Annotated in this window: 53 protein-coding genes and 1 pseudogene (2 of these 54 cut by a window edge); 27 read left to right on the plus strand and 27 right to left on the minus strand. The window is 49.0% G+C overall.

Annotated features, from left to right (window positions below; translation table 11 throughout):
- A protein-coding gene (locus B153_RS0130200) for an ABC transporter ATP-binding protein (protein ID WP_020600492.1) crosses the window boundary here: on the minus strand, window positions 1-1,422 show its 5' portion. The gene continues 417 nt to the left of window position 1, outside the view; the window shows 1,422 of its 1,839 coding nt (coding positions 1-1,422); the start codon lies at window positions 1,420-1,422; its stop codon lies off the left edge, out of view.
- 283 nt (window positions 1,423-1,705) lie between these two features.
- Window positions 1,706-2,728 (minus strand): glycosyltransferase family 4 protein, encoded by a 1,023-nt coding sequence (locus tag B153_RS0130205; RefSeq protein WP_211221722.1) that lies wholly within the window; start codon window positions 2,726-2,728, stop codon window positions 1,706-1,708.
- Window positions 2,729-3,058: 330 nt separating this feature from the next.
- Here B153_RS0130205 and B153_RS36205 point away from each other — a divergent pair, with 330 nt between their 5' ends.
- Together B153_RS36205 and B153_RS0130215 are read left to right on the plus strand one after the other, a co-directional pair.
- A complete protein-coding gene (locus tag B153_RS36205) occupies window positions 3,059-4,102 on the plus strand; it encodes a glycosyltransferase family 4 protein (protein ID WP_169518508.1) in 1,044 nt (347 codons plus the stop codon).
- 83 nt (window positions 4,103-4,185) lie between these two features.
- Complete coding sequence (locus B153_RS0130215) at window positions 4,186-6,372, plus strand: alpha-amylase family protein (protein WP_020600495.1); 2,187 nt, start codon at window positions 4,186-4,188, stop codon at window positions 6,370-6,372.
- Here B153_RS0130215 and B153_RS36210 read toward each other — a convergent pair.
- A complete protein-coding gene (locus B153_RS36210; protein ID WP_020600496.1) occupies window positions 6,362-6,877 on the minus strand; it encodes a MarR family winged helix-turn-helix transcriptional regulator in 516 nt (171 codons plus the stop codon). The two genes, B153_RS0130215 and B153_RS36210, sit on opposite strands and share 11 nt — an antisense overlap.
- Before the next feature lie 154 nt (window positions 6,878-7,031).
- Between B153_RS36210 and B153_RS0130225 the strand changes: the two genes are divergently transcribed.
- Both B153_RS0130225 and B153_RS0130230 read left to right on the plus strand, forming a co-directional pair.
- Complete coding sequence (locus tag B153_RS0130225) at window positions 7,032-7,406, plus strand: VOC family protein (RefSeq protein ID WP_020600497.1); 375 nt, start codon at window positions 7,032-7,034, stop codon at window positions 7,404-7,406.
- A gap of 95 nt (window positions 7,407-7,501) precedes the next feature.
- A complete protein-coding gene (locus B153_RS0130230) occupies window positions 7,502-8,029 on the plus strand; it encodes a DinB family protein (protein WP_020600498.1) in 528 nt (175 codons plus the stop codon).
- Window positions 8,030-8,113: 84 nt separating this feature from the next.
- Here B153_RS0130230 and B153_RS0130235 read toward each other — a convergent pair whose 3' ends face one another.
- A complete protein-coding gene (locus B153_RS0130235) occupies window positions 8,114-9,895 on the minus strand; it encodes an ABC transporter ATP-binding protein (protein WP_020600499.1) in 1,782 nt (593 codons plus the stop codon).
- A 272-nt stretch (window positions 9,896-10,167) separates the two neighbouring features.
- On the opposite strand from B153_RS0130235, the gene nusB reads away from it, so the two are divergent.
- The 9 genes from nusB (at window position 10,168) to B153_RS0130280 (ending at window position 18,085) form a co-directional block, all read left to right on the plus strand.
- Entirely contained in the window at window positions 10,168-11,304 is a 1,137-nt protein-coding gene (gene nusB / locus B153_RS0130240; protein ID WP_020600500.1) for a transcription antitermination factor NusB, read from the plus strand.
- Window positions 11,305-11,419: 115 nt separating this feature from the next.
- Window positions 11,420-11,722, plus strand: a complete 303-nt coding sequence (locus tag B153_RS0130245; RefSeq protein WP_020600501.1) for a YtxH domain-containing protein — start codon at window positions 11,420-11,422, stop codon at window positions 11,720-11,722.
- A gap of 94 nt (window positions 11,723-11,816) precedes the next feature.
- On the plus strand, window positions 11,817-12,269 hold the full coding sequence (locus tag B153_RS0130250) for a DUF1573 domain-containing protein (protein ID WP_020600502.1): 453 nt from the start codon (window positions 11,817-11,819) through the stop codon (window positions 12,267-12,269).
- Window positions 12,270-12,285: 16 nt separating this feature from the next.
- A complete protein-coding gene (yajC, locus tag B153_RS0130255) occupies window positions 12,286-12,606 on the plus strand; it encodes a preprotein translocase subunit YajC (RefSeq protein ID WP_020600503.1) in 321 nt (106 codons plus the stop codon).
- Between the two features lie 114 nt (window positions 12,607-12,720).
- A complete protein-coding gene (locus B153_RS36215) occupies window positions 12,721-13,443 on the plus strand; it encodes a YbbR-like domain-containing protein (protein ID WP_020600504.1) in 723 nt (240 codons plus the stop codon).
- Window positions 13,444-13,495: 52 nt separating this feature from the next.
- On the plus strand, window positions 13,496-14,104 hold the full coding sequence (gene coaE, locus B153_RS0130265; protein ID WP_020600505.1) for a dephospho-CoA kinase: 609 nt from the start codon (window positions 13,496-13,498) through the stop codon (window positions 14,102-14,104).
- 51 nt (window positions 14,105-14,155) lie between these two features.
- Entirely contained in the window at window positions 14,156-15,820 is a 1,665-nt protein-coding gene (locus tag B153_RS0130270; protein WP_020600506.1) for an amidase, read from the plus strand.
- 76 nt (window positions 15,821-15,896) lie between these two features.
- The gene (locus B153_RS0130275) at window positions 15,897-16,469 is read left to right on the plus strand and encodes a DUF4136 domain-containing protein (RefSeq protein WP_026262569.1); all 573 of its coding nucleotides are present in this window, start codon (window positions 15,897-15,899) and stop codon (window positions 16,467-16,469) included.
- A 254-nt stretch (window positions 16,470-16,723) separates the two neighbouring features.
- The gene (locus B153_RS0130280) at window positions 16,724-18,085 is read left to right on the plus strand and encodes an OmpA family protein (RefSeq protein ID WP_020600508.1); all 1,362 of its coding nucleotides are present in this window, start codon (window positions 16,724-16,726) and stop codon (window positions 18,083-18,085) included.
- Window positions 18,086-18,167: 82 nt separating this feature from the next.
- On the opposite strand, the gene B153_RS0130285 is transcribed toward B153_RS0130280, so the two are convergent.
- A complete protein-coding gene (locus B153_RS0130285; RefSeq protein ID WP_020600509.1) occupies window positions 18,168-19,073 on the minus strand; it encodes a nucleotidyltransferase family protein in 906 nt (301 codons plus the stop codon).
- A gap of 306 nt (window positions 19,074-19,379) precedes the next feature.
- On the opposite strand from B153_RS0130285, the gene B153_RS0130290 reads away from it, so the two are divergent.
- The 6 genes and pseudogenes from B153_RS0130290 to B153_RS0130315 all read left to right on the plus strand — a co-directional run bounded on the left by B153_RS0130290 (window position 19,380) and on the right by B153_RS0130315 (window position 25,336).
- On the plus strand, window positions 19,380-20,537 hold the full coding sequence (locus B153_RS0130290; RefSeq protein WP_020600510.1) for a homogentisate 1,2-dioxygenase: 1,158 nt from the start codon (window positions 19,380-19,382) through the stop codon (window positions 20,535-20,537).
- A 127-nt stretch (window positions 20,538-20,664) separates the two neighbouring features.
- Window positions 20,665-21,804, plus strand: a complete 1,140-nt coding sequence (hppD, locus tag B153_RS0130295) for a 4-hydroxyphenylpyruvate dioxygenase (RefSeq protein ID WP_020600511.1) — start codon at window positions 20,665-20,667, stop codon at window positions 21,802-21,804.
- A gap of 101 nt (window positions 21,805-21,905) precedes the next feature.
- Complete coding sequence (gene phhA / locus B153_RS0130300) at window positions 21,906-22,631, plus strand: phenylalanine 4-monooxygenase (protein WP_020600512.1); 726 nt, start codon at window positions 21,906-21,908, stop codon at window positions 22,629-22,631.
- Between the two features lie 114 nt (window positions 22,632-22,745).
- Window positions 22,746-23,183 carry a MarR family winged helix-turn-helix transcriptional regulator gene (locus B153_RS0130305; protein WP_020600513.1) on the plus strand — a complete coding sequence of 146 codons (438 nt, stop codon included), beginning with the start codon at window positions 22,746-22,748 and terminating at the stop codon, window positions 23,181-23,183.
- Window positions 23,184-23,252: 69 nt separating this feature from the next.
- Window positions 23,253-24,446, plus strand: a pseudogene (gene fahA, locus B153_RS0130310) (fumarylacetoacetase); the annotation flags it as partial.
- The gene (locus B153_RS0130315) at window positions 24,443-25,336 is read left to right on the plus strand and encodes a flavin reductase family protein (RefSeq protein WP_020600515.1); all 894 of its coding nucleotides are present in this window, start codon (window positions 24,443-24,445) and stop codon (window positions 25,334-25,336) included. The pseudogene fahA and the gene B153_RS0130315, both read left to right, overlap by 4 nt.
- Window positions 25,337-25,696: 360 nt before the next feature.
- Here the strand turns inward: B153_RS0130315 and B153_RS0130325 are convergent, their stop codons facing one another.
- The 6 genes from B153_RS0130325 to B153_RS0130350 all read right to left on the minus strand — a co-directional run bounded on the left by B153_RS0130325 (window position 25,697) and on the right by B153_RS0130350 (window position 30,330).
- Window positions 25,697-27,253 carry an ABC transporter permease/substrate-binding protein gene (locus tag B153_RS0130325; RefSeq protein ID WP_020600516.1) on the minus strand — a complete coding sequence of 519 codons (1,557 nt, stop codon included), beginning with the start codon at window positions 27,251-27,253 and terminating at the stop codon, window positions 25,697-25,699.
- Complete coding sequence (locus B153_RS0130330; protein ID WP_020600517.1) at window positions 27,246-27,980, minus strand: ABC transporter ATP-binding protein; 735 nt, start codon at window positions 27,978-27,980, stop codon at window positions 27,246-27,248. Before B153_RS0130330 ends, B153_RS0130325 begins: the two co-directional genes overlap by 8 nt.
- 62 nt (window positions 27,981-28,042) lie before the next feature.
- The gene (locus B153_RS0130335; protein WP_020600518.1) at window positions 28,043-28,243 is read right to left on the minus strand and encodes a helix-turn-helix transcriptional regulator; all 201 of its coding nucleotides are present in this window, start codon (window positions 28,241-28,243) and stop codon (window positions 28,043-28,045) included.
- Window positions 28,221-28,709, minus strand: coding sequence for a hypothetical protein (locus B153_RS0130340; RefSeq protein WP_020600519.1), 489 nt, complete (start codon window positions 28,707-28,709; stop codon window positions 28,221-28,223). Before B153_RS0130340 ends, B153_RS0130335 begins: the two co-directional genes overlap by 23 nt.
- 201 nt (window positions 28,710-28,910) lie before the next feature.
- Window positions 28,911-29,237: an L-rhamnose mutarotase gene (locus B153_RS0130345; protein ID WP_020600520.1), complete on the minus strand. Its 327-nt coding sequence runs from the start codon at window positions 29,235-29,237 to the stop codon at window positions 28,911-28,913.
- A gap of 112 nt (window positions 29,238-29,349) precedes the next feature.
- Window positions 29,350-30,330: a type I phosphomannose isomerase catalytic subunit gene (locus tag B153_RS0130350; RefSeq protein ID WP_020600521.1), complete on the minus strand. Its 981-nt coding sequence runs from the start codon at window positions 30,328-30,330 to the stop codon at window positions 29,350-29,352.
- 238 nt (window positions 30,331-30,568) lie between these two features.
- Between B153_RS0130350 and B153_RS0130355 the strand changes: the two genes are divergently transcribed.
- From B153_RS0130355 to B153_RS0130365, 3 genes are all read left to right on the plus strand, one after another.
- Window positions 30,569-33,319, plus strand: a complete 2,751-nt coding sequence (locus B153_RS0130355) for a DUF1553 domain-containing protein (protein WP_020600522.1) — start codon at window positions 30,569-30,571, stop codon at window positions 33,317-33,319.
- Complete coding sequence (locus B153_RS0130360; protein WP_020600523.1) at window positions 33,316-34,794, plus strand: DUF1501 domain-containing protein; 1,479 nt, start codon at window positions 33,316-33,318, stop codon at window positions 34,792-34,794. The genes B153_RS0130355 and B153_RS0130360 overlap by 4 nt, the downstream gene beginning before the upstream one ends.
- A gap of 152 nt (window positions 34,795-34,946) precedes the next feature.
- Window positions 34,947-35,702, plus strand: a complete 756-nt coding sequence (locus B153_RS0130365) for an SDR family NAD(P)-dependent oxidoreductase (RefSeq protein WP_020600524.1) — start codon at window positions 34,947-34,949, stop codon at window positions 35,700-35,702.
- A gap of 62 nt (window positions 35,703-35,764) precedes the next feature.
- On the opposite strand, the gene B153_RS0130370 is transcribed toward B153_RS0130365, so the two are convergent.
- The 6 genes from B153_RS0130370 to lysM all read right to left on the minus strand — a co-directional run bounded on the left by B153_RS0130370 (window position 35,765) and on the right by lysM (window position 42,887).
- Entirely contained in the window at window positions 35,765-37,513 is a 1,749-nt protein-coding gene (locus tag B153_RS0130370; RefSeq protein WP_020600525.1) for a glycoside hydrolase family 9 protein, read from the minus strand.
- Between the two features lie 85 nt (window positions 37,514-37,598).
- The gene (locus B153_RS0130375; protein WP_020600526.1) at window positions 37,599-38,942 is read right to left on the minus strand and encodes an alpha-L-fucosidase; all 1,344 of its coding nucleotides are present in this window, start codon (window positions 38,940-38,942) and stop codon (window positions 37,599-37,601) included.
- Between the two features lie 83 nt (window positions 38,943-39,025).
- Entirely contained in the window at window positions 39,026-40,111 is a 1,086-nt protein-coding gene (locus B153_RS0130380) for a M20 family metallo-hydrolase (RefSeq protein WP_026262571.1), read from the minus strand.
- Window positions 40,112-40,241: 130 nt separating this feature from the next.
- Entirely contained in the window at window positions 40,242-41,126 is an 885-nt protein-coding gene (locus tag B153_RS0130385; protein WP_020600528.1) for a S1 family peptidase, read from the minus strand.
- Between the two features lie 219 nt (window positions 41,127-41,345).
- On the minus strand, window positions 41,346-42,257 hold the full coding sequence (locus tag B153_RS0130390; RefSeq protein ID WP_020600529.1) for a DUF937 domain-containing protein: 912 nt from the start codon (window positions 42,255-42,257) through the stop codon (window positions 41,346-41,348).
- A 162-nt stretch (window positions 42,258-42,419) separates the two neighbouring features.
- Window positions 42,420-42,887 carry a peptidoglycan-binding protein LysM gene (gene lysM / locus B153_RS0130395; protein ID WP_020600530.1) on the minus strand — a complete coding sequence of 156 codons (468 nt, stop codon included), beginning with the start codon at window positions 42,885-42,887 and terminating at the stop codon, window positions 42,420-42,422.
- A gap of 214 nt (window positions 42,888-43,101) precedes the next feature.
- On the opposite strand from lysM, the gene B153_RS0130400 reads away from it, so the two are divergent.
- Window positions 43,102-44,427 (plus strand): SGNH/GDSL hydrolase family protein, encoded by a 1,326-nt coding sequence (locus B153_RS0130400; RefSeq protein ID WP_020600531.1) that lies wholly within the window; start codon window positions 43,102-43,104, stop codon window positions 44,425-44,427.
- Window positions 44,428-44,431: 4 nt separating this feature from the next.
- Window positions 44,432-45,229 carry an outer membrane beta-barrel protein gene (locus tag B153_RS0130405; RefSeq protein ID WP_020600532.1) on the plus strand — a complete coding sequence of 266 codons (798 nt, stop codon included), beginning with the start codon at window positions 44,432-44,434 and terminating at the stop codon, window positions 45,227-45,229.
- A 68-nt stretch (window positions 45,230-45,297) separates the two neighbouring features.
- On the opposite strand, the gene B153_RS0130410 is transcribed toward B153_RS0130405, so the two are convergent.
- Together B153_RS0130410 and B153_RS37025 are read right to left on the minus strand one after the other, a co-directional pair.
- Window positions 45,298-45,912 carry a PliI family lysozyme inhibitor of I-type lysozyme gene (locus B153_RS0130410; RefSeq protein WP_020600533.1) on the minus strand — a complete coding sequence of 205 codons (615 nt, stop codon included), beginning with the start codon at window positions 45,910-45,912 and terminating at the stop codon, window positions 45,298-45,300.
- Between the two features lie 61 nt (window positions 45,913-45,973).
- The gene (locus B153_RS37025; protein WP_020600534.1) at window positions 45,974-46,312 is read right to left on the minus strand and encodes a winged helix-turn-helix transcriptional regulator; all 339 of its coding nucleotides are present in this window, start codon (window positions 46,310-46,312) and stop codon (window positions 45,974-45,976) included.
- A 446-nt stretch (window positions 46,313-46,758) separates the two neighbouring features.
- Here B153_RS37025 and miaA point away from each other — a divergent pair, with 446 nt between their 5' ends.
- Entirely contained in the window at window positions 46,759-47,655 is an 897-nt protein-coding gene (gene miaA / locus B153_RS0130420; RefSeq protein ID WP_040762372.1) for a tRNA (adenosine(37)-N6)-dimethylallyltransferase MiaA, read from the plus strand.
- A gap of 59 nt (window positions 47,656-47,714) precedes the next feature.
- Here miaA and B153_RS0130425 read toward each other — a convergent pair whose 3' ends face one another.
- The 8 genes from B153_RS0130425 to B153_RS0130460 all read right to left on the minus strand — a co-directional run bounded on the left by B153_RS0130425 (window position 47,715) and on the right by B153_RS0130460 (window position 54,874).
- Window positions 47,715-48,008 (minus strand): rhodanese-like domain-containing protein, encoded by a 294-nt coding sequence (locus B153_RS0130425; RefSeq protein ID WP_026262573.1) that lies wholly within the window; start codon window positions 48,006-48,008, stop codon window positions 47,715-47,717.
- A gap of 81 nt (window positions 48,009-48,089) precedes the next feature.
- Window positions 48,090-50,060 (minus strand): T9SS type A sorting domain-containing protein, encoded by a 1,971-nt coding sequence (locus B153_RS0130430; RefSeq protein ID WP_020600537.1) that lies wholly within the window; start codon window positions 50,058-50,060, stop codon window positions 48,090-48,092.
- 23 nt (window positions 50,061-50,083) lie between these two features.
- Complete coding sequence (locus B153_RS0130435) at window positions 50,084-50,857, minus strand: PASTA domain-containing protein (protein WP_020600538.1); 774 nt, start codon at window positions 50,855-50,857, stop codon at window positions 50,084-50,086.
- 62 nt (window positions 50,858-50,919) lie between these two features.
- The gene (locus B153_RS0130440) at window positions 50,920-51,537 is read right to left on the minus strand and encodes a riboflavin synthase (protein WP_020600539.1); all 618 of its coding nucleotides are present in this window, start codon (window positions 51,535-51,537) and stop codon (window positions 50,920-50,922) included.
- Window positions 51,538-51,558: 21 nt separating this feature from the next.
- Window positions 51,559-52,335: a class I SAM-dependent DNA methyltransferase gene (locus tag B153_RS0130445; RefSeq protein WP_040762374.1), complete on the minus strand. Its 777-nt coding sequence runs from the start codon at window positions 52,333-52,335 to the stop codon at window positions 51,559-51,561.
- Between the two features lie 54 nt (window positions 52,336-52,389).
- Complete coding sequence (locus B153_RS0130450; protein WP_020600541.1) at window positions 52,390-53,319, minus strand: glycosyltransferase family 2 protein; 930 nt, start codon at window positions 53,317-53,319, stop codon at window positions 52,390-52,392.
- Between the two features lie 59 nt (window positions 53,320-53,378).
- Entirely contained in the window at window positions 53,379-54,482 is a 1,104-nt protein-coding gene (locus B153_RS0130455; RefSeq protein WP_020600542.1) for a DegT/DnrJ/EryC1/StrS family aminotransferase, read from the minus strand.
- Window positions 54,479-54,874 (minus strand): sugar 3,4-ketoisomerase, encoded by a 396-nt coding sequence (locus B153_RS0130460; protein ID WP_020600543.1) that lies wholly within the window; start codon window positions 54,872-54,874, stop codon window positions 54,479-54,481. Before B153_RS0130460 ends, B153_RS0130455 begins: the two co-directional genes overlap by 4 nt.
- A gap of 310 nt (window positions 54,875-55,184) precedes the next feature.
- Here B153_RS0130460 and B153_RS0130465 point away from each other — a divergent pair, with 310 nt between their 5' ends.
- Together B153_RS0130465 and pheT are read left to right on the plus strand one after the other, a co-directional pair.
- On the plus strand, window positions 55,185-55,820 hold the full coding sequence (locus B153_RS0130465) for a DUF1684 domain-containing protein (protein WP_020600544.1): 636 nt from the start codon (window positions 55,185-55,187) through the stop codon (window positions 55,818-55,820).
- Between the two features lie 133 nt (window positions 55,821-55,953).
- Window positions 55,954-57,671 carry the 5' portion of a phenylalanine--tRNA ligase subunit beta gene (gene pheT / locus B153_RS0130470; protein ID WP_020600545.1) on the plus strand. It continues 712 nt past the right edge of the window, so the window shows 1,718 of its 2,430 coding nt (coding positions 1-1,718); its start codon is at window positions 55,954-55,956; the stop codon falls past the right edge of the window.

Genomic DNA, 57,671 nt, shown 5'->3' on the forward strand with positions numbered 1-57,671 from the left:
ACTAGCCTCCGGCCGGCCGAGGGCGATGTTATTGAAAATGGTGTCATGAAACAGAATGATCTCCTGCGTCACAAAACTCATCTGTTGCCGTAGCGACTCCATGCTATAATCACGAACATCAACACCATCAATTTTTACACTACCCCGCGTTACTTCATAGAAACGGGGAATTAGATCGGCAATGGTCGATTTTCCGACACCCGAAGGTCCAACCAAGGCTATCTTCTGCCCTTTCGCAATTCGGAAATTTATGTTTTTTAAAACGGGTTTGTCGCCATATTGAAAACTGACATCCTCGAAAACTATGTCCCGCCGGAAGTTTTTCAGTTCCTGAGCTGTTGGTTTATCCTGGATTTCAATGGGTTTATCCAGCAACTCAATGATTCGTTCGCCCGCAGCCTGCCCCTGCTGAATATTCGTCAGAGCCACTACAATCGCCTTGGCAGGGCGAATTACCTGCGAAAAAATGGCGATAAACGCAATGAACGAACTGGCCTGCAAATTGCTCTGACTGCTCAATACCAGACTACCGCCATACACCAGAATACAGGCTACCACAAACACCCCCGATGCTTCGGAAAACGCTGGTGCCAGTTCGCGCCGTTTGAATCCTTCCAGACTGGCCTGCCGATAAAAATCATTCTCCTGGCTAAAACGTTTGAGCACAAAGCCCGTAGCATTAAATGAGCGGATAATTCGCATACCAAGCAACGTTTCATCCATCAGTGTCAGCATCCGCCCCATCGACGACTGTACATCCTGCGCTTCCTTTTTGAGTTTCTTGGTCACAGCCGCAATGCCCACTGCCGAAATCGGAATAATGACCAGCGTAAACAGCGTGAGTTTGACTGAAATCGCAAACAGGGCTACGAAATAGCCAATCAGCAGGTAAGGCTCCTTAAATACAACTTCGATGGAACTACCGGCCACGCTCTCAATGGCGTAGACATCACCGTTCAGCCGGGAAAGCAGATCCCCTTTATGCTCTTTGGTAAAATAACCCAGGTGTAGCGAATTGATCTTTTCAAAGAGCGCTTCCCGTAGCCGTTTTACAAGCAAGGTCCGGGCATTCAGCAAACAACGCTGGGCCAGAAACCGAAACAGATTGGTCAGCACCACCGACACCACAATCATACCCGCCAGGAAATAGAGCGCATGTATTGGGTTGGTCGTTTTGAACTGATAAATGAAATGGTAAAACGTATCTTTAAAATACTCGGGCGACAGGCGAAACTCAGGCACCGTAGCATACCGGGCCGCATCGGCGGTATTGATCGGATCAAAGAGAAAATTGAGCAGAGGAATAATCAACGCAAACTGAAATACGTTGAAAAACACCCCGATGAGGGTGAATACAAAAAATGGGATTACGAATTTTCCATAAGGCCGGGCATAGGCCATCAGCCGCCTATAAATTTTCATTCAGTGTGATTACTTCTATTTCCTGTTGAGCGAATAAAAACTAATTGACCAGCAAAACATTAGCTACTCTTGGAAGTATGTTCAACTCGGCCGATTTGTCTGAACCTGTGTATAACTAAATGCGGACTTCTAGTATGACCCCAAAACAGGGAAAAACGTTTATAGACGAGTTGGTTTTCTATAGATATTCAATAGAAACGGCCGCATGTCTTAACGGGTTCACACTAAAAAAATTAGTATACAACAAAATCCGTCTTATTTGCTCAATCGCTCATTTACTTGATTAAACCAGTGATCGGTACACATTCATATATTTTCGGGCCGAATCTTCCCAGTTGAACTGAGCGCTATAGGCCTTTAAAGCTTCTTTCATCTCGTTGCCCGCCCGTTTGTATTGTTGCATACCGGCCATGAAATCATGATGCATATTGTCGAAGTCCTGAAAATAAAAGGCCAGGTCTTTCCCGATTTCGGGCAGTGCTGTGTGCCTCGACAAAAACACCGGCTTGCCAACCGACATAGCCTCCGTAACTGGCAACCCAAAACCCTCGGCCAGAGAAGGCATCACAACGGCCTGGCAATTGTGATAATACCACGACTTCTCACCTTCTGTAATTTCATTGACCAAATGCATTCGATCATCAACCTTTAGCTCAGATGCATGCTGTCGCAGAAAATGGGCATAATCCTTATCCTCGTGCCGACCCGCCAGAATCAGCTCAAGAGAGGGATTCTTTTGTAATAACGGCAAAATCTGGTGCTGATTCTTCTTCCGGGTTATTACTCCAACGTTGAACAAAAACGGAATTCTGGGCCGGTAAGAACGAGGCATCAGTACAGGCTGGTGCAGTCGGTTAGTACCGTTGTAGATTACATAGACAGGTCTATGACCAACGTTACAATGCGTTAGTACATCGTTTTTGGTAAATTCCGAAATACAGACAACAGCATCACTGCGGTCAATATTCTGCTGCAACTGAGCCAGACAGCGAGCTTTTTTATGCGCCGGTTTGTCTTCGTGCAAAAAGTTGAGATCATGCACCGTGAGCAGTACCTTAATTTTTTTATTCCGCTGAGGCAGGTACTGTGAACTTTGGTACGTACAATGCCAGATGTTATACTGGCTTACCGATGGCATCAGAAACTTTTGCAACGAGTGCTGAGCAATGCAGGTTGTGGAGTGCTCAAACGTCTGCCGAACATGATCTGGGATAAAAACAGCCAATTCGTCCCGACTCATGGTATCCCGCAAGGCCTTGCCCAGATTCAGACAATAATAATACAGCCCCGTGTTGACATACTTCATTCGCTCACAATCAAAAACGACACGCATCATACGACAAACCCTCCTAACGTTGAGAAACTGATTGAAACATTTTATAACTGACCACCTACTTTAACCGTTATATTAACACTACGCAGGTTATATGGCCTGTATGAACAAACCCTGGCCTTCAATTGAGGCAATTCAGTAAGAAACTGCGAAAGAGGTGTAAGTGGTGCAACGAAGGGTTTAGTATTAACGGTACGGGTTGATAGGGGTTAATGTTGCATAAAACGCAAAAAAGCGATTGTGCGGCCCTGATGCAATCCTCTTTTTCAACGTATGTCCCGTATTATCTTTGACTGCAACCTGATGAAATTTCCCCATTCTGGCCTGTATCATTACTGCCAGAATCTGGGTGAGCATATCAATAAGCAACTGGTTGAAACCGATCAGCCACACATGCGGATGTACTTACCCCCCCGCAAAAAACTGGCCCTTCATCCACGGCCCTACCACCTGATCGAACAGAAGTGGCATAAACTGATTCAGCCGTTTCTGCTCAAATGCCGGGTATGGCATGCGCCGTTTCAGTCGGGACGAATATTACCCGATAAAAAGCGCTTCCCCCATCTGAAAGTCGTGCTGACCATCCACGATCTGAACGTACTTCATGAAGGCAAGCCTGAGCATGTTCAGCAGAAAAGTATGGCCCATACCCAATCGTTGATCGACCAGAGCGACGCCATTATCTGCATTTCTGAATTTACCAAAAGCGATGTATTGACCCATTGCACGGTTGGCGACAAGCCTGTTCATGTCATCCATAACGGTGTCAACAAACGGCCAGCTTGCGTACAGCCAGAAGAAGGCCTGTATCAACCCGATCGGGAATTTATTCTGGGCATAGGCTATCTGAACAAAAAGAAGAACTTCCATGTACTGTTGCCTCTGTTGCAATCAAATCCTGACCTTGAACTGATCGTTGTCGGCTGCCACGACGACCCCGATTATGTAGCTGCCATGTGGCAACAGGCACAGCAGTTGGGCGTTGCCAATCGACTACATCTGCCTGGTACTGTATCAGAATCGGCTAAAATCTGGTATTTGCAGCATTGTAAAGCGCTGGTGCATCCTTCGCTGGCTGAAGGGTTTGGCCTGACTGTCATCGAAGCCATGCAGTTTGGCAAGCCGGTTTTTCTATCGACCCGTACTTCACTGCCCGAAGTGGGGGGCGATGCGGCTTTCTACTTCCCAAACTTTGAAGCTGACACAATACAGGAAACCTTTCAACAGGGAATACTAGCGGCCCAATGCCCCCAGCGAAAAGCAGCCATTCTCCAAAATGCGGCTCGTTTCAATTGGGAAAACAGTGCTCAGCAATACCTGTCTGTTTACCACTCCCTCGCTGGTTAATCTTACATTCAGAGCGATTAGAAAACCCTATACTGCCTGCTTTATCTTACCTGTTGGTGCGCATTATCAAACGTTTCCATTGGATGAGAGCTTTTTTCTATACGTTCTATTGCTGTCTGTTAGTAACCCTGGGGTTTTCCCAAGTCCAGAAATTACCTGTTTATCAACCGAAACCCGTTACAGCCGACTGGCTTATTGCGCCTGTCGGTCAGAAAGCAGGGGTGTATCAGGCCAACAAGGGCAAAGAGATCGTATTGGCCAATGGCTTACTGGCGCGTCGATTCCGTATAAGCCCTAACCTCGCTACAGTCGATTATAAAAACCTGACTACGGGCGAGCAGTTTGTTCGCTCCGTACGGCCCGAAGCCATACTGGTTCTGAATGGCAAAACCTACCGGGTTGGCGGCTTATATGGACAGAAAGAACACGCCTATTTACGCGAGGAATGGGTGGATGAGTTTACAGCCGACCCAGCTGATTTTCAATTCAAAACGTTTACGGTATCACCCATAAAGCCCTACCTGAACTGGCAGCCGCGCACCTGGACTCTGAATCGAAATCAGCCCACAGGACAGGAACTGCAACTGGTATTTACCTCCAATGCGCCCGAATTGAAAGGTATTGACATAACGGTCCACTACGCCCTGTACGATGGAATCCCCAGCCTCTGCAAATGGGTAACCCTCAATAATACATCCGCATCGGCCATCCACATCAATCAGATAATCAGCGAAATACTGGCGACTCCCGAAGAAGAGTCGGCCGTTGTGGGGAAGCCCGAGCAAATGAAAAAACCGCAGCGAATCTACGTTGAAAACAACTTTGCGTTCAACAACGCCATGCGCTACGACCTCTCCGATCAGGCCACGCACTGGCATACCGACTCGCTCTATACATCGCAGGTCAATTACAACTACGAAACTCCCTGTCTGCTGGAAGTGTACCCAACTGTTGGGGTGGGTATTGATCTGGCACCTGCGCAGCAGTACACCTCCATCCGTACCCATGAACTGCTGCTCGATTCGTATGATCGCGAACGCAACGGGCTGGCTCGTCGGCGTTTTTATCAGGCCGTAACCCCCTGGACGACGCAAAACCCGATTTTTATGCACCTGGTCAGTACGGAACCCGCCGTTGTCAAAAACATCATCGACCAATGCAAAGAAACGGGCTACGAACTGGTGATTCTGAGTTTTGGCAGTAAGCTCAACATGGAAGATACGAGCCAGGCCAATATCCAGAAATTCAAAGCTCTGGCCGACTATGCGCACAGCAAAGGGATTCTGCTGGGTGGTTACTCGCTCTTTAGCAGCCGCCGAATCGACGACGAAAATGATGTGATTGACCCAAAAACTGGCCTGCCCGACAAAGGGGCATTCTTCGGTCATGCGCCCTGCCTGGCGAGTCAGTGGGGCATTCGTTACCTGAATAGTCTCAAAAAATTCATCTCCGAAACAGGCTTTGATCTGCTGGAGCACGACGGTCCCTATCCTGGCGATGTGTGTGCATCCACCAAACATCCCGGCCATAAAGGTCTGGACGATTCGCAGTGGGTACAGATGGAGATGCAAAAAGGCTTTTATCGATTCCTGAACGAGCGGGGCGTTTACATCAATGCGCCCGACTGGTACTTTATGGATGGCACCAACAAGATTGCCCTGGGCTATCGGGAAGTCAATTTCTCCCTTTCACGCGAACAGCAAAAATTGCTGAACCGGCAGAATATTTTCGACGGAACCTGGGAAAAAACGTCGACAATGAGTTGGGGGTTTGTACCGCTCACCAAATACCAGGGGGGCGGCCCCGAAGCCGTTCTGGAACCACTCAGCGAGCATCTGGCCGATTATGAACAGCTTATGATGCAGTATTATGGCGCGGGAGTTCAGGCTTGTTATCGGGGCCCTCGCCTGTACGATACCGAAGCCACCAAACAAACCGTCAAACGTGTAATCGACTGGTATAAAAAGTATCGTCTTATCCTGAACTCCGACCTGATTCACCTGCGACGACCCGACGGTCGCGACTGGGACGGTATCCTGCACGTGAACCCAACCGCTAAAGAAAAAGGACTGGTTATGTTGTTCAACCCCCTAAAAACCAAACTAACCAGAACCATCAAAATACCCCTGTACTACACGGGCCTTCACCAAACCGCCCAGATCAGGCAGGGTGAGGGCAAAGCCAAAACCTATGCCTTAAATCGACAATACGAAGTCGAACTACCTGTTACAATTGAACCCGAAAGCTATGCTTGGTGGGTTATTGAATGATCGCAAACCGTTCACCATCTTCTTCCGACTCATTGAGTGACTCATGGTAAGCGATGATCTGATAAAGCACCTCTACGGCGGTCGCGAAGTTGTCTTCACCGACCAGGGTTTTGTAGGTATCAGTCAGTTTCTTCTGTTCTTTTTTAGCCGTTAGCAACAGCTTTTGCCCTTCTTTGGTCAGCATGATCCTGGAACTACGCCCATCGCGTTTGCTTCGCTCCGTCGTGATTAATCCTTCAGCTTCCATTTCTTTTACGGTTCGGCTCATGGCCTGTTTGGGCTGCATGGCTCGCCGGGCGAGTTCCTGATTTGTAATCCCATTTAGGCTGATATTGGTCAAAAAACGCATAAAGGAGGTTTTGAACGGCATATCGGTTTTCTCGTTCATGGCTCGCTGCATCCACAAATCAGACAGACGCTTCATTACTGCAATCAGCCGCCCCCAATTGCGGTCGTTATCCTGCATGTGATCGACCAACTCTTTTTCCAGCTTCTTTTTCTTCATCCGGTCAAGTATTTTTCAACAAATATATAGCGAAAAATATAGTCAACAATGATTACCAAATAGTCAACAAATAGGACTAATTTTGCCTGACGATAGAATTCCAAGGACTATCCATACAGTTCTAGTAATAATCAAAACTCTATACATCAATACAATGGCACTTAAACATTTAAATCTGGCGGTTCCCGATGTAGCGCAAACCAAAGCCTTTTTTGAAACCTATTTCGGCTTTCAATGCCAGGAAGTAAAAGGCGATAATGTAATCGCTATTCTGGAAGATCAGGATGGTTTTATCCTGTCAATCAGCAATTTTTCAAAAAACGAAGTCCCGCAGTACCCTGCTGATTTTCACGTTGGCTTTTTGCAGAATACGCCCGAACAGGTTATGGCAATCTATCAAACCATGAAAGCCGATGGTATTGCTGTCGGTAAAGAACCTAAACACTACGGCGGTCGTGGCACCCTGTCTTTTTACGTTGAAGCACCCGGTAAGGTGTTGATTGAAGTGCTGTGTGTGATGAGCAGCTAGCCAGGAAACGACCTTTAGCTAAATCGACACTTGTCAGGTTAGGGAGTTTTGGCCCGAATACGTACTTTGGTTTAGAAATTACTCCTCCCCTACCGATGCCTCAACTCGACCAGCTTTTAGCCGAAGTAGCCGCAGCCCGCACGCAATACATAACCCAAGTAGGTAAACTAACCGAAGCGCAGGCGCAATGGAAGCCCTCACCTGATGTATGGAATGCGGTCGATAACACCGAACACCTATACTGGGCCGAACATGGCGGCATCTGGGGTATGTGGCGAGCCTTTCACGCCAAACAAGCGGGCAAACCCATCTGGGAAGGCGAACTGATTAACAAAGGCTTAACGGCCGACGAAATTGTAGCGCGTACCTGGCGCGAGAAAGAACAGGTGCCGGCCATCGCAGCCCCTCGTATGGGTGGTTCGCTGACGTTTTGGTTATCGGCGCTGGCCAGCCTGCAACAACCGCTGACTGATCTGGCCAACGCTTTAGAAGGCGAGGATTTAGAAACAATTATTCACCCCCACGTTCTATCCGGGCCCTTAGACATCCCCCAACGCTTCCAGTTTCTCCGCTTCCACATCGACCGTCACAGGAATCAGGTTATGGCCTTGGGGCTGGTTTAGATTGTAATAATATACAAAACGAATCAGGCGAAGATACCAAACTATCTCCGCCCGACCGTAAACTGGAAACCAAAAACTGTCTTATTAAACCTCTTCTGTCTGCAATTGTTTCTCGTAGAGTTCACGATACGCCCCGTTCAGGGCCAGCAGTTCTTCATGCGTGCCCTGCTCGATGATTTCACCATCGTCGAGCATAATGATGTGGTCGGCTAGTTTGGCCGATGAAACCCGGTGCGAAATCACAACCGAGGTACGATCGGCCATGATGCGCTGGAGATTATTCAGAATGATGTTTTCCGTGTTCGTGTCTACTGCCGACAGACAATCGTCCAGAATTAGGATTTTCGGGTCGCGGGCAATGGCCCGGGCAATACTTAGTCGCTGTTTCTGACCGCCCGAAAGGGTAACGCCACGTTCGCCCACACGGGTATCAAACTGCTCCGGGAAGTCAATTACATTCTGGTATAGATCGGCATCCCGCAGAGCCTGTTCAACCCGTTCCTGCGGCAAATCGGGCTTTCCGAAACGGACATTGTTGCTGATCGTTTCCGAAAACAGGAACACATCCTGCGGCACATAGCCCATCTGCCCGCGTAACGACGTCAGGTTATAGTCTTTGATCGGAATACCGTCCACGTTGATTTCGCCAAAGGTCACGTCATACATACGCGTGAGCAAATTGGCCAGGGTACTTTTCCCAGACCCGGTTGTTCCCAGAATCGCCACCGTTTCGCCCGCCCGAACGTGCATCGAGAAATCTTTGATGGCCGTAATACCCGAATCAGGATAGACGAACCGAACATTTTTGAACTCGATCTCGCCCTGAATCGTGTGTTCAATATTTTTCTGCGACACGATGTCGGTTTTGATTGTCAGAAATTCATTGATGCGCTGCTGCGAAGCCGCGGCCCGTTGGGTCTGGCTGGTGGTCCAGCCCAGCGCCATAACCGGCCAGGTTAGCATGTTGACGTAGAGGATAAATTCGGTGATGTTGCCCGGTGTCAGTTGGCCCGCTATGATCTCCTGACCACCCACGTAAATAACCAGCACGTTGCTCAGCCCTACCAGGATAGCTACCATGGGAAAGAACAACGAATCGACACGCGTCAGACCAAGCGATTTAGCCCGGTACTCGTCACTTTCGATCTCAAATTTGGCGGCTGAGTTGGCTTCCTGCACAAACGATTTCAGTACACGAATTCCCGAAAACGCTTCCTGCACATAGGTAGACAGACGCGACAGACTCCGCTGGATTTCCTCGGACCGTTGAATAATTATGTTGTTGACCAGATAAATAGCGACCGACAACACCGGCAAAGGCAGCAGCACGTAGAGCGACAGCCGGGCGTTGATACTGACCATGTAACTGATAACCAGTATAAACAGAACGATCAGGTTCAGGCCGTACATAATACTTGGCCCAATGTACATCCGCACTTTACTTACATCTTCCGAAATACGAGCCATTAAATCGCCCGTGTTGTGCTGGCGGTAAAAACTAAGTGGCAAAGTCTGGTAATGGTCGTAAATCTCATTTTTCAGATCATATTCCACATGCCGCGACATTACGATCAGGGTTTGCCGAACCAGAAACAGGAAGAAGCCTTTCATCAGGGCCATCACCAGCGTCAGCACACCAAATAGCAAAATACTCGTGCCAAATATCTCGTACAGTCCAGATTGCAATGGAGAACCATCGTACAGATAATATACATCCAGCGTTTCACGGACCAGATCGAGGGCATACCGAACCAATTGCGCCGGGAATATGCCAAACAAATTGGAGACAGCCGTAAAAATCGTCCCCAGGATCAGGTACCATTTGTATTTAAGGAGGTATTTATTAAGATAGGAAAGAGCTTTCACAGAACGGTCAACTGGCTTTTTTGGGTAACCGTAGTGCTTTGCGAAAAGTTGCAAAGGGTGGGGAGCAGGGGGCATAGGGATAGGGGTGTGGGCAAGACGGATACGCAAGCAACCCCATGCCCCTACCCCCATACCCTATGCCCCACCCTGACTACCCCTTGCTCTGTGCCTAAAAAAGTCGTACTTTTGTACCCATATTCAGTTCTTTAAAATATCGGTAGAATTTAAGTTTTAGGCGGATGCTCAACAGGCGACTACTCCGAATAAAGGTCATGCAGGCGTTATATGCGCTTCGGCAGGCCGAATTTTCCAATCAGCAATTAGCCCTCGACGGCATAAACGATCTCTTCCAACCCGACCTAAACTCGATGGAGCCGCAAAACAAGCGGCAACTCGAAGGCTACCGAAAACTGGCCAGCGCCCTTTTTGAAGAAGCCATTAAAACCAATCAGGCTGCCCAGGACGATGATGCTCCCCGACAAGTGCTGAAAGCTGCCAACGATGGGTTCGTCTTTTACCAAAGCCGGACGAAGAAAGATCGTCAGCATATGGCTCAACTGATGATCACTCAGGTGAATGGTATCTACGACGATTACCTGCGGGTGATGCTGCTGCTACCCGAGCTGGGCCGCGCTGCCCGTATCGACCGCGAACGCCCTTACCGTGACCCTGATGAGACCCCGTTCCCATTTGAGTCGGATCTGGCCGACAATACGGTTGTGCAGGCATTAGCCAGCCATCAGCCCTTGAAAAATGAAGTCCTTCGGCACAATATTTCCTGGGCCGACGACCAGCCGTTTGTGCGCAAAGCCCTGCGTGAAGCTTTGAAAACGGATGATACCTACCGGGCTTATTGCAGCCAGCAAACGCACACCCCCGACGAAGATCAGGCATTGGCACAATACGTGCTGCGAACGCTTATATTCAAGCACGATACAATCCGGGATCACCTGGCCGAAATTGACCTGAGCTGGACCGAAAACAGCGAAGTGGTCCGGGGTTTAGCCATTCGTACCTTGAAATCGGTACAAAGCGCCACAGGATTACAGCTCGAACCACTGACCGACGATTGGGAAGAGGATGAGTTTTTCCTGAATACACTGTTTCAGAAATCGCTGGAGAACGACGCTGAGTATGAGCAACTCCTTGCCGAACAGCTTCAGAACTGGGACATGGAACGGGTAGCGATGATCGATAAAATCATATTAAAACTGGCGGTTTGTGAGTTACTCAGTTTTCCAAACATTCCAGTTAAAGTAACGATTAATGAATATATTGAGCTGGCAAAGGCCTATAGTACGCCTAAAAGCGGTAAGTTTGTCAATGGAATTTTAGACAATTTATCCGAAAAGTTACAGGCGTCTGGTCATTTGCGCAAAAGTGGACGAGGCTTATTGGACAATAAATAGTTTATGGTTATGCGTTTATGGTTTACGGTTTTCTGCTTCGACGGTGGTCGGTAGTTAGGCATCAATCCACTGACAACAGAAACCTCTAAACCGTACACCCGAAAACTCCACAGAAATGAATAGACTTGGTCGTGACTTAACGTTTTTAGTGACAGGTATAGCTGTCGGGTCGTTGTTTGGCTTGTTGTATGCGCCCGACAAAGGCAAAATCACTCGCGATCGGCTCTCGTTCCGATTGTCGAAATACAGAGAGCAGATCAACGCATTGCTCCAGGATTTAGGAGGCTCAAGCGATCAACCCGAAAATTCCTCGAAAAACGAGGGCCAGCGCGTCGTAAACGATGCCCGCGAAAAAGCGGAGCGCTTACTGGAAGATGTTGATCGGCTGATGGCCCAGATTAAGCAACAGAACGCGTAAAAGCTAACTTGTAAGGTATACGGCTATCGGGTTGTCAGGTTTCTCAACTTCCAAACGAACTGTATACCTTTACAACGTGGATAACTTTTTAATTATGTACCTCAGAAGTTGGCTGTTTGTAGCCATTACGGTTGGCGTTGGGTTTGGGCAAATGAGCTGCGACAATCGAAAGCAAGGGGAAGCTTCCAAAGAAATCGCTTCCGACAAAATGCCCAGGATTACTTTTGCCGAGAAAGGCATCTATGATTTTGGTACGCTTACCGAAGGCGATACCGTCGACCACGTTTTTACGTTCACCAACACAGGTGAATTCCCACTGATTATCAACAACATCACGGCTTCCTGCGGATGTACGACACCCGAATGGCCCCGCCAGCCGGTAGCACCAGGCGAAAAGTCGTCGGTACGCGTTCGTTTCAATAGTCGGGGTAAAATGGGTGAGCAGAACAAAACCATCACCATCTTTGCCAACACGGAACCCGCCATGACAGACCTTCAATTTAAAGCCATGGTCAATCCGAAACCAGACTCCACCAAAAAATCGTAACTAACCGAACAAAACCATGCTTTCAATTTTATTAGACGCTCCGGCCGGCACCAACACATCCATGATTTACAATGTGTTGCTCTGGGTGGGTATTATCGGTATTTTCTACTTCTTTATGATTCGCCCCCAGCAAAAGAAGCAGAAAGATCAAAAGTCGTTTATCGATAACCTTAAGAAAGGTGATAATGTGGTCACCATCGGAGGTCTGCACGGCAAAGTTGTTTCGGTAGAAGCTGCCACCGTTACGCTCGAAGTCGATAAAGGTACAAAACTAGTATTCGAACGCACCTCGATCTCCCGGGAAGCCAGCGTAAAACCGGCCGAAGAGAAAAAGTAATTTCGTACATTTTCCGTACAAAGTATAGGGGTTCAAGGAGTGCCTTGATGTGTCTGGCGAAGTGGACCCGAGCCCATTGCACTCCTTGAACCTCATACGTACTTCACAAACTCCGTGAATACACACGCACCCGATACCAAATCATTTCAGCCAACAAAGTTGCTGCTTTGCCTGCTGGCCGCAACCTTGTTCTGGTTCCTGAGTGCGCTAAATAAACCGGGGTATACGCTGAACGTAGAATATCCGGTGCAGTTCCTTTATAACGATTCGCTCTACATACCAACCACCCCGTTACCCAAAACAGTACGGGTCAATGTATCGAGCGATGGATGGGGGCTCTTGCGGCATGCCTGGTTGCCTTTCCGGGTCGAACCCATAACTTATACCATTAAGGCCCCACTACAGGCCACTGCCATCAATATGTCTTTGCTGACGGCAGCTTTGGCTGAGCATATCAAAAAGCTCCACGTCAATTACGTTGTATCGGATAAGCTTGATGTTCACTTTGATCGGCGAATGACCAAAACCATTCCGTTAAAAGCCGATAGTCTGCACATCAATATGGTACCGCCCTTTGTGGTAACCAGTGTTATCAACCTGACCCCCCGAAGTATTGAAGTCAATGGGCCTGGCAAACTGGTACGCGGGCTGCCCGATACCTTGTGGGTAAAAATTCCCCGAAAACGGATTTCGGACAACTACGATGAAGAGGTTCCGCTGAATCAACTTCGTCATCCACTCCTGCATACCAGTGCCGATCGTGTGGCCGTTAGCTTTGAGGTCGGCGAACTGCTATCACCACAATTAAAACTTAATGGCGAAAAAGTGAAAAAGTGAAACTGGATACGCCAGCCTTCTGCTCGTTCGATTTTTCGCTCTTTCGCTCTTTATGAAACGACCTCTTCAAATAGGTGTTACGGGAGGTATTGGCTCTGGTAAAAGCACCGTTTGCCAGGTATTCCGGGCCTTGGGCATCCCGATCTACGAAGCCGATGAACGTGCCAAATGGCTCACCGAGCATGACCCCATTCTGAAAGCGGATATTAAGCGCGTACTTGGCCCGGAAGCTTACAGCACAACGGGACAGTACAATAGAGCCTGGGTAGCTTCGCAGGTGTTTGGCGCTCCCGAACGCCTGTCGGCACTCAATGCCGTGATTCACCCCCGCGTTTTTGCCGATACAGCTTCCTGGATAAACCAGCAGACGGGTAAACCGTATGTCATCAAAGAAGCGGCTTTGATGAAAGCGGCTGGCGATAATAACTCCCTCGACAAAGTGGTGGTGGTTCAGGCCTCCGTTTTACTGCGTATCGAACGGATACGAAAACGCGACCCGCACCGATCGGAAAACGAAATTCAGAACATTATTGCCCGGCAGATCAGCGATGAAGAACGGCTGAAAATTGCCGATTATATTCTTGAAAACGACGAAAGCCAGTTGCTGCTTCCGCAGATCGTCCGTCTTCATGAGGAATTTTTGCGCCTTGCCGCCAATTAATGCCCTTTCGGCTGTAATTTGTGGGCTATCACTCATCAATAGCCCAATCGAATGAAACAACGTTTCCTCCTCTTTGCCAGTTGTGCCGGTAGCTTTCTGCTCGGTGCTTTCATAGCCAGCAACGATCCTAAAAAACCCATTACGTCCGATATGGTCGAAGTGGCTTCCCGCATTTTCGATCTGGAATTTACCCCCGCCGAGCGCGATTCGATGCTCGACAATCTGAACAACGCCCGGCAGAATTATGAAGCCCTGCGAAAGATTGACTTACCCAACGACATCGCTCCAGCCCTTTATTTCAATCCATTACCAGCTGGCTTCATGATGCCAGCCGGCCCTTCGTCGTTCAAAGCCTCGGCACAGAATACCGTTACTTTACCCAAAAATCGCGATGAACTGGCCTTTTATACCGTTAGTCAATTAAGCCAGTTGATCCGTACCAAACAGATCTCGTCCGTTGAGCTTACGCAGTTTTTCCTGAATCGGCTCAAAACCTACGACCCGAAGCTGCACTGCCTGATTACCACCACCGACGAACTGGCAATGGCCCAGGCCAAACGGGCGGATGCTGAACTAAAAGCAGGAAAATATCGGGGGCCATTGCATGGGATTCCGTATGGAGCCAAAGACCTGTTGGCTACCAAAGGCTATAAAACGACCTGGGGCGCCAATCCATACAAAGACCAGACAATCGACATGGACGCCACCGTGATCCGAAAACTGGAAGAAGCAGGCGCCGTACTATGTGCTAAAATGACCTTGGGGGCCCTGGCTATGGGCGACGTGTGGTATGGCGGCATGACGCGTAACCCCTGGAATCCCACTACCGGCTCCAGTGGTTCGTCGGCAGGTTCGGCTTCCAGTGTATCGGCAGGTCTGCTGCCTTTTGCCATTGGTACCGAAACCTTGGGGTCCATAGTCTCACCCTCCACAATTTGCGGCACCACGGGGCTCCGTCCGACCTTTGGGCGCGTCAGCCGTCATGGCGCTATGGCTTTAAGCTGGAGCATGGATAAAATCGGACCGATCACCCGGTCGGTAGAAGATTGCGCACTGGTTTTTAACGCAATTTATGGCCCCGATGGAGCCGACCCAACGGTTGTGGCAGCCCCTTTCCGGTATGCTCCTCTGGCTACGTTGAAAGGTATGCGCATCGGCTATGTCAAAAAAGCCTTTGAAAGCAATTATCCCAATCGAGCCAATGATTCGCTTACGCTGCAAGCCCTGCGCCATCTGGGTGCCGAACTGATCCCATTTGACTTGCCAACGAGTGTACCGGCCAATCGCATTTCGTTTTTGCTGGGCGTGGAAGCAGCGGCAGCATTCGATGAACTAACCCGATCGGGCCGTGACGATTTGCTGACCCGCCAAACCAAGAATGCCTGGCCCAACTCGTTTCGTTCGTCGCGCTTTGTCCCTGCCGTTGAATACATCCAGGCCAACCGCGCCCGAACCAAACTCATCAATGAAATGGCGGCTCAGTTAAAATCAGCTAAACTGGATGTATATGTATCGCCAGCCTATGCGGGCGGCAATCTAACCCTGACCAACCTGACGGGGCATCCTTGTGTAGTACTTCCTAACGGGTTTACCAAACAAAATATGCCTACCAGCATCACCTTCATGGGGCAGCTCTTTGAAGAGGGCAAAGTACTGGCCGTTGCGAAGGCGTACCAGGACGCAACCCAGTGGCATAAAAAGCACCCCGTTCTCTAACAGGAGAGCCTTTACAAAGCAAACCTTTCCGAATACAGTTCGTTTAAGTTTATAGACATACTTAATGAACAGCGTTATGAAACGGTTATTGATAGTTTTAAGCATAGTAGCTGCTGCTTTCGGCTGCTCTCCCCGCGTGGCGGTGGATAGCAATAGTCGGGTAGACTTCAGCAAATACAAAACGTTTGCCTGGATGGACTCCGACGTGAGGGCCGGGCAAAATCCACTTTACTATAACCAGCTAGCCACAGAAAGCGTCGAAAATACGATGAGCGATGTGTTGCGGCAGAAAGGCCTGACAGAGAATAATTCACAGCCCGACTTAATTATTGGCTACCATTTCTTTGTCGAAAACAAAACCCGTACGGTTGCGAATTCAACATCGCCGTTCTATGGCCCTTACCTGGGCTGGGGCCGATGGGGTTACCGTGGCTGGGGACCTGGCTGGTGGGGTTGGGGTGGAACCCAGTACACACAAGAGCAATACCAGGCCGGTACACTAGTCGTCGACATGGTTGATGCCCGTACCCACAAATTGGTCTGGCGTGGCTCTGTACAAAATGCCGTAGCTGATCCATCCCGTATCACAGCTCAGCTTACTAAAGAAGCGGAACGAATTGTTGAGAAATTTCCCGAGCGGACGAGTTAACCAATCACCTACTCTTTCTAAAACCTGCTGTTGGCCGGACGATCCGGAAAACAGCAGGTTTTTTTGTGCCTATAGCGGGCTCACGCTGTGAGCGTTGTCCACTATCTACCCATAACGGTCCGGTGATACAGTGACGAAAACAACTTAGAGCGTCTAACTGCGTATCAAAGCGGTTGGGCGCAGAAACCTCGTTTACAGCTAGCTAAGATGTTGCTTATCGTCGTTAATGACTTCATACTTAACCTACATTCACTATGCCTGTAAATCTGTTAGAAGTAGCAACGAGTTATTTTGATAATGATCTTGTCGGCCAGATAAGCAACATGCTGGGCGAAACTCAGCGGAATACTCAGAAAACAGTTGAAGGCGCTTTACCTTCACTCCTGGGTGGCTTAGCTCAAAAATCATCGGAGTCTGGTGGTACCAGTACCATTATGCATCTGATTGGCGAACTGATGACGCCAAATCAGGTAACCAGTAAAGGGCTTACCCCTGCCGACGATCTTCTGCACAACTTAAGTAATATATTGGCAAAAAGCGATCCATCCAGCAACCTTCTGGCTCTGGGTGCCCGCATTACCCAAAGCATTTTTGGTGAAAAAACGAGCCCGGTTACGAACGCATTAGCTGCATATAGTGGCGTAAAACAATCGTCGGCCTCTTCGATACTGAATATAGCCGGGCCGGTTTTACTGAGCCTTCTGGGCCAAAAATCGGCTGGCGACGGTGCTGGCGTTTCCGGACTGGCCGCGCTACTCAAGAGCCAGACAAGCCACGTTGAGTCGGCATTTCCATCGGGTCTGGGCTCGCTCCTGGCAGCTATCCCCGGTCTGGGCTTACTAAGCCGCCTGGCCAACAATCCCGGGGCGGTCAGCCAGGAGCCGATTGTGCGTTCGCAGTCGTCTTACCCAGCGTATGCGGAAGATGAGGAGGCATATTCGGGCGGAAATCGCTGGCTTCCCTGGCTATTGTTAGCGCTGGGTGCATTGGCCCTGTTTTTTGTACTTCGCTCCTGTAATAAAGAAGAAAAACCAGTTGATAATCCGATTGAAGCTGTTGTTGACAGTACGGCTTCTACCATACAGGCAGCTACCGATTCGGCAGGCGCCACACTCGACTCCGCAGCGCAGGCCTTCAAAGATGCCACCGCCAAACTCGGCACCTTCGCCAAACGCAAACTACCATCGGGCCTCGAACTGAACATCCCCGAATTAGGTATAGAGAATAAGCTCATTCAGTTTATTGAAGACAAGAGTAAGCCCATCGACAAAACAACCTGGTTCAATTTTGACCGTTTATTATTCGACACAGGCAAATCGACCCTTCGCCCCGAATCGCAGGAGCAGCTTACCAATATTGTTGCGATCCTGAAAGAATACCCAAACGTACACATTAAACTTGGCGGCTATACCGATAATACGGGAAGTATAGCGCTTAACAAAAAATTGTCGCAGGAGCGGGCCAATTCCGTTATGGGTGAGCTGGTCCGACAGGGTATCGACCAAGCGCGGCTAACTGCCGAAGGGTATGGCCCCGAACATCCGGTAGCGTCGAACGACACACCGGCAGGCCGGGTCGAAAATCGACGGATTGCGATCCGTGTGACGCAGAAATAAAATCCAGAGGCCAACTATACACTAAAGAAGCCGAAAGTGGATCCACTTTCGGCTTCTTTAGTGTATAGCCCTATACCCAAGTCTACCAAAGTTTGGCTGGGTAAGCCCCTTCATCGTGCAGTTTCTTTAAAGCGCTCTGCACCGTTGGCTTATCGTCGGGGTAGGTCACCCCAAACCAGGCCGACCGACTGCGAAATACTTTACAGTGACCCGTATTGGTTTCGATCAGGTTCGTCATTACCGTCGGGATATAAAATTCGGCTTTGGGGGAGTCGATGTTGGCAAGGGCATAGCTTTCAAACTGGTGCTGCACCAGCGGAAACACACTCGGCTTGAACCCCCAGAAGTTCATCGAAACAGGGGTCTCGGGCGACAGTGGGGTGACGCCATCGGCTTCTTCAAACACAATTCTCTTTTCGCCATTCTCGGTTTCGTAAATTTTTGTCCGTTCGATCACCGAAATAAGGTTCCCATTTTCAGCTACTTCGCAGACCCCGCGCGATACTGACCCATTTTCGGAAAGTGTATTTTTGACTTCGTAGCCTACCATGGCATGAAGCTCATCATCCGTATCTGTTTTCAGGAAGTCGCTGATAAGCTGGAACGCTTCGAGGCCATAAAAATCATCGGCATTAATCACCGCAAAGGGAGTTTGCGTATGGTTTTTAGCACACAGCATAGCGTGGCCCGTTCCCCAGGGTTTGGTACGCTTAACAGGTCCCAGCTCAGCAGGCACATAAGAATCAAGAGCCTGAATGGCATAATCTATTTCGATTTTACCAGCCAGCTTCGCTCCAAAAACCTCTTCAAAATCCTGACGAAGTTCTTCCCGAATTATAAACACAACCTTGCCGAAACCAGCCCGAATTGCATCGAAAAGTGAATAATCAATGATGGTTTCGCCGTTCGGCCCAAACTGATCAAGTTGTTTGATACCTCCATAGCGGCTACCCATACCAGCCGCCAGAATCAAAAGCGTAGGTTGCATTTTTAGTCGTTAGTTATCTTTTGAGAAAAGGATTTAACGCAGCGATAAAAAGGCTCCTAAAGGTCGCTGTGTACCGCCTTGATATCTGTGTATCTCTGTGTTATAGTCCTTTTATAAATGAGTTTAGCCCAAAATTAGGAAAAAGGGATATGTACCAACATCTAAACTGGACTCCAGCCTATTTTATCCAATATAACACCATTTAATAGAAATTTTTCTAAACAATATACCATTTACAAAAGTTGTCGTTATAATTGTATGCTAAACAACAATTGTCAAAGCAATTAATTACAAGCCATCTAAACCATGCCTTTTTACCATACCCTCGGCCAGATACCTCCCAAACGGCACACGCAGTTTACGAAGCCGAATGGGCAAGGCTTTTATTATGAGCAATTGTTCGGAACGATCGGTTTTGAAGGCATGTCGTCCCTGCTCTATGAGGTGCATCGTCCAACCATGGTGCGGGAAGTGCTGGACAGCGTTGACGTAACCCCAAAACTGGCCGTCGAAAAAAATATGCTCTCCCGAAAGTTGATTGGCTTCAACCTCAAACCAGCCGATGATTTTCTGGAAAGCCGAATTCCGCTGCTGGTCAACAACGATCTGATTTTTGGTTTGGCGGCTCCCCGTCAATCACTTACCAGCTACTTCTACAAAAATGCCGATTCCGACGAACTCCTGTTTGTTCATAAGGGCTCTGGCCGCTTGCGGACTTTACTGGGAACCGTACCGTTTCAGTATGGCGACTATCTGGTTATTCCACGGGGTATGATTTACCAGATCGAGTTCGATACGGATGCGAACAGGTTGTTGTATGTCGAGTCGCATTCGCCGATCTATACACCCAAACGATATCGGAATCATTTTGGTCAGTTGCTCGAACACGCTCCCTTCTGTGAACGGGACATTGTGCGGCCATGCGATCTTGAAACGTACGATGAAACGGGTGACTTTCTGATCAAGATCAAAAAGCAGGGAGCCATTCATTCGCTGGTGTACGCGTCGCACCCCTTCGATGTAGTTGGCTGGGATGGCTACAATTACCCTTATGGTCTTTCCATTTTCAACTTCGAGCCCATTACGGGCCGTGTTCACCAACCCCCTCCGGTGCATCAGACCTTCCAGACCGATTCGTTTGTCGTCTGTTCGTTTGTTCCCCGGCTGTTCGATTATCATCCGCTGGCAATCCCGGCTCCCTACAACCACTCGAACATCGACTCCGATGAGGTCATATATTATGTCGATGGTGATTTTATGAGTCGAAACGACATCGCTCAGGGGCATATCACCTTACATCCCGGCGGTATTCCGCATGGTCCGGCTCCGGGTGCTATGGAACGAAGCATTGGCAAGAAAGAAACGCAGGAATATGCCGTCATGGTCGATACGTTCCGTCCTCTCATGCTGACCGAACAGGCGCTCCTGATCGACGATGGAAAGTATTATAAATCCTGGCTGTAGAGACGCGACCCTTCGCGTCTCCTGACCGGATGGCTCTTACGCCAAAGGGTTTACTAACGTTAACCAATTGCTGGCGCATATGAGACGCGAAGGGTCGCGTCTCTACACACAACATCAACAAACCCGTATGGAAACGCTCGAACTCGTAGAAAACCAACCTATTTCCTCAACTAATCAGGAGGATTTTTTACCCCTCAACGGGACAGATTATCTTGAATTATACGTGGGCAACGCCCGCCAATCGGCCCACTATTTTCAGACGGCTTTTGGCTTTCAGCCCGTTGCCCATGCGGGTCTGGCAACAGGGCTACGCGACCGTGAATCATATGTAGTACAACAGGGAAAAATTCGGCTTGTACTCACCTCTCCCCTCCATGCTGATAGCGACATAGGTCGTCACATTGACCAGCATGGCGATGGGGTACGGGTGGTCGCTTTATGGGTCGATGATGCAACGCGTGCCTTCAACGAAACCATTCGCCGGGGCGCGAAACCCTATATGCAGCCCACACGCGAGCAAGACGATAGGGGCTACGTGGTGCGATCGGGCATTCATACGTATGGCGATACAATCCATGTTTTTGTCGAACGAAACGACTACAAAGGCGTATTCCTGCCGGGCTATGAACTCTGGCAGCCCGACTATCACCCCAGCGACGTGGGCCTGAAGTACGTAGACCATATGGTTGGAAACGTAGGCTGGCATGAGATGAATGTGTGGATGAAATTTTACCACGATGTCATGGGTTTTCAGCAACTCGTTTCGTTCGACGACAAAGACATTTCGACGGAGTATACGGCCCTGATGAGCAAAGTAATGAGCAATGGCAATGGTCGTGTAAAATTCCCGATCAATGAACCGGCCGAAGGCAAGAAAAAGTCCCAGATTGAAGAATACCTGGATTTTTACGGTGGGCCCGGCGTACAGCATATTGCCGTAGCGACCGACAATATTGTAGAAACGGTGCTGGCGCTGCGTCAACGGGGGGTCGAGTTCCTGAGCGTACCCGATACCTATTACGACGATCTGTCTGAGCGAGTAGGGGCAATTGATGAAGCAATGGATACGCTACGCCCGCTCGGCATTCTGGTCGACCGCGACGACGAAGGGTACCTGTTGCAGATTTTCACGAAACCCATTTGCCCTCGCCCTACGCTTTTTTTCGAAATCATTCAGCGCAAAGGAGCGCGTTCATTCGGAAAAGGCAATTTCAAAGCCCTCTTTGAAGCCATCGAACGCGAACAAGCCTTACGGGGGACACTTTAGAAATTATCAATGAGTGAATGATAGAATGATTGAATAGAAAAGCTTACGCTAGCCATTCAATCATTCAATCATTCTATCATTCACTCATTCAATCATTGACCATGAACCAGACCTATTCCCACTATACTCCCGACGATCAGGCCGTTTGGCGGTTGCTGTTCGAGCGGCAAATGGCCCAATTGCCCGGTAAGGCAAGCCAGGCTTATCTGGACGGAATTGTTGCGACAGGCTTTCGGGCCGACCGTATCCCTGATTTTGAGCAGGACCTGAACCCACGGCTGAAACTCTTGACGGGCTGGCGGGTTTGTGCTGTAGACGGACTGATTCCGAATCGGGAATTTTTTGAACTGATGGCAAATCGGAATTTCCCGGCAACGACCTGGCTTCGTCGTCAGGACCAGTTGGCGTACCTGCCCGAACCCGATATGTTTCATGACACATTTGGGCATGTACCGATGCTGTCGAACCAGGCTTTCTGCGATTTTCTGGCCGCCCTTAGCCGAATAGCCTTACACCATATTGACAGCGAAGAAGCCATTGCCATGATTTCGCGGTTATACTGGTATACGGTCGAATTCGGGTTAATTCAGGAAGGCCATGAATTGCGGATTTACGGCGGGGGTATTCTGTCGTCGATGGGTGAAACCACGTACAGCTTGTATAGCCCTGTACCCAAACGCGTTCTGTATGATGTTGAAGTACTGCTCAAAACACCGTATATCATCGACCATTTTCAGGAGCAATATTTCGTCATTGACTCGTATGACCAGCTTTATCATTCTATACCGCAAATTGAATCGGTACTGGAGGCACTGCTAGTGAGTTAAGTTTATTGTCAGTAGCTTCGCGTCAGTAGAAGGTCATTGAGGTCATATTCGCGTTTATAAGCAACAAATGACTTGCCCTGACTACCTAATGACGCCAAGCCATGACTTTTCCCAATGACGCATCCATCTGATACGCGTGCTTATTTTTTTAAGATTGACACCACAATTAAGAAGATTCGAAACGCCCTGCAAAAACAATTCAACGATGCAGGCTTCGATCTAACTGTCGATCAGTGGGTTGTGATTGACCATCTTTATCGAAACCCGGGCATCAGCCAGAATACGATTTCGGAAATGACCACCAAAGACGCCCCGACGGTTACCCGAATTATTGACTTGCTTTCGCAAAAAGGGCTTACCGAACGACGCATGACGGATACTGATCGGCGAAAATTTCTGGTGTACCTGACCGAGGCTGGAGAAGCCAAATACCACGAAGTATTGCCTGTTGTATCGGCCATGCGACGCAAAGGCTGGGGCGACCTGAGCGACGAGGATTACCAACACTTCGTCCGAATTATGGATTCGATTTACAGTAACATTAGCGACTGAGGAAAAAGGGATGGACATAGGAAATGAAGGTTACTTGTTTCCCTTTCGTCTCTATCTTCCTTCGTCCCTTTCCAACTCGTTCACCTTATGTACGGCATCTTCAGCTATGGCATTGCTTCGCCCCGTGTCGGGTTCAAACACGGCAATTATGTGCTCGACCTGGAAGTGGTTGGACTACTAGGGTATTTTGATGGATTAGCCCTTGATCCGGCCGTATTTGCACAGTCTGTACTGAACGATTTCATTGCCTTAGGAAAGCCTGTTCACCTGGCCGTTCACCAGCGTTTAACTGAACTTCTTGCCAACGACACGAATACCTTCGCTGAGGTTCATGATCAGGTATTTATCCACCTGTCGCGGGTACAGATGCATCTGCCTGTCCGTATTGGCGACTATACCGATTTTTATGCGGGTATTCATCATGCCGAAAACGTGGGGCGCATGTTCCGGCCCAATGCCGATCCGTTACTACCCAACTACAGGCATCTGCCCGTCGCTTACCACGGTCGGGCGTCATCCATCGTGGTATCCGGCACCCCCATTCGCCGACCCAGTGGGCAGTTTTTGAATGAGAGCAGGCAACCTGTTTTTGGCCCCTCGCAGAAGCTGGATTTTGAACTGGAACTAGGGCTAATTATTGGTAAGTCGAATCCATTGGGCAACCCCATACCAATAACCGATGCCGAAGACTATATTTTTGGCGTGACACTCTTCAACGACTGGTCGGCCCGCGACATTCAACGGTGGGAATACCAACCGCTGGGGCCATTTCTGGGAAAAAACTTTGCCTCGAGCTTGTCGGCCTGGGTGGTTCCCTTTGAAGATTTAGAACCGTTTCGTGTTGCAGGACCAACCCAGAACCCAACACCCCTACCCTATCTGCATAGCGATAATCCGGCTCATTTCGATCTTGACCTGGAGGTTTGGCTACAACCTGATGATGGTGAACACATCTGTATCAGTCAGACCAATACGCGCTATCTCTACTGGAGTTTTGCGCAGATGATCGCTCATCACACGGCTGGCGGCTGTAACCTGAACGTGGGCGATGTACTGGCTACAGGTACTATTTCAGGCGATACACCCGGCAGCTACGGCTCCCTACTTGAACTAAGCTGGAACGGTGAACGCCCATTGCATATAGCTAAAACAGTAACCAGAACCTTTCTGGACGATGGCGATCGGGTAACGTTTCGGGCAAAGGGACGAACTAAGCGTAGTGCCCTTGAGTTTGGGGAAGTAGAAGGCAAAATCTATTCATGAGAACCGTCAATCCAGCCGATTTGGCCCCAAATGAGTTTTATCGATACATGATTGGTACCGTGGGGCCACGGCCCATTGCGTTTGCCAGTACGGTTGATGCGCACGGGAATATCAATCTGAGTCCATTCAGTTTTTTCAACATTGCCGGCTACAACCCACCGACGCTGATTTTCATTCCGACTATTAACCGACACGGGCATAAAAAACACACACTCCTCAACCTGGAAGAAGTTGGTGAAGTGGTGATCAACATTGTCAACTATGCCATGGTGGAACAGATGTCGCTGACGAGTGCTGAATTTGAACGGGGCATCAACGAATTTGAAAAAGGGGGCTTTACGGCCATTCCTTCAGATCGGGTTCGACCACCCCGCGTGGCCGAATCACCTGCTTCGTATGAATGCCTGGTCCGGCAGATTATTCCGATGAACCAACGGGCAGCCGATTCGCCTGGAGCAGGCCATCTGGTCATCTGCGAAATTGTCATGGCTCATTTTCAGGAAGCAATTTTTGATGAAAAAGGTCTTATCGATCCTCATCGTATTGATCTGATTGGACGCATGGGCGCGGATTGGTATGCTCGGGCGCAGGGCGATGCGGTATTTGAAGTAGCTCGCCCGAAAGTAGGGATTGGGGTCGATACGATTCCGGCTTCGATCCGAAACAGTACCATTCTATCGGGGAACGATCTGGGAAAATTGGGTAGCTTTTCAACCCTCCCGACGCCGGAGGAAATTAGTGCTTATAAGGAGTCCGGAATTCTGAACGACATATTTGACGAAGCGCGATACGGTTGCCAATACCTACCGGACTTACTTCACCTTCGAGCAAAAAAGTTATTAGCGGATAATAACGTTAAAGAAGCCTGGCTAACGCTACTGGCGATTTAAAGTCGAATCATTTGACCTTCTCCAGATAGACTGTATCCTGCTGGCTAACAGCTCTAAACACGCTTTTCTGAGTAACGTACCCTTTTTTAGAAAAGCTTAGTTGTAAACAAGGGCATCTGAAGAGTCCACCATCCAGAAAATGGACTCTGAAACCGCCCAAAGAGTCTGTTGAGTTACTAGGTTGGGAATGCTGTGGCTGATCCGTGTCAGGTAATTTGCTCACTTGAACATCCGCAATAGGCTGCCGCAGAACTTTTTCCAGAACGACACCTTTTGCGATTTGCACACAATCACATCCCCATAAAAGGATACATATGGAAATAGATAAACCAGATAGCCCGCTTGCAACATGTGGTATTCTCATCGTTCCATATAATTCACCAAATCTTCAATCGTCTTAATTCCTAACTGCTTTGCCTGATCTCGTCGCATCATCAGGCAATAACTGTTGTTAAACCCTAGCGGTTTCAGCCAGTTCAGTTGATACTGCTGATGAAATTGATGCTGTACGTAATCATATATCGAATCAGATTGCATGGACAGATTTGCCAGGGTATGCGCAGATGGTTGTAGAATTACCAATAGCCCCGTACCCGTATATTCTGGGTAGAAATCGATGGCTCCCGTCCGCAAGGCATCAAAACAGATTTGCGTGCCTCCAAGTCCCGTTTTAGTAACGACCCGCAACGAAGTCTGCCCTTCGATCAACTGGCGGTAGATTTCAGCCAGAATGTATTGCTCCGTAAACACTTTCGACCCCATCACTACAGTTTCAGAGCGTTGGCGCGGCTCTGGCCGTTTATACAAACCAACTCGCGTTAAAAAAGTACGAGCTACCGATTCGGGCGACTGCTTTTCATAATCGACCTGATAATTCAGAGCTGTCATGACCGAATCCGTCAATTTCCCAGCCAGCAGATTCAGGGTCTGACCCAACTCTGGAAAACGATTCAACGTCACTTGCCGAACCATAGGCGCTGCATCGTATGGCGGAAATGCGTGTCGATTATCGGCCAGAACCAGCAAATCAAACGCCTGAATACGGCCATCGGTCGAGTACCCACTAATGATGTCGACCTGTCCACTACGAATGGCTTCATACATCAGGTTCTGGTCAATCAATCGGGGATGTAGATTTAGGCCATAGGTCTTCTGCAAACCGGGGTAGCCATCGGCACGGCCGTAAAACTCATGCGCAAAACCAGCTATCAACTTATCCTGCTGAATGGGTAACCAGTAAAAAGCCGATAGAAATGGCATCAGCGCAATAAAAGCCACTGCCCCTATGCGTAGTTTCCGTACCGACAGTCGTTGTAACGAGGCCAGGGCAACATCGAAGCCAATGGCAAGCAAGGCCGCCGGAATAGCCCCCGCCATCATCATATTTACGTTACTGAGCGCAATACCGCTAAAAATGAACTCGCCCAGGCCACCCGCAGCGACGTAGGCCGCCAGTGTCGCTACACCTACATTAATCACCGTTGCGGTACGAACACCCGCAAAAATCACGGGCAGGGCCAGCGGCAACTCCACCTTCGTCAACACCTGACGATTGGTCATCCCAATGCCCCGGGCTGCTTCTTTAACAGATGCATCTACTTCTGTAATACCTACATAGGTATTTCGGATAATGGGCAGTAATGCATACAGGAAAAGAGCCATCAGAGCCGGGCCCACGCCAATGCCTAAAACCGGAATCAGGAAGCCAAGTAAAGCCACGCTAGGCACCGTTTGCAACACTCCGGCAATACCCAACACACTACCGGCTAATCGCGAGCGACGCGAAATCAGAATCCCCAGCGGTACACCCAACAAGAGTGCAAGCAGTAATGAAACCGCCGTCAGTCCGATATGCGTTAAGGTTTGCTCCAGCAATTTATCGGCATGCTCCCGAACAAACGTCAAGAAATCAGTCATGCAGCCGGTGGGGTTTATCGTCCAGAAAATCCCGAACAAAATCCGAAGCAGGTGATGTCAGTAACGCATCGGGCGTGGCTACCTGTACAATCCGACCAGCATCCATCAGGGCGATGCGATCCGCCAATTCCAGTGCTTCGCTTACATCGTGGGTAACAAGCACTACGGTCGTTTCCCGCAACTCGTTCAGTCCGAACAACTCCCGACGAACCTGCCGACGTGTAAATGGATCAAGTGCCCCAAATGGCTCATCCATCAGTACGATAGACGGTCGGACAGCCAATGCCCTGGCCAGACCAACCCGCTGGCGCTGCCCACCACTCAACTCGGCAGGGTATCGGGCCAATAGCGTTTGTGGCAATCGCAGTTTATTGATAAGTTCATTAGTGCGTTCCCGAATCATCTCTGGCCCCCAGTCAAGTAATTTAGGCACTGTAGCAATCGCTTCCGCAACGGTATAATGCGGAAACAAGCCTCCATCCTGAATAACATAACCGATCCGTCGCCGAAGCTCGAAAGCAGCCTGTTTCATGACATCGACTCCGTCTACCCGGATCGAACCGCTGGTAGGCTCAATCAGGCGATTGACCATTTTGAGCGTAGTGGTTTTACCGCATCCGCTGGTGCCTAACAACACCAGTGTTTCGCCCTGCGCAATGGTGAGCGAGAGATCAAAAACAGCCGTGTATGACGCAAAACGCTTGGTGAGGTTTCGTATTTCAATCATCTAGCACAGTTATTCCTTGCCCAGGTTTATCGTATACTTTATTGAAGACACAAAAATGGAAGCTAATCCGTTTCTTCGAGCATAAAGATATACTCAACCGGCTTACCGAAAACCTGCGCCAGCTTCAGGGCCAATATGGTCGACGGAACGTAACGGCCAGCCTCAATGGAGTTGATCGTTTGCCTACTTACGCCAATTCGATCAGCCAGATCGGCCTGCGACAGACTCTGTTCGGCCCGTTCAACTTTCAGTCGGTTTTTCATAACGTAAGAGGGTATTGCCGAACATGAGCCAGCGAAAACGAATGATGAATACCAGCAAAACGGTAAACATATTATAAATCATGACGGTAAAGAAGGCACCATCATAGAACACGAGAATAGCAATAGCCAAAATAATATAGTTGGCGTAAACGCTCCACTGCAAGGCTTCGAGCCGAAGCTGACTAATCATTTCGTCTTCAACCTCCTCACGCGAGAAAGCAATGAATATCAGCCCGACGATAACCCCAATGGCGGCTATTTCATCAGTCATATTATCACTATTAAAGAAAGCATTCAGGCTAAGGCTTTTTTCCTGAACCAGACTCTTCTTTCTGAATAGTGCTTCAATCAAAGAAATAACATCAAAATTACCATACAGAGCCGCCAGCCCGAGAAGTGCCGATGGCACAAAAATGAACCAGCCAATCAGGCGGTACGAATGCGGAAAAAGCCATTTTGTTTTCATCAGTATGTAAAGTTTGTTTTACACCACAAACGTAAAATACATTTTCCATATTGTAAAACAAACTTTACATTCTAAACTATGTGAACTTTTGCCAAGTGAGCCAAAATAGGGACGTGTTTGTCATGCTGACAAAGGAAGCATCTTCGGCAGCTACAATGCGTCAGCCTGACAAAAAAGAAGCTTTAGATAATCACGAATAATTTACAGCTTGAAAATCTGATCCATGAGTACCCATTTTTCGCCGGGCTTAGCCATCGGCAGGGCTTGCTGATAGGTCCACATCAGCGCTTCCCACTCCTGCACCTTGGGATTAGTCGCATCGGCTGCGGCTTTGGCTTCGAAGGAGAACGTTTCGTCGGTTTCCATAATCATGAACAACCGATTCCCAATCCGGTAAATCTCCATGTCGGTAATGCCCGACTCGCGAATACTGGCTTCTATTTCAGGCCGGAGACGTTCATGATATTGTTCGTATTCAGCAATCAGCGAGGGATCGTCTTTCAGATCAAGGGCAAGGCAATAACGCATCGGAACCGGGATTTTTGTGATTAAACTGACCGACTTTGATGATGCTTTCGAAGAAAGCTTAGCTAACCAAATCAAAGTCAGTCACAAAAATCATAAAAATCCCGGTTCAGACTTACGGCACGTAGGTTTCCAGAACGGTCATGTCACCGTCGGGGACGAGAGTTACCTGGTTGATGGAAGCCGGAATCAGGGCGCACTGGCCCATTTTGAGCGATACACTGTAGCCCCCCGTCGTTTCGATGGTTAAGCCCCCGCCTACGCAGATCAGGATAACGAACGAGTCAATGTGGGTGTAATCGTGCGCCACTTCCTGATTGAAATTCAGCACGTTCGTTACGAAATAGTCACTCTTAACGGCGTTGACACTTTCGTTTAGTTTCTTGTCATACTGGGTTTTGTATTGCCCATAGTAGTGGTAATCAATTGCATCGACCGCCTGTTCGGTATGAAGTTCGCGCTTTTGCCCGGTTGTGGCATCCACCCGGTCGAAGTCATAAATCCGGTAGGTTGTATCAGAGGTCTGCTGGATTTCGGCCAGTAATAGCCCCTTACCAATGTAGTGAACCCGACCTGCCGGCAGGAAAAATACATCGCCCGGCTGAGCGGTTTCGATATTAAGCAGGTCCTGAATCGTGTTGTCCGCAACGGCTTTTACATACTCGTCTTTCGTGACTTCGCGATTGAAACCAGAGTTCAGCCTGGCCCCTGTGTCAGCCTGCATGATGTACCACATCTCGGTTTTGCCGAAGCCCGTTCCCCGCTCCTTCGCCAAGGCATCGTCTGGATGCACCTGAATCGACAGATCGTCGTTGGCATCGATAAATTTGATCAGTAGTGGAAAACGGTTTCCATACTGGGCATATACATGCTCGCCAACCAGTTTTTCCTTGTACTGCTCTACCAGCTCATGCAGCGATTTTCCCTGTAAGCTACCTTCTTTGACAATTGACTCATTCCCCTCCACATCCGATACTTCCCAGGTTTCGCCACAATTGGGCAGTGGCGCAAAGTCTTTGTCAAGTATGGTTTTAATTTTCTGTCCACCCCATATTTTGTCTTTAAAAATGGTTTCGAAGGTTAGCGGATACAACATGAGTAGCGATTGATGAATAAACTATGATAAACCGAATAATTAACCGCCAAGGTACAGCATTTGTTGGTTGAGGGCAATTAGGCCCTCCATGAGGCAAAAATTTATCTATTAACAGGTAGATAAGTCACCCTGACTCGTTTATTAGAAACAGACAATAAGCATCTGAATCACCGTATCTTACCCTATTAGCAAACAGCCGCTTTGGTGTTCAGGCCGAAGCGAACATTTTAATAACGGCATGAAACCCTATTGGTTGGTTGGTATTCTGGGGGCTCTTCTGCTAGCAGCCTTTACCTTACGCGGACTTTTCTCGTCCGAGAAGATTAGCTATAACCAGCATATTCGCCCGATTTTCAACGCCAAATGCATTACCTGCCATGGCGGCATCAAGCAAAGTGGCGGCTTTAGTCTGTTGTTTCGGGAAGATGCATTAGGCAAAGCGAAGTCAGGTAAATACGCCATTGTGCCAGGCCATGCCGACGAATCGGAACTAGTCAGACGGCTGGTGATCGATGACCCCGAACTACGGATGCCGCTTGAGCATGAGCCCCTGACAAAGCAGGAAGTCGATCTGATTCGCACCTGGATCGATCAGGGAGCCGAATGGGAAGACCACTGGGCCTATATCCCCCCCGACCGGAGCATAACCCCGCCCAACACAGGTGATTCCTTTGCAAAAAACGGGATTGATCGCTTCGTTTATGACCGCCTGCAGCAGGAAGGGCTTAGTCCCTCGCCCGAAGCCGATAAAGCTACCCTTCTGCGCCGGGTGAGCCTGGATTTGACAGGCTTGTCCCCCACGGCTCAGGAAGCGGCTGATTTTTTAAAAGACAACGCCCCAAATGCCTACGAAAAACTGGTCGATAAGCTCATTCAATCACCCCGTTTTGGCGAACGCTGGGCATCCATGTGGCTCGATCTGGCCCGTTATGCCGACTCGAAGGGGTATGAAAAAGACCTTGAACGCAGCATCTGGCTTTACCGCGACTGGGTCATCCGGGCCTTCAATCAGGATATGCCGTTCGATCAGTTTACGATTGACCAACTGGCGGGCGATCTGCTTCCTGCCCATACTCCCTTAGCCGCCGATAACCACCTGATCGCAACGGCGTTTCACCGCAATACCATGTCGAACGACGAGGGTGGTACCAATGACGAAGAATTCCGAAATATGGCCCTGATCGATCGGGTCAGTACAACCTGGGAAGTATGGCAGGGCACTACAATGGCTTGCGTACAATGCCACAGCCACCCTTACGATCCCATTCGGCAAGAGGAATTTTATAAGTTTTTTGCGTACTTCAACAACAGTCAGGATGCCGATCTGTATAACGAAAAACCCAAACTGTACACCTTTACGCCCGAAAACGAGCAAAAAGTAAAACAGCTCATGGCCTGGATCAATACGCGGTCCAGCTCTCCGACCATCAAGCCAGCCAACCCGTCGTTAAATCTGAATCTACAGCGTCAGGACTTACTGAGCCAGCTTGGTTACCGGAAAATAGAGGCTGAGGATTTCGACAGCACCAGCCGCCACATTGAACTGTACGACAACCAGACCACTATTATGCAGACGACCGAAGGGGCCTTCTGCATGTATAATGATGTGGATTTAACCAACGTGTCTAGTGTTACCTATCGCTACACGACGTCATTCCCCTCTTTTGTTGAACTGCATCTCGACCGGCCTGATGGACTGCTCATCAGTCGCGCACACGTACCCGCCACGCAGGAGGGCGATCCGGGAGCCTGGTACAAATGGAAAACGTTTGGCACCTTTCGCGCACCTGTCCAAAAAACGACTGGTCGGCACGCGCTGTTTGTCGTGTTCCGCAAGGATAAAGAGTTCCGAAGCGACCTGCTCCACGTCGACTGGCTACAACTGGGCGTTGCCAATGCCCCCATCGATCACAACCCCGAACTTCACCAGCTAGTCGATTCATTAGCTGCCGTACCCGCCATTTCGACCCCCGTGATTCTCGAACGGCCAATCAGCCGGAGCCGTAAAACGAGTGTATTTATCCGGGGCAACTGGCTCACCAAAGGCAAACCAGTCAATCCCGATGTGCCGCATTCGATTCGTCGGGCGGCTACTCAACCGATGGAAAATCGGCTGCAAATGGCCCACTGGCTGGTTGGTCGCGACAATCCGCTTACGGCACGGGTGATGGTGAATCGGTTTTGGGAGCAGCTTTTCGGGTATGGTCTGGTCGAAACTCTGGAAGATTTCGGAACGATGGGCGCTAAGCCTACTCACCCGGAATTGCTCGATTGGCTGGCCGTTCGGTTTCAGGATGAGTACAAATGGAGTGTTAAAAAGCTGTTGCGCGATATGGTGCTTTCAGCTACTTATCGGCAGTCGGCCCTGGTTTCGCCCGAACTTCAGAAAAAAGACCCGCGCAATCTGCTTCTGGCGCGTGGCCCCCGGGTTCGCCTGACAGCCGAGCAAATCCGCGATCAGGCGCTGGCTGTCAGTGGTCTGCTCAACGATAAACTATACGGTCCCAGTGTCCGGCCCTTTAACCCAACGAATGGCTCCTGGAAAGAGGAAAAACCCGACAATCGCCATCGTAGAGCCTTGTATACGTTCTGGCAGCGGACCAACCCGTACCCATCTATGGTTACCTTCGATACGCCCCAGCGAAATCTGTGCGTATCCCGACGGGTGCGGACCAACACCCCTTTACAGGCGCTGATTACGCTCAACGACACAGTCTATACGGAAGCGGCTCATGGGCTGGCTTCGTTTATGAGTCGGCAAAAGGGCAATTTACCCCAGAAGCTTACGGCGGGCTATCAGCAGGTGATGTACCGTAAACCGTCGGACGAAAAACTGACCTTGCTGGAAAAATTCTATACGGACGCTCTTCATCTGAATACGCAAAAAAAGCACTCCAAAACCCTCCCATCAACGCAAACCCCTGAGTTTGGTGCGCTATCGATGGTGGCGAATGTACTGTTGAACCTGGACGAAACACTAACCAAATGAAACGACTCACCCTCTTCGATGAGGCCGTATTGAATCAGGCCACGTTCAACACCCGACGGCATTTTCTGAAACAGTGCACGTCGGGTTTAGGCTCGCTGGCGATGCTGTCGATGCTGGAAAGTTGTGGGTTCGGAAGTCCACAAACAACCAACGACAACCCGTTGAAACCACTGAGCCCTATCCAGTCGCCCAAAGCGAAGCGGGTATTGTTTATGCACATGGAGGGCGCACCGTCACAACTGGAGTTATTTGATTATAAACCTGAACTGGCTAAGCTGGATGGGCAGCTCTGCCCTCCATCATTGCTGGAAGGAAAACGGTTTGCGTTCATCAAAGGGGTTCCGAAAATGCTGGGGCCTCAGTCCTGTTTTGAGCAGCATGGTCAATCGGGAGCCTGGCTTTCCGATTATTTCCAGCACTGGCCCAAGATCGTCGATGAGCTTACATTTCTGAAGGCCATGCATACCGACGAGTTCAATCATGCGCCTGCTCAGTTGTTTATGCATACGGGTAGTCCACGGTTAGGTCGCCCCAGTCTGGGCGCATGGGTCACGTACGGTCTAGGGTCCGAAAACCAGAACTTGCCGGGCTATGTGGTGCTGGTATCAGGTCAGGAACCCAGCGCGGGAAAATCCGTTTGGGGAAGCGGCTTCCTGCCTACAGTGTATCAGGGCGTACAATGCCGATCGATGGGCGAACCCGTACTCTACATCAAAAACCCGGCGGAAGTCAGCGATAGCCTTCGCAAAAAATCCATCGAGGTCATCAACCAGATCAACGAACTGGAACATCAGGAAATTGGTGACCCCGAAATCCTGAGCCGGATTTCGCAGTATGAACTGGCTTACCGTATGCAATCGGAAGTACCCGAAACGATGGACATTACCGATGAGCCCCAATGGGTACAGGACTGGTACGGTGCCAAACCGGGCGAAGCATCCTTTGCCAACAACTGTCTGCTGGCCCGCAAACTGCTCGAAAAAGGCGTCCGATTCGTCCAGCTTTTTGATCGGCGCTGGGACTCGCACGGCACCGACGCAGGAAGTGGTGTTGGCGACGGTCTGCGCCGTAATATTCAAGTTATCGACAAGCCCGTTACAGCTTTGATTCAGGATCTGAAACAGCGCGGTCTACTCGACGATACGCTGGTGGTCTGGGGTGGAGAATTTGGGCGTACCCCTATGATGGAGAATCGGGCAGGGGACAACGATTCCCCCTTCAAAGGGCGTGATCATCATATCGATGCTTTTACGATGTGGATGGCGGGTGGTGGTATTAAAGCCGGTTATTCTCATGGCGAAACCGACGAAATTGGCTATTACGGTGTTCGCAATAAAACCCACATTCACGACCTACAGGCCACGATCCTGCATGTACTCGGTTTCGATCACGAAAAATTCACGTTCCCTTTCCAGGGCCGCAACTTCCGGCTCACTGATGTTCACGGTAAAGTTATTCACGACATTCTTGCCTAACCTGACCGTACACCTGCACTGATAATTATCAGGATTATACCTGTATCCGCTCATAATACCGGCCTAAGCATTGCCCTTCCTTTGTATTGTCAACACGAATTAAAGGTATTCATGGAAGGTGTTTAAACGACGCTTTCCCCAACAACAAGGTTATGGATCAGGACTTAGCAGGAAAAACAGCATTGGTAACCGGAGCCGCTTCGGGTATTGGCAAAGCTACCGCCATCTTATACGCTCAACATGGCGCACATGTAATGCTGTCGGACGTCGATGAGGTACAGGGCCAGCAGGTGGCCGAAGAAATACTGGCGAGTGGAGCCAAGGCTCGGTTTTTCAAAGCGGATGTAGGCGATCCAGCGCAATGCCGCCAGTTGGTACAGGAAACAGTCGAGACCTTTGGCAGACTTGATATTGCCTTCAACAACGCGGGCATTGGTGGCGAAATGAATGCGACTGGCGATTACTCGATTGAAGGCTGGAACCACATCATCAACATCAACCTCAACAGTGTTTTTTACTGCCTGAAATACGAACTGGAAGCTATCCTTAGCCAGAATACGGGCGGCTCCATCATCAATATGGCCTCGATTTTGGGGCAGGTCGGTACGGCTTCGGCGCCTGGTTATGTGGCGGCTAAACACGGTATTCTGGGCTTGACCCAAACGGCCGCTATCGAATACGCCCAGAAAGGCATTCGGATCAATTCGGTTGGACCTGGCTATATCGACACACCTTTGCTGCGCATATTACCCGACGAAGCCCGTCAGGCAGTGGCTGCGCTTCACCCCATTGGTCGATTGGGTCGGTCAGAAGAAGTGGCCGAACTGGTAGTCTGGCTTTCGTCGGATAAGGCTTCGTTTGTAACGGGCTCCTACTATCCCGTCGATGGTGGTTATCTGGCCCAGTAAATTTCCAAAAGCAATACCCATCAGAAGGTTAGACCCTTTTGATGGGTATTGCTTTTTTTTGATTACTTACCCATTTCACGCTGCAAGGCGTCGATGGCAGCCGTTAGATACACCATCGGTGCATTCCAGTTGATGGCTATTTCGTTCGATGCATACGAGCAGGACTGATCCAGGTAAACTTCGTCGGCGATAGTGGTCGTATAGCCCGAACACTTATCCTGCCGGGCGGCATTGGCATTGGTACCACCCGACAACAAACCCGGCACAGGTGCTTCGATACCATCGGCTACCGAAGGGCGGTGGTGCGGATTCAGGGTTGATTTATGCCCAAAACCCGTTAAAAATGAGTAGCCAACAGCATTACGGCCCAACAGATAATCAAGATTGGTTAGGGCGTAGGTTAGGTATTTTTTATCCGATGTGAGTCGATAGGCCTGAATCAAGGCAATGCCCTGATTAGCCGCAACGGAACTGCTGCCCCAAATAAAATCTTTCGCCGATTTACCCATAACCGTACCGAATGCCTGTTCGTTGGCCCCATCAATCAATTCATCGGCCAGCTTCAGAATATGCTTTCTGGCCGCAACGAGTTCGGTTCGATTTTGTACGGCCTTGTCTTTAGCAAAGCGAGCCAGGGTGTAATAGGCCAGCGTCCGTACCTGAGGCCAGGCGGGCAGGGGTGTATTATCGTCGGGGAATAGGTTTATGGCGGTTGCATAAGCCTCCTTTTTCGTCGTGACAAACAATTCAGCAGCCGCCCAAATCCATTCGTCGCTGGCGTTTCGGTCCTCGTAGCTTCCGGTGGTCACGTCGGGGTCGAATTGTTTGTTCATGTCGTTTTGCCGATAATACAGCTCCGGGTTCTTTTGTGCCCATTGCCAGGCTGTTTCAGCGGCTGTCAGGCAGGAGTCGGCTAGCCCGGGCAATTCACGCACAAAAGGTTTATATACACGGGCTGCCTGAGCCATCACGGCAGCAAAGTCGAGCGTGGCGGTTATACTCTTCTGAACAACGTAACGATCTTTAGTGGCTTTATCGGGCATCACCATGCCATCAAACCCGGCATTGGTGAGTTTATGATACACACCGCCATCGGCCGGGTCCTGCATGGTCAGCATCCAGCGTAAATTCCACAGAGTTTCATCCAGCAAATCGGGAATGGCGTTCGTACTTTCAGGAATATTTGTTTTCAGCGATCGACAATAGGCCGGAAAATCTTCGTACAGTGACAGAAGCGTGCCCATCGTAATACCCGAATTGACGATATACTTATTGTAATCGCCCGCATCGTACCAGCCACGGGGGGATGAAATAATCGTTCCCACGGGCCGACTGGCCGAAGCCGCCGATGGATGAATCAACACCCGCGTATCGGGATGGCCTGCCGGCCGACTCCATTTACCAGCATAGGTTGCGGATAAATCAACGGATACACGCTGGTAATAAAATCCTTTCAGCGAGCCAATAGCTGCTGCCCGGTGTACATCGGGTTCAATCCGAAAGGGGGCCGATTGCCCTACCCCCGGAATATGGACAACAAACGTACCTGTCGTTTTCAGAACGGAGAAATCAGCCGTGAGCGTCTTTTTTCCAGAAATAGCGTTTGTACGGGGCAGGCTCAGCCCCCCTTTAAACACGACCTTTTTACCATCCGGCGTTCTGATCTCGAATGCCCCGGATGCCTGTCCAACAACAATAGCAATCTTGGGTGCGCCAGGGTAAAAACCAAGCTGGTTGAGCCGAATCGAGTCCGATAAAGATTGCGCGGATACGTTTAGCAGGTTCCCCAAAAGGAGGGCCGTCAGCACCATGGTAGATTGAACGTTCACCAGCAGCTAGTAAGAGGTTTATACATCTCCCGAAAAGCGAAACTTTCCGGGAGACCAGGAGCTTTTTTTACTCCCTCGACGATGCTTTATAAACACCCACTTCAGCTAACTCTACTGGTCCATTCGCGTTATTAATGAACAAACGAAGCTTCGTTGATTTTATAGCCGGAAATCGTAATAGTCGTTTATAACCGACAGTCGTAAAGGTTTGGATGGGTTGCCAATTGGAGCCATTCCAATACTCGACCCGACCACTGGCAATTCGCTGGCCATTGGCAATATTTTCCTGAATCGAAATCCGGTCGAACTCCGCTTCTTTCCCCAACTCAATAACCAGGGGCTGATTGGCCGACAGGGTCGTAAACGTAGCCAATTTTTTATCGGTTAGCTTGGGCTGTTTGACCACCAGATTGGTCTTGAAGGTTTCATCCAGAATACTCCGAAACTCTTTCAAACTGGCCAGGTCAGGTTCTGAAAATAAGCCTTCACGATTTGGCGGTACATTTAGCAACAGCAAACTATTTCGCCCAACCGACTGGTAATACAAATTCACCAGGTTCTTTCCCGAACGCACTTTGGTATCTTCGGCGGCATGATAAAACCAGCCGGGTCGGATGGATACGTCGGTTTCGGCGGGCACCCACTGTTTTCCGGCGGCATCGCCCCGGTTGAGGTATTTTGAGTCGGCAACGCCTGGAGCCAGGCCCTCGGTATTGATGGTCGACCAGCAGGTTTCGCCCGCATTCCCCGCTTCGTTTCCTACCCAGCGTACATCGGGTCCGGCATCCGAAAACATAACCGCATTCGGTTGCAGCTCCCGAACTAGTGCCCAGTAACCGGCAAAATCGTAGGTCATGTCTTTGGCATTTTCACCTTTAGCTCCGTCGAACCAAACCTCCGATACAGGCCCATAGTTGGTCAGTAACTCCCGAAGCTGGCTTTTGTAATAGTCGTTGTACGCGGCTGTACCATAGCGAGGCTCGTGACGATCCCAGGGCGATAGATATACGCCGAATTTCAGCCCAAACTCCCGGCAGGCATCCGCAACTTCTTTTACCACGTCGCCTTTTCCGTTCTTCCAGGGGCTGTTTTTAACGGAATGTTCCGTCATTTTGGATGGCCACAAGCAAAACCCATCGTGGTGTTTGGCTGTTATGATCGCCATTTTAAAACCAGCGTCTTTCAGCGCCTTGATCCACTGCCGGGTATCGAGTTTGGTAGGATTGAAAATAGCCGGGCTTTCGGTCCCGTCGCCCCATTCCTTATCCGTAAAAGTGTTGACTGTAAAGTGCAGAAAAGCCGTGGTTTCGAGGGGTTGCCAGGCCAGTTGGCGGGGGGTGGGTTTGGGCTGTGCATTAGCAATGACTACGCTCAATAACACTATGAAACCCGTAAAAAAAGAATGACGCATAAACGAATAGAACTAGTAACCAGCGATTATTTTTGGCTATAAAAGTACCCAAAAATAATCGCTAAACGCTGAGGTCACTGCATTTACACCACTTGTTCCAGCATCTGAATGTAGCCTTGTACGCCTTCGGCAATTTCACGCAGATAAATAAATTCGTCGGCCGAGTGAGAACGCCCCGAGTGTCCGGGGCCACATTTGAGCGACGGACAACTTAAGAGTGCCTGATCGGAGGTTGTTGGCGAGCCATATGTATGTCGCCCAAGTGCCAGCCCCGCCTTCACAATCGGGTGATCGGCGGGTATACTGGATGGTTTCAGCCGGATCGAACGTGGCTTTACTTCTGCCTGAATGTGCGACTGGATGGTTTCGATCACGTCTTCAAGTGTGTACTGCTCCGTAACCCGAACATCGATGGTGTAGGTACAGGTATCCGGTACCACGTTATGCTGCGTTCCGGCATTGATGATGGTAACCGATAGCTTGATTGGCCCTAACGTTGGCGATACTTTGGGGAACTGATAAGTTGTCAACCAGTTAATATCCTGGATGGCTTTGTAGATCGCATTTTCGCCTTCATTACGAGCCGCATGCCCACTTACCCCGTGTGCTGTACAATCGAGCACGAGCAATCCTTTTTCGGCAATCGCCAACTGCATTTCGGTCGGTTCGCCCACAATTGCAAAATCAATGGGTGGCAATAGCGGCAATATCAGTTCCAGGCCATCACGCCCCGAAATTTCTTCTTCGGCCGTGGCCGCTATCACCACATTGTACGCCATATCCGGGCGACTGTAAAAATAGACAAAGGTTGCCAGCAGCGATACCAGACAACCGCCTGCATCATTACTTCCCAGGCCAAACAATTTCCCGTCCTCCTCCAGAGGGGTAAACGGGTCTAGCGTCCAGGATTTATTGGGTTTAACCGTATCGTGATGCGAATTCAGCAGCAATGTTGGCTTAGCCGGATCAAAGTATTGATTCTGAGCCCACACGTTGTTTTTCAGACGTTGATAAGGAATCTGTTTTTCCTGAAAAAAGGCTTCGATAAGAGCCGCTGTCTGGGCCTCTTCCCGACTGAATGAAGGGGTGGCAATCAGTCGTTTGAGCAAAGCGAGAGCTTCTGCCGAAAGAGTAGCCTGCGTGGGGTTATTCGCGGTTAGCTGAGACATAGAAAAGAGCATTGGCCACTCAAAGATACGACCAATGGTTGATAAGCAGCCAGAATCAGCCAGATACTGCATAGATGATTCTTATCAAGACCGAGATCGATCCGACCAGATGCCCGTACGTATGTTCTGACTAGCCTTCGTAATATTTTACCCCTTTTTCCCGCAAAAACGCTTTGATTACGTCGACGTGTACGCAGCGGCCTACATTCAGAAATGGGTAGTTCGAAACCCGCCGTTTCCGGCCATTGACCAGTACTTCGTGGTCTTCGATGTCGAATCCAAGATGGAGGTGGCTGGTAGCCGACTGCATACCAAAAATAAGCCCGTTCATATCGAAAAGCGGGCCGCCACTCTGGCCACGCAACCCGGGCGTACTCATCTCGATACCGGGAAGCCCCCGATTATCCACCGTCAAACGAGTGACGATACCGTCGATCGGAAACGACGGCGATGACGCTCGCCCGACAACATACCATTCAATGTCGTCAATGGATGGATTGTACCGAAAGTTTGTAAACTCAGGAAATGGATAACCCAGTCTACACAAACTACGGCCCGGTTTTATACGCGATGTATCGCCCAGAAATGTAGCATAGGAGCTATAAAGTATACGTTTGTAGCCTTCAAACCGAAGTAGTGCCAGATCCTGAGTCGGATGTCGGTATATGTTCAGTCGCTGAAACTGATCAACACACCCAATAAAATTATTTCGAATGCGAATAATGGCGTCCGGACTTAGTTTGAATTTTGTCTCGAGCTGGCTAATCAGGTGATTCGCATTCTTCTCCCGAAGCACATCCCGGCGGGCCCCCTGAAACTCACGGTAGTTTTGAAAAATGGCATCTGCCTGCGCCACTAAGTCGGCTACGTGTTTGCAGGTTATGGCGCACGCTTCTTCATTCACAAAAAACAAGGTAGCCGTTCCGGGTATAATGCCATCATGCCCATACAGCCGGACAATCGAATGCAACGGGCGGGTAAATAAATCAACGCGTTCTATGGCGTCAACAAACATAATACGTCAGTAAATCGGTTATGGTACAAGTACGCAAATAAGGCTGCAAGTTAACCAATACAAACGCACTCAGGCACCCAATCACTAACCCATTCTATTTATTTTTGACTTTTACCTCCACCTCGACCGGCCCAACAGCTCTCTCTGGCAACGACCCAATCAGCAGAAGTCCGCCTGGGCGCATTTAGGGCGTTGATGCCGGTGCTCGACTACCGATGTTTAGCGGTTTAGCCCCGAAGAGTCCCGTATACCAAGCGGTCCTGAGGCTGTTGAGTCGGTCACTTGACCATTCGCATCTTCAATACTCTGTTTGGTGGCGGCCGATGTGTCTTCCATTGCGTTTGACTCTACCGTTCGGGTCGAATCCGTACTAACCCCATCGATACCGTTCTGATTTTGGCTGCATTTCTGAATTAAAAGCGCTAGAACCAGTACAGCGATGGCTATCATGGCCCAGCGCAACCAGCGCACGTTTTCGTGACGACGATCCCCTTCAGGACTTTTCGGAATGTTTGGATTAATGACGTTATTGCTGAAGTTGTCTGTACCCTGCACGTCAGTTTGTGGACCGTTGGGGGTTACAAGTTCGTCGAACCCCAGGAGGCCCCCTACCCCATCCAGTTCTTTGGGCAGCATCTGACGAAATTCCGTAGCCTGGCCCAGTAACAGGGTTTGTAGCCCTTCTGTGGTCAAGCCTTTTTCCTGCTCCTGACGCCCCAGAACCCCCATCAGAATGGTACCAGTCTGCGTCAGTACTTCCAGCACTGACTGCGGTTTAGCACCACTGTACAGGCTAATGAGTTCAGTAACTTTGGTAAGCTTATCGTCAAAAATATGCTCCAGAAAATCACGCCCGGGCGCTGTGTTCTCGGCGGTCACTAACGGGTTACCCGTCACCTGGCTCAGATCTAGCGGTGTGTTTCGGTAATCACTTTTATCTAAAAAATGAATAAGAGAAGCGGCCCCACCCGTAGCCTGAACCCGGCGAGTAAGTCCGCCCAAAAGCGTTGGCAAAACACCACCGATAACGTTCTGGATCGTAGCCGACGATTCGTTTAGTTCACTGCCAAACTGGTCAATTACAGCGGGGGTGAACTGTTCTCTCAGATATGAAATTAAATGAACGGCCATGAGTTAATCGTACGTTGAGATCAATACAACCACGCTTAGGCCGAAATGTTCTTTTTGTCAGGCATTTATAAATTTATAGGGCTGCCGGGTTAGGCTGTTGATCTATTAATAACAACAGCCTAACCCGACAGCCCTATACTTAGCTGAATTTAGAGCCCGGTTTTACAGTTGCGGAATCCGCAGAACCTGGTCGGGATAGATTTTGTCAGGATCGCTCAACATCGGTTTGTTGGCTTCGAAGATGATTCCGTATTTCATCGGATCGCCATATACCTCCTTCGCAATTTTCGACAGTGAATCTCCCGATTTTACGGTGTAGTATTTTCCTTCAGGAGCTGGTGTGTCTACGGTGAGCTGGTTATCAACAGCCGATACTCCCTCAACGTTACCCACAGCCAGTGCAATTTTCTCAGCATCTTCCTGAGTTTTTACCGACCCCGATATGGTAACCGTATCGCCTTTGGTTTTTACAGTCAGGCTATTATAGGCCAATCCAAGCTTCTTTACATGGTCGAGTAACGCCTGAGCCCGAACGGGTTCTACTTTCTCTGCCTGAACTGGATCAGGGGCAGCTTCCTCTTTGTGAAAAATTTTTTCGCCTACTCCTTTGAAAAACGATAAAAGACCCATTGGTTTAGAATGATTTAAAATGAAACATGCAGTAATGGTTGGCAAGTACGCGAACCCATCTCAGACAAACAACAGTTGTGGATATTGGTTTGTTTACTACCTTCCGGTCTATCATTTGCATTTGACGCAGAATGAGTCGTCTGGTAACAGAAAGCCGTTACTTTTACGTTCTTTTTTTACAATTTCTTATTATTCAAATAAACTATACACCCGAATGCATGCTGCTAGCCGATTTCGATGGGCACTTATAGTAACCGTAGTGGTTAGTATAAATGCCTGTACGAATAATGACATTGATCCGAATGGATCAAGCACAGGGACTCCGACTAAAGGTTCGGCTGATTTTACGAAATATGTGGCTGTAGGAAATTCCTTAACCTCTGGCTACGCCGACAATGGACTTTATCGCGACAGTCAGCTCAATTCATATCCGAACATTCTGGCAGGTCAGTTCAAAACAGTGGGTGGGGGCGATTTTATCCAGCCCCTATTCTCGGAGGCACAGGCTGCCGGGTCCGGTTATATCAAGTTGGTTAAAGTACCGAATCCATCCGATCCAACTTCACTGGCCAGTTCATTAGGGCAGGTAGCGCCAGCGGCCATTCGAGGTACAAGCCCGGGTGGTGGCGGCCCACTCTACACTAAATTTACAGGTACGAATCAGAATCTGGGCGTTCCTGGCATCCGGATGGCCGATCTGCTGTCGCCGGGTTATGGTTCCTCTCTAGGAAACCCGTACTTCGAGCGCCTGCTGCCCGACCAAAGCTCAACCACTTATTTCCAGTATGCCAGTGATAATCTGAACGGAGCCACGTTCTTTACCTGCTGGTTGGGCAACAACGATGCACTGGGGTATGCCTTGGCCGGTGGGGTAAGCGCCGATAACCTGACTTCTACGACGCTCTTCACGACAAACTTTACGGCCATCATGAACAAACTGACCGAAGGCGGTCGGAAGGGTGTCGTGATCGGTATTCCTACCGTTACAATGACTCCTTATTTTACGACCGCTACCGATCAGATCAATGCGTTGCTGAAGGTACAGGGGCTATCAGGACTGGCAATCAGCTCTAAATCGGCTCCCGGGGGCGTACGCCTGTCAGGAGCGGGTGATTATTTTTTACTTTCTATTGCCTCAGTTCTTAACAGCTTCATTGCCAAAGGGGTTGGGCTTAGCGCATCCAATCCGGTACCTGACCAGTATGTGCTGGACGCCAGTGAAGTAAGCACGCTGAACACGCGCATCAATGAATTCAATACCATTATGAAAACCCAGGCCGATGCCAAAGGGCTGGTCTACGTCGATGTAAACCCTATTTTTCAGCAACTGGCACAAACCGGCGGCTACAAACTTAATGGCATTACATATTCGACGGTCTTCATTCAGGGAGGTGTTTTCAGCCTGGATGGTATTCACCTGACCCCCGCCGGCTATGCTATGGTAGCCAACGAAATCATAAAAGGCATAAATACGAAATACGGTTCAACTATTCCTCAGGTCAATCCAGCCAACTACCGTCGGGTGTTGCTGCAACAATAAATCTATGAGATTTTACCCGCTTTCATTCGCTCTGTTACTCAGCCTGACCACATCGGTAATAATGGCGCAGACTTCTGGCCGTAGTATCGAACTCGGAATCAAAGGAGGAGGAACGTTTACGCATGGTTTTACCACGGTTCCGGGTCAAACGATAGGTAGCGTTAAAGTACCTGACCTGGAAAATAAAAACAATGGTATTGGGTATGGGTATTCCGGAGGTCTATGGGCTCGAAAGAATTTTGAGACGTTCTTCATTCAGGCCGAAGTAACTTACAACCGTTTCGTATTGAAACAGAAAGCAGCCATTACCGTCGATGTAAATGCCAATGCAGCCCTTGCCAATGCCTTGCCGGTAAGTGTACAGCCAGGCTTATTGAATGCCTCATTAAATGTAGTTTCTGAATCTATTCTGGAAGCCGTGGATGTACCCGTTCTGATCGGAAAACGCTGGATGAATGGAAAGCTTCGCGGGTATGCCGGACCTAACTTCATTTTCGTCCAGAAAGCAGAAGCCAATCGAACCACTAGTGGGGCCATTAACGCCAATTCGACCATCAATTTCCCGCAAACTGATATTCCAGCGACAACAGGCACAACCAACCTGCTCAATAAATATGAGGCCCAGAACCTGGAAGTAAAAGATTTTACGTACGCTCTGGAGTTGGGTGTAGGCTATACACCATTGCCGTTTCTGGACGTCGATGTTCGGTATGCTGCCCCCGTTGGAGGGGTTTATAAAGACAGCAGCATTAAGGGATTTCTGGGAATAGCTACCGTTTCGCTCGGCTTTAGGGTATTCTGATAGCGGGTAGCCATTGGTCGATAGTTTGTATTGATTTCCAGATACTGCTATCGACTGATGCCTATCGATCATTCGGCAATCAGTGCGTAGTTTAAACCCGAAGGCTGCAGTTGGTAACGCATCATACGATAACCACCCGAAGGCTCTGCATTTGCATCGCCATCCTGATAAACCGGATACTTTCTACACAAAATACTCTGTTCTACCCAAAGGCTATCGTGCCCCATATACCCGGCAGCAGCGGTCAATTGCCAGTTTGGGATTGTAATATCGGCTTTTCGCTCGGGTAGAAACTGCCAGGCATACACCCGACCAAACGAACCGCTCCCATAGCTGGTGCTATACAGGTATAATTCAGGAAACCGATTCCCATCCAGGTCGGCCACTTCAGCACCAACAACGGCCCCATCTACCCGCACCTGAAAATTGGTAAGCAGCAATTCGCCCCGGTACGCTTTAATGGTGGCTTGCCGTACACGTCCTGTATCGGAAGCTGTAACCGAAAAGGTGTAAATATTAAAACGTAGTTGCTTGCTGTACTGGGGGGCTACGATCAACGGATTCCCTGTACAAGTTGCCCCATCGGTTGAATACAATTTCGTAGCCACCTGCTGTAGCCTGCCTTGCCCCAGTTGGAGAAGCCCCAATAAACCCAGAAACAGACAACCTACTTGTATACCCATTGAATCCGCTGACGTTGTCAATTCATAACGACGCGAATTCAAAAATAGTTGAATTCACTGGTCAGGGATTCAGAAACGCTTCACCAATAGACGTTAACTCCAGCAAGTGAGGAAAGATGTGCAAAGTTTTTGCGGTAAGACTATATTCAACCCGTGGCGGCACTTCGTTGTAAGACTTTTTTTCGATAACGCCCAACTCGACCAGTGCTTTAAGTTCCTGTATCAAAACTTTCTCGCTCACTTCAGGAATCATGCGCCTAAGCTCGCCATACCGCCGGGCCTCGGTACCAATTTGATAAATAATATATAACCGCCACTTTCCACAAATGATATCTAATGTTTTCTTCAGGGCTGTATGGTTAAAAAAGTGGGGCTTGGGAGCGTTTATTGGTTCGTTCATGAGGAATCTTATTACTAACCTTTTGGTTAGTTAACTTACTGATTAAAAGGCACTTGCAACGTCATGAGCAAATATAGATATTTTAATTTAATCTGCACTACAAACTATATTTTGCCAAATTATTTGAGCTTAAATCGCATACAGTAACTCTTTGTTAGTCAACACAAAAATTAACGCACAAATTGTTAGCATATGGTCCTATGAGGATAAAACTGTAAAATCTATGTCCATAATTCCCTTCCAGCAGAATATAATTGATATACCTGGATTTGACTTTGATCTCTTTACGACCTAAGTGTTTATTAGCCTCTCTTCTGATCCATCAAACTTCTATACAATAGTGTCCAGAACAAGCGTAGCTGTTTTCTTTGCATAAGAATATGGAGCTACCGTTCGAGGCTGCCTTGTCTCCCTGCTCAGCAGAAATAACCTCTAAGAATGATTTTGTGAAAACATTGCTTGTGATAGCCGGACCAACAGCCGTTGGCAAAACGGCCCTGTGTGTTCGATTGGCAAAACGATTACAGACGGATGTCGTATCGGCCGATTCTCGCCAGCTATATCGTGAACTGAACATTGGTACGGCGAAACCGACATCGGACGAAATGGATGGTGTTCGGCATCATTTTATCAACTCTCATTCCATTACGGATGCCGTAAACGCTGGCCGATATGAACGGGAATGCCTGGCTGTATTAGCCGACTTGTTTCAACAAAAAGATGTCGTGATTTTATCGGGCGGGACTGGTTTATATATCAACGCTGTTTGTTTTGGCCTCGACGATATGCCCGTAGTAGATCCAACACTGCGTGAACGTTTGCTGAGCCGTCTGCAAAGAGAAGGGTTATCCACACTTCAGCAGGAGTTACGTCTGTTAGATCCGGTTTATGCCGAAACGGCCGACTTGCAGAACCCGATTCGGGTAACCAGAGCCCTTGAAGTATGTTTGTCGACTGGCCAACCGTATTCGTCGTTCCGGCGCAGGCAGGTAGCCGAGCGTCCATTTCAGCCAGTTATGGTTGCTCTTGAACGCCCACGCGACGAATTATATGCCCGTATTGACGCTCGTATGGAGGCCATGCTTGATGCTGGCCTGGTTGATGAAGTTCGTACGCTTACACCCTACCGCGATTTACCGGCCTTGCAAACGGTAGGCTATCAGGAAGTATTTCCTTATCTGGAAGGAACGTACGATTACGATGAAATGGTGCGTCTGCTCAAACGCAACTCCCGACGTTATGCCAAGCGGCAGCTAACCTGGTTTCGAAACCAGGGAAACTATATCTGGGTAGCCCCCGATGATGAAGAAAAAGTGATTAGGTGTATGATGTATGATGTATGATATAGGGTGTGTACACATCATACATCATACATCATACATCATACATCTAATTGTATCATCTACTGTGCCCGATAGGCCAGCATGCCACCAATTACATTACGGACGTTATTGAATCCATTCTGTTCCAGTATTTGCTGGGCCATACCACTCCGTTTACCAGAACGGCACAGAACAATCACCTCTTCATCCTGCAGGTCTTCGATCTCGTCCAGATTATAGGGCAGATCACCAAGTGGAATCAGTCGGACACCAATGTTGTCGGCTTCATATTCATGTGGTTCGCGCACATCGATCACATTGAGCGTTTCGCCTTTCTCAAGCCGTTCTTTCAGTTCCTGTACGGTAATATCCATAATCATCGATGGTCAGCAGTCGGTAGCCACCCGTACGTTATCCCTAACTGACAACGAATGACCATCGACCAATGACTTGATTTAATGTTGAATAATTAATTTCTGTACCACTGCCCGCTGGTCGACGAAAAGACGAATCAAGTAGAGGCCGTCGGGAAGGTGACTAAGATCTAACGTTTGTTGACCCCGACTTGGTTCGACTGACAATAAGGTTTGTCCACCTATATTGAGTACATCCAGGCGAGTGAGCCTGGTGTTGTCCCAGCGAATCAGGCCGGTAGTTGGGTTCGGGTAAGTCTGAAGCAGGCTTAACGGCTCGGGTTCTGTGGTGGGGGTCAGTATCCCTTTTTTATCCATCACAGGCCGAAGCATAAAAGCGCCGTTTATCTGGAAGGCTCCAATGGGTTTACCCGTATTATCCTTGCGTAGATTCTGCTCCCAGTTGGCTCCTCCATTATAGAATATATTTTCGCCAAACGGGCTATTCTTGTCAAATCCAATCCGTAATAAACTTGTATCTGCGCTGGCAATCTGCTGATAGCCCACATAAAAGGTATCCTGTACGATCACATTTTTTGTAAACTTATAATCGACAAATCCATTCCGGGTTGAAGGATATTGCATCGTAAACGATTGCTGATACAAGGCGATTCCAGGCTTTCCTTTGTTATTACCGTAAATGGTCAACACAAACGACTGGCCTGTTTGATCGGTTGTGAAAGGGACCAGACAGGCTCTGACTGCGCCAACCGTATCGGGCTTGTTCAGAGCAAACCGAACGGCTACCTGCTCACGCTGCCGGATTTGGTAGGCATATTCCCAGGCCCCATCATCGTAAGCATAATAATTATCGAGCACAGCTACTGATGAAATGGTATCGTTGCTGAGCAGCGTTTTCGGATTGGCGCTGAAAATCGGGTTTTGAGCATCGGCCGTTTCCAAATCGATTTCATAGCGTAACGACACTTTAGGCTGCGTCAGATCAACCGTTACGGTTGGCTTTACAGTTCGGCGCTGAAAGCCGTTGACAAACGTAGGCGCCGTAATGCTATTCTGCAACAGATTGCCCGTTAGCTCATCCCGTACAATAAACCGATGCGGTGTAGGGGTCGGGTTATTGATCAGGTTGTTAATGACAGTGCTCACCGTATCGGCTAGTTCGGCCTGCCCCTTCACTTTAAACTGCGCCATGGGCATGGCTGTATACCGTTTCAGCAAGGGAGTCAACGCCTGTTGTGTCGCAATGTCGATCATTTCCTTATCGTTCGCATTACGCCCTTTGTTCAAATACACATAATCGATATTCCAGGTGTCGAAAGGTCCGGAACGACGCCCATAGGTCCGGAACCGAAACGCAAAAGAACCATGCAGGTAATTGGCAGGAACCTGAACAAATGCCTGACTAAACACGGTATCGGCCTGCCCACCAGCCTTTGCCCAAATCGTTTTCCAGCTACCGGCCGCATCTTTAAACTGTACCGTCAGCGAATCGGCCGTTTGAATTACCAGCGTATCGATGTGAATCCACCGCGAGACACCACTTGCATCGACGTATGGTTTGTCGTAAGGTGATCGCTTTGTGGTCGAGGTGTCGGGCCGCTGAATTTGAAGCGCTCCCGGATCAGGCAGTTCGCCCAGCCCCTTTGCCTGCCAGTAAAAGCTCAGAAATACCCCACTGCTGGTAGTAAGCCCGGCCAGATTGATCGGTCTGGATTCGAGCGTATCCGTATACCCTTGTTCTAATGCCGCATTTCGCACGTAAGGGCGACCGTTGGCCTGTAGGCCATCGAAGGTGGCGACATTGATCGTCGGATGACCGATGGCCATCGTATTATTGATATAAACCCCACTACCGGCTACCCAGCGAGCCGGATCGGGCTGAGTTGATCCCGAACGGGCAGCTGCCGAAGCAAAATCATCAAAAAAAGGAAGCGACAAGGAGTTTTGGGCGCGGATATCCTGGCCAAATAAGTTGCAGGCAACCAGCAACAGGCCGCAAAAAAATTGACGGGAAACAGCTATGTATAGCAGACTACGTAACGAAATTCTCATTTAGCATTCGTACCGGAAAGCGTTTATTGATCCGGCTCAACTGGACCCACGACCCACAAATCCATTGCTTCACCAACGCGAATGCGTTCACCAGACCGGGCTTCGGGTCGTTGCCGAACCACTGTTCCAACTTCCTTCTCCGGGTCTTCAACAGAAATAATCGTGCCGACTTTCAGATTTGACCCCTGAATGGTCAGCTTGGCTTCGTCGAGCGGTAACCCTACAACGTTGGGTACCTCAAACATCGTACTTCCCAGCCCATCACCAACCTCAAGATCGATCATCGCGCCCTTTGGTACGGGCGTACCGGGTGCAATTTCTTTACCATTATACAGTTGCCGAAGCACCGAATTTTTCGCTACATCAGGCACATACGTTGTTTCGCCCTTTTCAAGGCCAAGAGATTTCAGATTTAGCTCGGCACTCCGAAGGGTTAAATCCTGCAGATTAGGCATGGATACCATAGGTGCCGTACGCTTGATAAGTGTTATGTATATTTTTCGCCCTTCTTTTACCTTGGCATTGGGCCGTGGGTATTGCTGAAAAACCGTTAGGGGCTGCCAGCCAGCTACATATGCAGAATCTATTTCGTAACGAAGCCCTCGATCTTCGAGTAGGTTCTGCATTTCTTCGAAGCTAAGCTTGGTTACATCGGGCACCGTTATCGTTTGCCCGTGATTAGTCGTAAAAGGTAGGTAAACAAAGAAAAACCCCAGGAACAAAACGACCAGCAGGGATGCGATAATGCCAATTTGAATCAGCAGGTCAGAGACGGTACGGGTGCTGATCTTGATCATTCAGGAGGTATAAGTCGGGTTAATAAAGTAAGTACAGAAAACGCCAGCGTAGTGAGAAATGCTCACTTTACTACGTCGCCAGCTACAAAATAAGCGTTTCCCAGCATTTTTTTGATATACTTTCCGACAATATCGAACTCAAGGTTGACCTTGGCTCCCACTGCAAGGTCGCGGAAGGTTGTATGCTCGTATGTGTACGGAATGATGGTGACCCGAAAACGATCGGGCTGCGAATTGAAAACGGTTAAACTAACCCCATTGATACAAATCGACCCTTTCTCGACCGTAATATTCCCGGACTCATCGGGTTCATACTGAAAATCGAACAGCCAGCTTCCGTTCATATCCTGCACATGGGTACATACACCCGTCTGATCGACATGCCCCTGAACAATATGCCCATCAAATCGTCCATGGGCAGGCATACAACGTTCCAGATTGACTCGATCACCTACTTTCAACTGACCAAGGTTGGTTTTCCTGAGGGTTTCGTCAACAGCCGTAACGGTATAACTCCCATCGCTCACACTGGTGACCGTCAGGCAGACGCCGTTATGGCTGACACTCTGATCAATTTTCAATTCGGAGGCCATGCCTGACTCCAATCGGAACGTAAGGTTTGTTCCTTCCGATTCGATGGCCGATATAGTGCCGGTTGTTTCAACAATACCTGTAAACATAAAGTCAATAGTCGATAGTCTTCACCGTCCCACTGGATCGGTTATAACTACTATGAACAGCGAACTACCGAACGGGGTTCGGCGAAACAGTTTTTGTTCAATTTCTGTGATGCGATAGAGTGTGTCATTTAGCCAGGGAGTAGGCAAGTACACATCCGATTGAGCCTCTTCAGCCTTACGCCACCCTATTGCCAATTGAAGTCGCTGCCATTGCCGCATTAGCAAAATTGGGATGGAAAGCGCGAAACTCCAATAGGTCGAGTCGATAATCCGCATACCCATCCCCGACATCATTTTGGCAAAATCACTCAATACAAACCTCCGAATAACCCCTACTGCAATGTCATGTTGCCCTTCAAAAGCGTTAAAAGCATTGTTGTTGCTCACGAGAATCCCCCCTGGTTTCAACCGTTGCCGCAAGGCCCGCACCAACGGAAATAAATCCGTATCGGTAAAATAGCAGAATACGTCATTGCAGATAATCGCATCATACTGATTATGGGGCTCAAAATGAGCCAGCTCGTTCAGATTCAGCGAGGTAACCGGCAGATTTCGTTGCCGACAAACAGCAATGGCGTCTGGCGACCCATCGATACCCCGCAAATCGGTATAGCCTTTCTTCCGCAGATACTCCAGCATGCCCCCCGTTCCGCAACCCGCATCCAGAATTTTTATTGTTTTCCGATCGCCAAATTGCTTACGCAGGGTGGTCTCTACCCGTTTGTGCAGGCTTCGATACCACCACAGCTGCCCTTCCAGCCGGGCCATTTTTTCAAATTCTTCCGAATGACCGATCATAAAGAAAGCGCCAGCAAGCGAAATAGGGAAACAGTAAGCGGAACACACGGGCATCTAGTCATTCACTCCCGCCCCCTTTCGTTCCTTTTCTACATAGGCGGGCATTCCGCTGTAAGCCATAAATAATTTACCCAGATACTCACCCAATACGCCTAAAAAGAGCATTTGTAAACTTACTCCCATTCCGATAGCCCATACAATAATGCCCCAATCAGGAATACTCAGTGATGGCGTGACCCACCCTACAAGTAGATATACCCCCAGTAAAAGGCTTATAGCAAACAGACCGGCACCCAACACCGTAAAAAGTCGGATCGGCCAGAGCGAGTACCCAATAAATACATTCAGGAATAAGCTGACCAATTTCCGGATCGTGTAGCTGGACCGCCCTTCGGTACGGGCATGGTGCGGCACTTCCACACTGGTTACGTGGCGCGTTACCCGAAAAATAAGGCCATCGATGTAGGGATAAGGCCCTTTATAGCGAATAATTTCATTGATCACCTCCCGTCGGATCAGCTTAAAACTCGAGAGGTATAACTCGCGAGGCTTTCCAATGGAGTAGGTTGTTAGTGTATTAACGAGCCAACTGCCCAGGTTTCTGAACCAGTGGTGCTCTTTCTGGGCGTAACGGCTGTAGACGACATCATAATTACCCTGCTCAGCAGTAGCTACAAGCGTCAGAATGGCCTCTGGCGGATTCTGAAAATCATCGTCGATGATCACGGCATATTTTCCGGCAACATGATTGAGCCCACACAGAACGGCATTGAATTCGCCAAAATTTTTTCGTAGCGACACAAACGTTACATTCGAATACCGACTCTCCAGTCGCTGGCATACGGCTTCTGACTCATCCCGACTGCCATCATTGACTAGCACAACGTCAAAATCCTGCCCCGACAGGCAATCCTGCAGACGCTCAACCAACGGCCCTATGGTTCGTTCGCTGTTGTAGACCGGGATAATGACAGAAAGCTTCATATAGACAAAAGCGGTATGTGATGAACAAGGAATAACAGGCTGTTGGTTAATTTGCTCTGTCAGTCGTTCACTCGGGCGCTAAATTCGTTAATCGACTCAATAATATAGGCAACTTCGGCATCAGTCAGGGATGGATTGAGCGGTAAGCTCAACACCTCCCGATGCAATTGCTCCGAAATTGGAAACGACAGATTTTCATACGATTCGTAGGCCCGCTGTTTATGCGGTGGAATCGGATAATGAACGTCGGTGCTGATACCTCGTTCACGCAGGTAAGTCTGCAATTGATCACGACGTGGGTGACGAATAACAAACAAATGCCAGACATCCTGCTCAATCTGATCGGCTGGGGGGAGGAGAATCTCGGGATTCCGAAGGCCATTCAGGTATTGGGTAGCCAATGCCCGTCTCCGCTTATTTTCGGCATCAAGACCAGGGAGTTTAGCCGATAAGATAGCTGCCTGAAACTCATCCAGGCGACTATTATGCCCCTGAAAATCATTGATATATTTTTTAGACGACCCATAGTTACGTAGGGCCCGTAAACGCTGAGCCAGGGCATCATCGTTGGTTGTAATGGCTCCAGCGTCACCAAGCGCCCCTAAATTCTTGCTTGGATAAAAGCTCCATCCGGCGGCATCGCCCAGATTCCCCGCCCGCTTCAGGTTATAGGAAGCCCCATGTGCCTGCGCGGCATCTTCAAGGATCTTCAAACCATATTGCTCGGCCAGCTTTCTGATAGGGTGCATATCACAACAACGGCCATACAGATGTACAACAATGATAGCCCTCGTTTGTGTGGTTATTGCCGCTTCAATTCGGGTAGGATCCAGTAAATAGGTTTGAGGGTCCGGTTCAACCAGCACAGGCGTCAAGCCAGCCAGCGTAACACTGAGTACGGATGCGATATAAGCATTCGATGCCACAATAACTTCGCTACCTGCCGGAAATTCCCAGGCTTTTAACACTAGTGTCAGCGCATCCAGACCGTTGGCTACACCAATACAATGCTTCGCCTGGCAATAGGCAGCAAACGCGGTTTCAAAGGTTTCTACCTCACGACCCAATACGTACCATCCCGATTTCAGGACTCGATCAGTGGCAGCCAGAATGGCAGACTCGTACGGTTCATTAACACGCTTGAGATCCAGAAAAGGAATCATTCGGAATCGGCCATAATCAGCCGACTATTGGGGTAAGGTTCGTAGATGTAATCGTCTTTGTCGTAGGTCTCATTCGACACAACCAGCAAAATAGCATCGCTGGAGAACTCGTCCATAATGTGCCAGTCTTCTGGTTCCAGCACTAAACATTGGCGAGGAGATGTCAACTGAAATGTCGTTTCTTCTTCTCCATTGTTGGAATAAACCCGACAGCTTCCATTCAAACATATGAGCGCGTTCCAGGCACGAATATGCCGATGGCCAGCCCGTGCTCCCTGCCCTGCTTCATAAATATAAAAAACACGCTGAATCACCCCTGGTATAATTTCTTCAAAAACGGTAAGATTGCCGTTCCCAGATGTGAATGTTTTTAATTCGTAAAGTTTAGCCATATTCGGAATAGTCGTTTCGACCGTGATGAAGAATGACAACGTCAGCGTCTAAAGGTATTAAAAAACCGTTAAAAGCCCAGAGACTGATTATGACGATATTGTAAATAAATCAACCTATGTGTTTAAGACAATGAAATAGGTATCGCAAGGGCGATATTACTAATTTAATTATAAATATTTACTAATCCGTTAGCAGTTAATTCTGCAATTCTTCAATTCCCAATAAATTTTCTATTGAACACTCTAAATAACCGTCCTTTAATTTCATCACCTTTGTGTAACACTTTGACCTAAAACATTTATATAACATATGATGAAAAACAAAATATTCATTACAGGCCTTTTTGTCATTGCCCTGGTCGTGCTTTACTTTTCATTTTTTGATGGTGGAAATACGTCATCGGCTGACAGCCTGAGTGAATCGGTTAACCCAGAAGCCTATCGCCAGCAAGTGGCAGAGGACCGAAAAAAGAAAGACGAGTTTTTCCGTACGGATAGCAACTCGCCGATTAGCAATAAAGCCGATTTTCGAGGACTAAGCTATTTCCAGGCTGACCCTTCGTACCGGGTTATGGCCCGGCTTGAACCGTTTGCTGACAAAACACAAAAATTGGTGGTTCGGATGAGCGATGGCAGCGAAGAAGTCTACGACAAATTTGCTCATGTAGTATTCAAGTTAAATGACGAGACCTGCCGATTATTAGTTGTTAAACTTGAAAATACCTATTCTATCCTGTTTCGGGATGGCACTTCAGGCAAGGAAACCTATGGTGGAGGACGCTATTTGGAAATTGATCCAGCCAGCCTGACCAACAATGGGGCCATATTGGATTTTAACAAGGCCTATAATCCGTATTGTGCCTATAATCCAACCTATTCGTGCCCGATCCCCCCGGCCGAAAACACACTGAGTACGCCTGTAAAGGCAGGAGAGAAATACCATTAAAAGCCAGAAAGCGAACCAATTACTAAAAGGATAAAGGGCTATGCATCTCCCCTTTATCCTTTTTCCTTTCCATGCCTTCCAGCTTTCCTGCTTTCCTCCTTACCTTTGTAGCAATTACCTGTTTTGCCTGTGTATGGAAATTTCCTATAAATGGTTACAAGATTTTATTGAATTACCGGAATTACCGGAAGAAGTTGGCAAAATGCTAACCGCAACGGGGCTTGAAGTTGAAGGGGTTGAGAAAATTGAAGCCATACCGGGTGGACTGGAAGGGATAGTTATTGGTGAAGTGCTGACCTGTACTAAACACCCTGACGCCGATAAGCTAAGCCTGACCACAGTTGATGTAGGTTCTGGCCAACCATTACCTATTGTTTGCGGAGCCCCTAATGTGGCGGCAGGGCAAAAAGTAGTGGTCGCGCTTGTTGGGGCAACGTTACATCCTGCCTCAGGCGAAGCGTTTCAGATCAAAAAAGCTAAAATTCGGGGCGCTGCTTCTGAAGGAATGATTTGTGCTGAAGATGAGATTGGCCTGGGTACTTCGCACGCAGGGATCATGGTGCTGACGACTGACCTTCCCAATGGCACACCGGCTGCCCGATACTTCAACCTGGAAGCCGATTACCAGATTGCTATCGGACTGACCCCCAATCGGATTGATGCCGCTTCGCACTATGGCACGGCCCGGGATTTAAAAGCTGCGTTGAATCGCCCTCTGCGCCTACCATCGGTCGACGCATTCACCGTAAACAATACGAATCTAACCCTAGATGTACAGGTCGACGATACAGCGGCCTGTCCCCGTTACACCGGACTGACCATCAGTGGCCTTACCGTAGCCGAGTCGCCGGAATGGCTTAAACAACGCTTGATTGCCATCGGCCAGAAACCGATCAACAATGTAGTCGACATTACAAACTTTGTATTACACGACCTTGGGCAGCCACTCCACGCTTTCGATGCAGACAGGATAGCCGGTAACCAGGTCATCGTCAAAACGCTGCCAGAAGGGACACCCTTTGTTACACTGGATGGGGTTGAGCGAAAACTCAGTAGTACAGACCTGATGATCTGCGACGCTGAAAAACCCATGTGTATTGCCGGGGTGTTTGGAGGGCAGTATTCGGGGGTTTCGATGCAAACAACCAGCATCTTTCTGGAATCGGCCTATTTCTCGGCTACATCGGTTCGGAAAACGGCGCAGTATCATGGACTCAAAACGGACGCATCGTTCCGATTCGAGCGAGGTACGGACCCCAATATGCCCGTCTTTGCCTTAAAACGGGCCGCCTTACTGATTCAGGAAATTGCAGGTGGCACCATTAGTTCAGACATTACGGATATCTACCCGAATCCAATCAAGCCATTTCGGGTAGCAGTACGCTATAGGAACATTGATCGGCTGATCGGGATAAAAATCGATCATACCGAAATTCACCGGATTCTGGAAGCCCTGGACATTCAGGCGGACGACCAGACGGACGAAGGCTTCACCGCTGTTGTACCGCCCTACCGGGTCGATGTAACGCGGGAGGCTGATGTGGTTGAGGAAATTCTGCGTATTTATGGCCTGGACAATGTCCCCTTGTCGGTACATCTGTCGGCCGACTCCCTGTCTGAGTTCCCCAAAGTAGATCCCGATGGATGGCAGAACCGGGTTGGACAACTGATGGCAGCTAACGGTTTTTACGAAATCCTGACCTTATCACTGACTCGCCCTGCCTATCATGATGCCATTCGGTCGGTCTTACCGGGCGAAGATGTCACACTGCTCAATCCACTCAGTGATGAACTTTCGGTAATGCGCCAAACGCTTCTTTTTTCGTCGCTGGAAACCTTGGCTTATAATCT

Origin of the sequence: Spirosoma panaciterrae DSM 21099 (assembly GCF_000374025.1) — a bacterium.
Taxonomy (GTDB): Bacteria; Bacteroidota; Bacteroidia; order Cytophagales; family Spirosomataceae; genus Spirosoma; species Spirosoma panaciterrae.

What these genes read in the sequence shown, in the direction of transcription:
- B153_RS36210 (WP_020600496.1), bottom strand. Translation starts at nt 6,877, where the DNA reads ATGAAGAAAAAGAAGCTGGAAAAAGAGTTGGTCGATCACATGCAGGAT.
- B153_RS0130400 (WP_020600531.1), top strand. Translation starts at nt 43,102, where the DNA reads ATGCATGCTGCTAGCCGATTTCGATGGGCACTTATAGTAACCGTAGTG.
- B153_RS0130360 (WP_020600523.1), top strand. Translation starts at nt 33,316, where the DNA reads ATGAAACGACTCACCCTCTTCGATGAGGCCGTATTGAATCAGGCCACG.
- yajC (WP_020600503.1), top strand. Translation starts at nt 12,286, where the DNA reads ATGCTTTCAATTTTATTAGACGCTCCGGCCGGCACCAACACATCCATG.
- B153_RS0130305 (WP_020600513.1), top strand. Translation starts at nt 22,746, where the DNA reads ATGACGCATCCATCTGATACGCGTGCTTATTTTTTTAAGATTGACACC.
- B153_RS0130245 (WP_020600501.1), top strand. Translation starts at nt 11,420, where the DNA reads ATGAATAGACTTGGTCGTGACTTAACGTTTTTAGTGACAGGTATAGCT.
- B153_RS0130365 (WP_020600524.1), top strand. Translation starts at nt 34,947, where the DNA reads ATGGATCAGGACTTAGCAGGAAAAACAGCATTGGTAACCGGAGCCGCT.
- coaE (WP_020600505.1), top strand. Translation starts at nt 13,496, where the DNA reads ATGAAACGACCTCTTCAAATAGGTGTTACGGGAGGTATTGGCTCTGGT.
- B153_RS36205 (WP_169518508.1), top strand. Translation starts at nt 3,059, where the DNA reads ATGAAATTTCCCCATTCTGGCCTGTATCATTACTGCCAGAATCTGGGT.
- B153_RS37025 (WP_020600534.1), bottom strand. Translation starts at nt 46,312, where the DNA reads ATGAACGAACCAATAAACGCTCCCAAGCCCCACTTTTTTAACCATACA.
- B153_RS0130390 (WP_020600529.1), bottom strand. Translation starts at nt 42,257, where the DNA reads ATGGCCGTTCATTTAATTTCATATCTGAGAGAACAGTTCACCCCCGCT.
- B153_RS0130385 (WP_020600528.1), bottom strand. Translation starts at nt 41,126, where the DNA reads ATGTTTGTTGACGCCATAGAACGCGTTGATTTATTTACCCGCCCGTTG.
- B153_RS0130380 (WP_026262571.1), bottom strand. Translation starts at nt 40,111, where the DNA reads ATGTCTCAGCTAACCGCGAATAACCCCACGCAGGCTACTCTTTCGGCA.
- B153_RS0130430 (WP_020600537.1), bottom strand. Translation starts at nt 50,060, where the DNA reads ATGAGAATTTCGTTACGTAGTCTGCTATACATAGCTGTTTCCCGTCAA.
- B153_RS0130225 (WP_020600497.1), top strand. Translation starts at nt 7,032, where the DNA reads ATGGCACTTAAACATTTAAATCTGGCGGTTCCCGATGTAGCGCAAACC.
- B153_RS0130250 (WP_020600502.1), top strand. Translation starts at nt 11,817, where the DNA reads ATGTACCTCAGAAGTTGGCTGTTTGTAGCCATTACGGTTGGCGTTGGG.
- B153_RS0130340 (WP_020600519.1), bottom strand. Translation starts at nt 28,709, where the DNA reads ATGAAAACAAAATGGCTTTTTCCGCATTCGTACCGCCTGATTGGCTGG.
- B153_RS0130425 (WP_026262573.1), bottom strand. Translation starts at nt 48,008, where the DNA reads ATGGATATTACCGTACAGGAACTGAAAGAACGGCTTGAGAAAGGCGAA.
- B153_RS0130350 (WP_020600521.1), bottom strand. Translation starts at nt 30,330, where the DNA reads ATGTTGTATCCGCTAACCTTCGAAACCATTTTTAAAGACAAAATATGG.
- B153_RS0130275 (WP_026262569.1), top strand. Translation starts at nt 15,897, where the DNA reads ATGAAACGGTTATTGATAGTTTTAAGCATAGTAGCTGCTGCTTTCGGC.
- B153_RS0130435 (WP_020600538.1), bottom strand. Translation starts at nt 50,857, where the DNA reads ATGATCAAGATCAGCACCCGTACCGTCTCTGACCTGCTGATTCAAATT.
- B153_RS0130270 (WP_020600506.1), top strand. Translation starts at nt 14,156, where the DNA reads ATGAAACAACGTTTCCTCCTCTTTGCCAGTTGTGCCGGTAGCTTTCTG.
- nusB (WP_020600500.1), top strand. Translation starts at nt 10,168, where the DNA reads ATGCAGGCGTTATATGCGCTTCGGCAGGCCGAATTTTCCAATCAGCAA.
- B153_RS0130290 (WP_020600510.1), top strand. Translation starts at nt 19,380, where the DNA reads ATGCCTTTTTACCATACCCTCGGCCAGATACCTCCCAAACGGCACACG.
- B153_RS0130445 (WP_040762374.1), bottom strand. Translation starts at nt 52,335, where the DNA reads ATGATCGGTCATTCGGAAGAATTTGAAAAAATGGCCCGGCTGGAAGGG.
- B153_RS0130335 (WP_020600518.1), bottom strand. Translation starts at nt 28,243, where the DNA reads ATGAAAAACCGACTGAAAGTTGAACGGGCCGAACAGAGTCTGTCGCAG.
- B153_RS0130205 (WP_211221722.1), bottom strand. Translation starts at nt 2,728, where the DNA reads ATGAAGTATGTCAACACGGGGCTGTATTATTATTGTCTGAATCTGGGC.
- B153_RS0130325 (WP_020600516.1), bottom strand. Translation starts at nt 27,253, where the DNA reads ATGACTGATTTCTTGACGTTTGTTCGGGAGCATGCCGATAAATTGCTG.
- B153_RS0130450 (WP_020600541.1), bottom strand. Translation starts at nt 53,319, where the DNA reads ATGAAGCTTTCTGTCATTATCCCGGTCTACAACAGCGAACGAACCATA.
- B153_RS0130280 (WP_020600508.1), top strand. Translation starts at nt 16,724, where the DNA reads ATGCCTGTAAATCTGTTAGAAGTAGCAACGAGTTATTTTGATAATGAT.
- B153_RS0130230 (WP_020600498.1), top strand. Translation starts at nt 7,502, where the DNA reads ATGCCTCAACTCGACCAGCTTTTAGCCGAAGTAGCCGCAGCCCGCACG.
- B153_RS0130410 (WP_020600533.1), bottom strand. Translation starts at nt 45,912, where the DNA reads ATGGGTATACAAGTAGGTTGTCTGTTTCTGGGTTTATTGGGGCTTCTC.
- hppD (WP_020600511.1), top strand. Translation starts at nt 20,665, where the DNA reads ATGGAAACGCTCGAACTCGTAGAAAACCAACCTATTTCCTCAACTAAT.
- B153_RS0130315 (WP_020600515.1), top strand. Translation starts at nt 24,443, where the DNA reads ATGAGAACCGTCAATCCAGCCGATTTGGCCCCAAATGAGTTTTATCGA.
- B153_RS0130465 (WP_020600544.1), top strand. Translation starts at nt 55,185, where the DNA reads ATGATGAAAAACAAAATATTCATTACAGGCCTTTTTGTCATTGCCCTG.
- B153_RS0130285 (WP_020600509.1), bottom strand. Translation starts at nt 19,073, where the DNA reads ATGCAACCTACGCTTTTGATTCTGGCGGCTGGTATGGGTAGCCGCTAT.
- B153_RS0130370 (WP_020600525.1), bottom strand. Translation starts at nt 37,513, where the DNA reads ATGGTGCTGACGGCCCTCCTTTTGGGGAACCTGCTAAACGTATCCGCG.
- B153_RS0130330 (WP_020600517.1), bottom strand. Translation starts at nt 27,980, where the DNA reads ATGATTGAAATACGAAACCTCACCAAGCGTTTTGCGTCATACACGGCT.
- lysM (WP_020600530.1), bottom strand. Translation starts at nt 42,887, where the DNA reads ATGGGTCTTTTATCGTTTTTCAAAGGAGTAGGCGAAAAAATTTTTCAC.
- B153_RS0130345 (WP_020600520.1), bottom strand. Translation starts at nt 29,237, where the DNA reads ATGCGTTATTGCCTTGCCCTTGATCTGAAAGACGATCCCTCGCTGATT.
- B153_RS0130440 (WP_020600539.1), bottom strand. Translation starts at nt 51,537, where the DNA reads ATGTTTACAGGTATTGTTGAAACAACCGGCACTATATCGGCCATCGAA.
- B153_RS0130455 (WP_020600542.1), bottom strand. Translation starts at nt 54,482, where the DNA reads ATGATTCCTTTTCTGGATCTCAAGCGTGTTAATGAACCGTACGAGTCT.
- B153_RS0130355 (WP_020600522.1), top strand. Translation starts at nt 30,569, where the DNA reads ATGAAACCCTATTGGTTGGTTGGTATTCTGGGGGCTCTTCTGCTAGCA.
- B153_RS0130215 (WP_020600495.1), top strand. Translation starts at nt 4,186, where the DNA reads ATGAGAGCTTTTTTCTATACGTTCTATTGCTGTCTGTTAGTAACCCTG.
- phhA (WP_020600512.1), top strand. Translation starts at nt 21,906, where the DNA reads ATGAACCAGACCTATTCCCACTATACTCCCGACGATCAGGCCGTTTGG.
- B153_RS0130375 (WP_020600526.1), bottom strand. Translation starts at nt 38,942, where the DNA reads ATGCGTCATTCTTTTTTTACGGGTTTCATAGTGTTATTGAGCGTAGTC.
- B153_RS0130405 (WP_020600532.1), top strand. Translation starts at nt 44,432, where the DNA reads ATGAGATTTTACCCGCTTTCATTCGCTCTGTTACTCAGCCTGACCACA.
- B153_RS0130460 (WP_020600543.1), bottom strand. Translation starts at nt 54,874, where the DNA reads ATGGCTAAACTTTACGAATTAAAAACATTCACATCTGGGAACGGCAAT.